The sequence below is a fragment of the Micromonospora arida genome, assembly GCF_042873195.1.
Lineage (GTDB): Bacteria > Actinomycetota > Actinomycetes > Mycobacteriales > Micromonosporaceae > Micromonospora > Micromonospora arida.
This window is the reverse complement of record NZ_JBIALC010000004.1, coordinates 535,831-577,795: the sequence shown is the minus strand read 5'-3', so window position 1 is coordinate 577,795 and position 41,965 is coordinate 535,831. Positions and strand designations below refer to the sequence as shown.

Below are 41,965 nucleotides of genomic sequence, written 5' to 3'. Positions count from 1 at the left end.
ATGCCAGGCACCATCTACCAGCGCACCCAAGATCCCTACCAACTGACACATGTATCGGGACTTCACCACTGACAGATGTCATGGGACTGAATAGTTCGCGCGGAACGGAAACTGTCCAAGATCTACGAACAACCGCCGACCAGCAGCCAAGGCCAGCAGCCGACGGCCCCGCGGCCAGCGAACGAAACGGCGACTGGTGAACGGCGACCAGCGACCGGCTAGAGCAGAAATGCCGCTGGCCGGCACCCCGGTTGCGGGTGCCGGCCAGCGGTCGGTGTCGTGCGGTGGTGCTTAGGTGCGCTGGTTCTGCGATGGTGTCGTGGCGCGGGTCAGCTGTTCCAGTACTGACCAACCAGGTCGGCGGCCTGCTGCTCCCACTGGGCGTAGGCGTCCGGGTAAGCCGACACCTGCACCGTCTGCGCCGCGTCGGTCAGCGGCATGTCCTGCCACCCGTCAACCTGCTTCAGACCCTTGAGGAACGCAGTCGTCGAGTACTCGGGGTCGGTGATCTGCTCCGGGGTGCCCCAACCCGAGCTCGGGCGCTGCTGGAACAAGCCCAGCGAGTCGTGGTCGTTCATATCGCCCAGGTGACCCAGGTTCTCCAGCTTCGACTCCTGCAGGCTCGTCGCGATCGAGATGACCGCGGCCCGCTCCGGCAGACCGGCCTTCTTCGTCGCGGCGATGATCGCCTTCACGTTCGCGGTCTGCTCGTCGTTCAGGCTGATCCGGGACTGCTCGCCCTGGGTGCCGTGCGGGATCAGCTTGCTGGTGTCGGGCTTGTCGGCCTGCACCGCTACCGCGACGGGCTTGCCGTCGACGGGGTTGGCCACGTGGGCGATCGGACCGGCGAAAATACCACCGGCGAACGCGAGGCCAGCAACAGACAGGACGCTCTTACGCATGATCGTGTTCATGGGGGTAGCTCCTTCGGGGGTAGGACACCCCGACCGCCAAAAGGGGGGCGGCGGCAGGGTGTGAGCACCTCGTCCGGCGCTGCACGTACGTACAAGGGGGGAAGTTTGGGGGGTGACACCCGTGTCGGGCGTCGGGGTCGGCGACCTGGCGAGCCGGGGGCTCGTGGCGCCGGGTCCCTGTGTAACGACCCGGGGGGCCAGGTCATTCCGGGGTGGCCCACCTACCGGGCACCCTCACCGTGGCGGTGCCTGCGGTCGTTCGCGGGGACTGTAACGACCGGGCGGAGGCTGGCATTCCCACCTGCGCGACCACGCCCCCAAGGTCGAGCGGCGGGTCGGTGGTACTGCGATCGTCAGAATATGTAACGACCCCGACCCGGCCATGATTCCGGCCCACGAGTGCGCCCGGCCACCACCCACAAACACCCACCAACTCACAAACCGCCCACCCAACGTCGGGGCCACAGCGCCGAACCGGCGGTCATCCGCGTGATCCACTCGGGTTCACGGAAGTCGGGGCATCCCAGACTCCCAGACACCGCGATATCAAGGAACCCGAGTCGATCACGAATGAAGCGACCGGCGCACAACGCCCAATGCGGTCAACGTTCACGCACCGGTCGGCCGGCGGGAAGGGGTGGACGGAGTGAGCGGGGGCTACGGGACGGTTATTGACCCGCCAGGCGGGAGCGCACCTTTGCGGCGCAGGTGTCCAGAGCCGCCTGCGCGTCCAGCCCGAGGCTTTCGATGGCCACCAACGCGGTGAAGGCGACGTCGGCCAACTCCGCCGCGACGTCCTCGCGGGTGTGGGTGACACCCTTGCGCGGATTCTGCCCGAGCAGACCGATCCAGGCGGCCGAGGCCTCCCCCGCCTCCTCGGTGAGCTTGAGGATGCGGCAGGTCAGCTCGGTCTGCCCGGTGCCGTTCGCCGCGTCCAGCCAGCCGCGTGACGCTCGGGCCGCCGCCCAGATCGACTCGTCCACGACGACCAGTCAACCCGATCGACCCACCGGCCCGAACGACCGGGTACGGCTGGACGATCGTGTTGACCGGCGGGTCAGCGAACCCATTGACACTGGTCGACAGCGGTTCTAGGTTCAGGGCGCTACCGGCCGGTAGGCAACCGTCCCGCTGGTCGCCCCCGGGCGACAACCGTCCGATGGGGAGCATCGATGCTGTCCACACCCGTTCGTACCCTCCGCCGCCTGCTCGCCGCCGCTGCGACGCTGACCCTCGCGGTCGGACTGGCCGGTGCCGCACCGGCCAGCGCCACCGGTCGCGACGCGAGGGGCGGCGAGCCGCTGCCCGGCTACACCATCGAGAATCCGCCGTTGGCGCCGCTGATCGTGGGCGGCAAGCCGACGACGGTACGCCAGGGCGTGCACCGCCACGCCGGGTACATCATCGAGGTTCCCGCCCGGTGGAACGGCGACCTGGTGTTGTGGGCGCACGGCTACCGCGGCCAGGGCACGGTGCTCTCGCCGGAACCGCCGGCGTTCGGGCTGCGCCAGCGCCTGCTGGAGCAGGGGTACGCCTGGGCGTCGTCGTCGTACGACCGCAACGGCTTCGACATCCGCTCCGGGGTGCTGGGGACGAAGGATCTCGCCGACCACTTCGGGCGGACGGTCCGTCGACCGCAGCACACCTACGTCGCCGGGGTGTCGATGGGTGGGTACGTCATTGGTCGTTCACTTGAGCAGTACCCCGGCTTCTACGACGGCGCGATGCCGATGTGCGGTGTGCTCGGTGATCAGACGCTGCTCGACTTCTACCTGGACTACAACCTGGTCGCGCAGTCGCTCGCCGGAGTACCTGCCTATCCCACGCCGGCTGACTATCTGACCAACGCGGTGCCCCGCATCCAGGTGGCGCTCGGTCTGGCCGGACTGGCCCCCACCGGGCCGGACACCACCACCGAGCGGGGCAAGCAGCTGCGGGCGATCACGGTGAACCGGTCGGGCGGGCCGCGTCCGGGAGCCGACGCCGCGTTCGCGGTCTGGAAGGACTTCCTCTTCTCGATCAGCGTGCCCACCGGGAGCGGCAACTCCCCCGCCCAGCGGCCAGGTCAGCTGTCCACCAACCTGCTCACCCGCTACGCCCCGAACAGCCCGGTGAACGTCAAGGCGACGGTGCAGCGGGTCGCCCCGGAAAACCTGCGGCAGCGGCTCCTGCCGACGCTGACCGAGGTGCCGCGGATCGCCGGCCGCCCGACCGCCCCGGTGCTCAGCCTGCACGGTCTCGGCGACCTGTTCGTACCGTTCAGCATGGAGCAGGCGTACGCCAGCGACGTGGCGCGGCACGGTCGCAGCAAGCTGCTGGTTCAGCGGGCGATCCGGGCCACGCAGCACTGCGAATTCACCCCGGCGGAGGCCGGCGCCGCCTGGGACGACCTGGTGTCCTGGGTACGCACCGGCAAGCGCCCGGCCGGCGACACCGTGACCGACCCGGCGGTGGTGGCCCGACCCGACTACGGCTGCCGGTTCAGCGACCGGGCCGCGTACGCGGCCGGGGTCGGCACCCGCCGCCTCTACCCGGCCTGCTGAGGTACGCGGACACGAAGAACCGGCCGGCTCCCGTCGAAGGGAGCCGGCCGGTCTCGTGTGCGGGTGTCACCAGATCTGCTGGACGATGTCCGCCGCCTGCTCCTCCCACTGCGCGTACGCGTACGGAAAGGCGGAGACCTGCACGGTCTGCGCGGCGGCGGTCAGCGGCAGGTCCTGCCAGCCGCCGACGTTCTTGAGTGCGGTGAAGAACGCCGTGGCGGCGTACTCCGGGTCGGTGATCTGGTCGGGTGTGCCCCAACCGGACGACGGACGCTGCTGGAACAGGCCCTGCGAATCGTGGTCGTTGTACGCGCCGAGGTGGCCGAGGTTGTACAGCTTCGACTCCTGCAGCGAGGTGGCGATGCCGATCACCGCACCCCGGTCACCGACGCCGGTCTTCTTGGCGGCGTCGACGATGGCCCGGGCGTTGGCCAGCTGCGCGTCGTCGAGCGGTACGCGCGACTGCGCGCCCTCGATGCCGTGCGGGATCAGCTGGGCGCGGCTCGGCTTGCCGGCCGGCGGCTTGCCGGTGGCGGAGCCGGTGGTCAGGCCCGACTCGACGGGCTGCTCATCCTGGCGTGCCGAGGTGGCGGCCTTGCCGGTGGCGAGGTCGATGGCGGCGACGGCGCCCTGGTGCGGTCCGGAGGTGACCGGGGCGGCGGCTGCGGTCGGCGCGAGCGCCAGACCGCCGAGGGCGGCAACACCCGCCACGCTCAGCGCGGTCTTGCGGTACGAGTCCTTAGCGATGGCGGGGAGCCATCGAGTGAAGTCGGCCTTCACGATGGTTGCCCTTTCGATCGTGCGAAGCGCTCCGGGGTGAACGCTCCTCGGGAGATGACCGCGGACAGGGTTTGGGCTCCGGCGGTACGGGGGACACAACCGGGTTCACCTGTCGGGCATTCCGGAATTGCCCGAGGCTCGGCCCGGTGCGATCCCGGTCACGCGCAGAGTCGGACAGTGCGGCCCTGCGGATATCAGGCCAGACGGCCGTGACGCAGGGTGTTTTCGGAACCGGGGCGCCAATATCCGAACGCCACCCTTTGCTCTGCTTACTAATACGCACCGGTCACGTTCCGTGACTGCGGTGAGAAACCTCCGCGGCTGGTGGAAAGTGCCCATTCGCAGCTCGTGGGACATGGCGCATATAGGTAAGCAGAGCAAAGGGGCCATGCAGGGTGACGGGAGGCAGACAGCTAGCGGTTCGTCGCTACCGTGGGTGAGCCGTCTAGGTCAGCACGCGGTTGACGTAGCCGTGCGGCTCGCCCTGGCGGACGAGAACGCGCCAGAACTGTTCGGGGTGCCGGAGGGTCTCGATCGACAATGCCCCGGGCCGCCACCGCCGGACTCAGCTGTCGCCGTCACCTTCGGGCTCCGCATCCCGCGTCCCGCCGCCCTCGTCCGGCCTGAGGAGTTCCTGGAAGATGGTGATCTGGAGCCCGGCGGGGGCGTCGAGGCGGGAGTTGAGTGACTGCCACGGCGTACGCGTCGGCGGCGCGATCTCGCTCGCACCGGCGGCCACCAGTCGGGTGGTCGTCGCCTCCGTGTCGTCCACCTCGAAGGCCACCCGGATCCGCGGCGCGACCTGCCGACCCACCTCGACCTCGTCGATCAGGCGTTTCTGAGCGGGGTTGGCGATCTCCAGGGTGGCGCGGCCGGCGTCCAGGATCACCACCCGCGCATCCCCCTCGCCGCTGAACGCCGCCTCCTCCGGCAGGCCCAGCGCGTCGCGGAAGAACGCGACGGCGGCCTCGTGGTCGGTGGCCTCCACCACGAGGCGCAGTTGACGGACCGCGGGGGCGGGGGCGGGCGAGTCGGCGAGGGCGGATGAGTCGGCGGGGGCGGGCGAGTCGGCGGCCATGAGCGGGATCCTAGCGTCGCGGCAGGGCTGGGTAGGGCTAGGTTGGGACCGTCCAGGAGGGAGCGACGATGGTCGAGGCAGTGAGTGACGACGCGTACCTGCTGCACCCGGTCGGCCGGGTCGACTCGTCGCTGACCGACGCGGCGAGCGCGCCAAAGCAAGGCGACGAGGGCGCGCCGACGGCGTGGCTGGTCTTCGACCCGCAGGTCGAGCGGGCCGTGCGTGACCTGCGGGTCGGCACGGAAATGCTGGTGCTGACCTGGTTGGACCGTGCCCGGCGTGACGTGCTCGCGGTGCACCCGCGCGGCGACGAGAACCGTCCGGAGACCGGGGTGTTCAGCACCCGCTCACCGCACCGGCCCAACCCGATCGGGCTGCACCGGGTGCGGGTCCTGGCGGTGGACGGGCTGCGCGTCGAGGTGGCCGACCTGGAGGCCCTCGACGGCACCCCGATCCTGGACGTCAAACCGGTGCTGGGCGTGGCCGACGAACGCTGAGCCCGTCGCCTACGCCACAACGCCAGCAGACCGTCCACCGACGCGCGAGCAGACCGGACTCGTCAGCCCGGCCTGAGACGCCCGCAGGAGTGTCAGTGGCCGCGGTCCAGCCACTCCTGCAGGTGCGGCGCCTCCGCGCCGATCGTCGTGTCGTCGCCGTGGCCGGTGTGCACGACCGTCTCCGCGGGAAGGGTCAGCAGGCGTGTGCGGATCGACCGGACGATGGTGTCGAAGTCGCTGTAGGAGCGGCCCGTAGCGCCCGGGCCACCGGCGAAGAGCGTGTCGCCGGTGAACACCGCGCCCAGCTCCGGCGCGTGGAAGCTGCACGCCCCAGGGCTGTGCCCGGGGGTGTGCAGCACCCGCAACGTGGTGCCGCCCACCTCGATGCTCTGCCCGTCGTGCAGCTCGCCGTTGGGCGGCAGGTGCGGGTGGACCATGTCCCAGAGGACGCGGTCTGCGGCGTGCAGCAGCACCGGCGCGCCGGTGGCCTCGGCCAACTCGGGCGCCACCCGGACATGATCGTCGTGGGCGTGGGTGGCCAGGATCGCCCGGACCTGCCGGTCGCCCACCAGGGCGAGGATCGCCGCCACGTCGTGCGGCGCGTCCAGGACGACGCACTCGCGGTCGTCACCGATCACCCAGACGTTGTTGTCCACGTCGAAGGTCTGCCCGTCCAGGGAGAACGTGCCCGAGGTGACCGCATGGTCGACGCGGGCGGTCACGGGAACACCACCACCGAGCGGAGCACGTCGCCGTGGTGCATCCGGTCGAAGGCGTTCTCGACCTGGTCGAGCGCGATCTCCTCGGTGACGAAGGCGTCCAGGTCGAGCCGGCCCTGCAGGTACAGCTCCGTGAGCATCGGGAAGTCCCGGCTGGGCAGGCAGTCGCCGTACCAACTGGACTTGAGGGCGCCGCCACGCCCGAAGACGTCCAGCAGCGGCAGCTCGATCTGCATCTGCGGGGTCGGTACGCCGACCAGCACCACCGTGCCGGCCAGGTCGCGAGCGTAGAACGCCTGCTTCCACGTCTCCGGTCGGCCCACCGCGTCGATCACCACGTCGGCGCCGAAGCCACCCGTGGCGGCACGGATCGCGTCCACCGGGTCGGTCTCTGAGGTGTTCACCGTGTGCGTGGCACCGAACTTGCGGGCCCAGTCGAGCTTGCGGCTGTCGGTGTCCACCGCGACGATCGTGGTGGCGCCGGCGAGGAGCGCACCGGCGACCGCCGCGTCCCCGACACCGCCGCAGCCGATCACCGCGACCGAGTCGCCCCGGGTGACGTTTCCGGTGTTCATCGCCGCACCCAGCCCGGCCATCACACCGCAGCCCAGCAGACCCACGGCGGCGGGTCGGGCCGCCGGATCGACCTTGGTGCACTGGCCGGCGTGCACCAGGGTCTTCTCGGCGAACGCGCCGATGCCCAGCGCCGGGGCGAGTTCGGTGCCGTCGGTGAGGGTCATCCGCTGAGCGGCGTTGTGGGTGTTGAAGCAGTACCAGGGCCGACCCCGACGGCAGGCGCGGCAGACCCCGCAGACCGCCCGCCAGTTCAACACCACGAAATCGCCCGGGGCGACGTCGGTGACGCCCTCGCCGACCTGCTCCACGATGCCCGCCGCCTCGTGACCGAGCAGGAACGGGTAGTCGTCGTTGATGCCACCCTCGCGGTAGTGCAGATCGGTATGGCAGACACCGCACGACTGGATCCGGACGATCGCCTCACCGGGCCCGGGATCGGGCACCACGATGGTGGTGACCTCGACCGGCGCGCCCTTGCTGCGGGAGATGACTCCCCGGACTTCCTGGCTCACTTCGCCTCCTGCTGGTGGTCTGCGGCAGGGCCGGGCGCCGGGTGGGCGGATGTGCCACGGGCTCGGCGGTGGGCCCCCGGCGAACCTACCGCGACCACCACGGCCAGCCCAGCCGGCCCGGCGGGTTATCGGGGGCGGTCCGGGGTACGCGGGCCGCATTCGACCACGGCCGACGGGAGTGACAATGAAATCCGCGCACCTGCCACTGCGGGTCAGTATCGGCGCGTACTTTCTCAACTCGGGTCTGGGCAAGCGCACTCTGGAGGGCACCGCCGCGGAGGGCTTGCACGGGATGGCGGTCGCCGCCATGCCCCAGCTCGGTCAGTTGGAGCCGACGCGCTTCGCCAAGCTGCTGTCGTACTCGGAGATCGCCCTGGGGGCCGCGTTGATCGCGCCGTTCGTCCCGGCGCCCCTGGTCGGGCTCGGCCTGACCGCGTTCGGCGCGGGTCTGGTGCAGCTGTACCTGAAGACGCCGGGGATGCGCGAACCCGGCAGCATCCGCCCGACCCAGCAGGGCGCGGGGTTGGCCAAGGACGTCTGGCTGGTCGGCGCGGGGCTGACCCTGGTGCTGGAGGGGCTGACGCACGGGCGTCGGCGCGGCTGACCGCGGGCGGCCTGAGGAACTGCGGTGAGCCAGCCTCGGTCGGTGCGGCCGTTCTACCGGCCGATGCGGCCACGTCGTCGCGACGAGCCGCACCGCGCGGCCACGCCGCTGGAACTCTTCTTCGACCTGTGCTTCGTGGTGGCCGTGTCGCAGGCCGCCACCAACCTGCACCACGCCGTCTCCGAGGATCAGCTCGGCCACGCGCTGACCAGATACCTGATGGTCTTCTTCGCGATCTGGTGGTCGTGGATGAACTTCACCTGGTTCGCCTCGGCCTACGACACCGACGACGACCTCTACCGGATCGCGACGCTGGTCCAGATCGCCGGCGCGTTGATCATCGCCGCCGGAGTGCCCCGGGCGTTCACCGACGGCGATTTCAGCGTCATCACGTACGGCTACGTGGTGATGCGGATCGCGCTCGTCGTGCAGTGGTGCCGGGCCGCCGCCGGTGACCCGGCGCACCGCCCGGCGGCCCGGCGGTACGCGATCGGCGTCACCGTCGTCCAGCTCGGCTGGCTGCTCCGGCTGGCCCTGCCGCAGAGTTGGGCGACCGCGGCGTTGCTGCTGCTGGTCGTGGCCGACCTGCTGGTGCCGGCGGTGGCCGAGCGCCCGGGCATGACCCCCTGGCATCCGCGACACATCACCGAACGGTACGGGCTGTTCACCCTGATCGTGCTCGGCGACGTGGTGCTGGCCACGTCGGTGGCCATCCAGGTCGGAGTGGACGCCGGCGACCGCCACCTCTGGTCGCTGGCGGCGGCGGCCACCCTGATCGTGTTCGCCCTGTGGTGGCTCTACTTCGACCGGCCCATCGACGCGCCCGACCGGTTGCCGTACACGCTGGTCTGGGGCTATGGGCACTACCTGATCTTCGCGGCGGTCGCCGCGGTCGGTGCGGGTCTGAGCGTTTCGGTGGACCACGAGCGGCACCTCGCGCACATCTCGGAAACGATCGCCGGGTACGCGGTGGCCGTCCCGGTCGCCGTCTTCCTGCTCACGGTCTGGGTGCTGCACGTACGTCGGCAGCAGCACGGCGCGGTGGTCGTCGCCTTCCCGGTCGTCGCGCTGCTGGCACTGCTCGCACCGCTCGGTCCGGCACCGGTGTACGTGATGGCGGCGCTGCTGGTCGCCCTCGTGGCGTTGACCATCCTGTTGCGCCGCCGCGACGTGGGCCCGAGCGCGACGGTGGCCGACCCGGCCTGAACCGCGCTCACGCCACCTCGCGCGCCGGGTCGGCGAGGGTGTCGGCGGGGCGTTGCGCGGGGACGGCGGGAGCGGGCGGCGACGGACGGACCACGCCCCGGTTCAGGCCGGTGACCAGGAGCCGGTTGTACGAGGCCGGCATGACCCGGGCCAGCAGGTCGGGCAGCTTCGCCGACCAGCCGATCAACACCCGGCCCCGACGCCGCTCGACGCCGCGCAGGATCACCTCGGCGGCCCGCTCCGGCGCGATGGTCAGCAGCTTCTCGAACTGCGCCCGACCGGCCGCGTACTCGTCGTGGGAGACGCCACTGCCGATCCGGGCGTTCTCGGTGATCCGGGTACGGATGCCGCCGGGGTGCACCGACGTCACCCCGATCCCGTCGTCGACCAGTTCGTGGCGCAGCGCCTCGGTGAAGCCGCGTACGGCGAACTTGCTCGCCGCGTACGCGGTCTGCCCGGCCGGCGCGATCAGCCCGAACAGGCTGGATATGTTGACCAGGTGCGCGCCCGGCTCGGCCCGGAGGGTCGGCAGCAGCGCGTGGGTCAGTTGCGCCACGGCCCGGAAGTTGACGTCGATCACCCAGCTGAACTCGTCGAACGTCACCTGGTCGAACCGACCGCCGAGGCCCACGCCGGCGTTGTTGATCAGCAGGCGTACCCGGGGGTGTCGCTGGCCGATCTCCGCGGCCACCTGGGCGGTGGCGGTCTGGTCGGCGAGGTCCACCAGGTACGTGGCGAGCTGACGATCCGGGTGCTCGGCGCGGATCGCGGTGGTGACCGCGTCCAGCCGCTCGGCGTCGCGGTCCAGCAGGACCAGATCGCTGCCTCGGCGGGCCAACGCGTGGGCCAGCGCGGCGCCGATGCCACTGGCCGCCCCGGTGACCACGGCGGTCGCGCCGGCGAAGTCGAACCTCTGCACGATCCTGCTCCTCTGCTGGCGGTTACCGACGCTCGGACGCGACGGGACGTGGGGTGCGGTCGGGCACTGTCACCCCGCCGGCCCGCGAGAACCGCACCCCCTCGTCGGTGAGCCGGCCGTGCCGCATCAACAGCACGTCGCGGGCGTAGTTCTGGTGCAGCCGCCACGGTGTGGTCGCACCCTGCTTGGGCAGCGTGTCGACAGCGCGCAGCACGTAGCCGGAGCGCAGGTCGATCAGTGGCACCCGCTCCGCGTCGGGCGGTGGGAGCGGGGTGACGACCTGCTGGCCGGTGCGGTCGAGGTGCCGCAGCAGTCGGCAGACGTAGCCGGCGACCAGGTCTGCCTTGAGCGTCCACGACGCGTTGGTGTAGCCGAGGGTCAGCGCGAAGTTCGGCACGCCGGAGAGCATCATGCCCTTGTAGGCCACGGTGTTCGGCAGGTCGACGTCGACGCCGTCCACCCGCAGTGTCAGGCCACCGAGGGCGAGCAGGTTGAGCCCGGTCGCGGTGACCACGATGTCGGCGGGCAGCTCGTCGCCGGAGGCCAGTCGGACGCCGTTCGCGGTGAACGTGTCGATGGTGTCGGTGACCACCGACGCGGTGCCGTCGCGCACCGCCGTGAACAGGTCACCGTCGGGTGCCACGCAGAGCCGCTGGTCCCAGGGGTCGTAGCGGGGCGAGAAGTGCCGGTCGACGTCGTACCCCACCGGGAGCAGGCCCCGCGCGACCCGGCGCAGCACCCGCTTCACCAGGCCGGGCGCACGCCGGCTGAGCTGGAAGTTGACGGTGGACAGCAGCACGTTCTTCCAGCGCACCACCGGATACGCGGCCTTCGCCGGCAGCCAACGCCGCAACGCGTCGGCCAGGCGGTCGCGGGCGGGCAGCGCCATGACGTACGTCGGTGAGCGCTGGAGCATGGTCACGTGCGCGGCCCGCTGCGCCATCGCCGGCACCAGGGTCACCGCCGTCGCGCCGCTGCCGATCACCACCACCCGCTTGCCGGTGTGGTCGAGGTCGTCAGGCCAGTGCTGCGGGTGCACCAGCCGCCCGGCGTACGCCTGGACACCGGGCAGGGGTGGGGTGTAACCCTCGTCGTAGCGGTAGTAGCCGGCGCAGGCAAAGAGGAACGAGCAGGTCAGCACCACGATTTCGGCGGTGTCGGTGCGCTGGGCGTGCACCGTCCAGCGGGCGGTGTCGCTGTCCCAGTCGGCACGCAGCACCCGGTGGCGGAGGCGGATGTGCCGCGGCACGTCGTACTCCCGGGCGGTCTCCCGCACGTACTCCCGGATGGTCGTGCCGTCGGCGATGGCCTTCGGCGCGGTCCACGGCTTGAACGAGTAGCCGAGGGTGAACATGTCAGAGTCGGAGCGGATGCCCGGGTAGCGGAACAGGTCCCAGGTGCCGCCTATGGCGTCGCGCGCCTCCAGCACCGCGTACGTCTTGTCGGGGCAGTCACGACGAAGGTGGCAGGCGGCGCCGATGCCGGACAGGCCGGCGCCGATGATCAGCACGTCGACGTGGTCGGAGGCCATCGCGTTCCTCCATCCGGGGCGGTGATCGGACCCTAACACCGCACCCGAACGGCCGGAACTACGCGACGGGCCCTAGTCGGACGCTCGGGTGAAGGTCATGATCCAGTTGGTCTCCCAGGTCTGCTCGCCGTCGACCGAGAACGCCTGCTCCCAGCGGGCGGTGGTCGCGCTGATGCCCGACCAGATGAACCGGCACCGGACCGGGCTCCCCTCGTGCTGGTCGTCGGCGTAGAAGTGGCCGACCCCGTCGACGAAGCGGCCCACCATCGGCGGCAGCCCCAGCACCCCGACGTCGCTGCTCATCCAGTAGATCGACCACTCCTGCCGGGCGGGGTCGAAGATCCGGATCGTGGCGCCGGCGGAGCCCTTGGTCGGGAACGTGATCTCGTCGAAGTGACCGCCGCCGGCGAAGAAGCCGTGCGCCACCGACACCCCGGGGAACTCCTCCCACTCGTCGGAGCCGACCAGCCGCTTGCGCAGCCGGCGGTTGACGACGTTCCAGGTGCCCACAAAGAAGTCGAAGTCGCCCATCAGCGGCCCACCGGCCCTTCCGCTCGCGTGTCACGCAGATAATTGGTCAGATTCGGACTCTCCGGCAGCAGCATGTGCCGGACCCAGGCGGCCCGTTCGTGTTCCAGAACCGCCAACTCCCAGACGCAGCCCACCGCCGGGCGGCGTAGGTGGACGAAGTGTGCCGGGTCGTCGTCGGGACAGTCCAGCGCCGGCTGCCCGGCGGCGGCGACGCGGACCTCCACCGCGTTGTCCCACACCCAGGTGTACGCCAGCAGATAGGCGCCGGTGTCCGCGCCCCGGTGCAGCACCACCCAGCCGGCGGCCGGGGTGCCGTCGTCGACGACGTCGGCCAGCAGGTCGGGCAGCAGGTCGTACGCGGCCTTCTCCACCTCGGGTTCGATCGGTCGCTCCGGCTGGTCCACGTGGTAGCGCTTGAGTTGCCGGCCGTCAATCAGCACTGGTCCGGGCGTTCGTAGTTCCTTGTCGCGAAATGCCATGCCGGGACGGTAGGGCGGGTCCCCTGACAACTAGTGTCAGTGAAGTGCGAGCTTCTCGACTTCTCTCCGTCCTGCTGCTGCTCCAGTCGCACGGGCGGTTGACCGCCGCGCAGCTCGCCGAGCGGTTGGCCGTCTCCCCCCGCACCATCTACCGGGACGTCGAGTCGCTGCACGCCGCCGGCATCCCGCTCTACGGCGAGGCCGGGCACGCCGGCGGCTACCAACTGGTCGACGGCTGGCGGACCCGACTGACCGGGCTGACCGCCGAGGAGGCCGACCGGCTGTTCCTCGCCGGGCTGCCCGGCCCCGCCGACGAGTTGGGCTACGGCGATGTGGTGGCCGCGCTGCAACTCAAGCTGCACGCCGCGCTGCCCGCGCCGCTGCGCGACCGGGCGACCCGCCTGCAACAGCGCTTCCACCTGGACACTCCCGGGTGGTACGCCGATGGCGACGCCTCCCCCGAGCTGGCCCGCACGGCCGAGGCGGTCTGGCGGCAGCACCGCGTCGAGGTGCGCTACCGCGGCTGGAACGGCGAGGTGACCCGGGTCCTGGAGCCGTACGGCCTGGTGCTCAAGGGCGGCCGTTGGTATGTGGTGGCCGACCAGCCCGGCCGGGGCGCGCCGGCGACCTACCGGGTCAACCAGATCCTCGCGTTGACCCCACTGGCGCAGGAGTTCGACCGCCCGGCCGACTTCGACCTGCCGTCCTGGTGGCGGGCGCACGTGGTGCAGTTCCGGGCCCGGCTGCACCGCGACGAGGCCCACGTCCGACTCTCCCCCGCCGGGCGGGAGCGGTTGCGCGAGGTCGGCAGCGACCCGGTGGTGACCGCGATGGACAGCAGCGCCGGGCCACCGGACGCGGGGGGCTGGGTGACCGCGGTGCTGCCCATCGAGTCGCTCACCCACGCCCACGGTGACCTGCTGCGCCTCGGTGCCGACGTCGAGGTGCTGACCCCGGTGGCGCTGCGCGAACGGCTGGCCGCCACGGCCGCCGGGCTCGCCGCGCTCTACTCCCCCGACTGAACAGCCCCGCCCATCTCCACAGTGGAAGGGTTCGGGGGCGTCGATTGTCGTCACGGTGTGAAACCCTGGGACGGTCATCGATGGTCACCGGAGGTGAGGGTCACGTTACGGCTACGCGCACTGGTCGCCGTCCCCGGCACCGGGCCGGTGACCCTGGACGTTCCCGCCGGCACTCTCACGGCCCTGGTGGCACCGCCCCGGTTCGGCACCGCGGTCGCCCGGGTGCTGGCCGGGCTGGCCCCGCCGGTGACCGGTCGCGTCCTCGTCGGCAACCGGGACGTCACCAGCCTGCCGCCGCCCCGCCGGCAGATCGGCTACGTGCCCGCCGGTGGCGCGCTGCTGCCGCAGCTCACCGTGCGGCGCAACATCGAGTACGGCCAGCGCAAACGCGAACGGGTGCACGAGGTGGCCAACGACTGGACGGCCACAGTGGTCGACCGGCTGGAGTTGGCGCTCTCCCTCGCCCTGCTGCCGCACCAGATCTCCGACGCCCAGCGGTTCCGGGTGGCGCTCGCCCGAGCGGCGGCCTGCCTGCCCGAGGTGCTGGTGGTCGACCTGCCGGCCGGCTCGGCGGGCGACAGCCGCCTCGGTGACCTGATGCCTCGCCTCTCGCCGCCGGACGCCCCCGGGGTGGCGGTGCTGGTCTGCACCGCCGACCCGGCCACCCTGGCCGAGATACCGGTGCGGCACGAGCTGGTCACCGAGCCGAGCGAGGCGGCCCGATGAGGCCGGCCGCCCGGGTGAGTCGCCGTACGCTGCTGCGCGCCGCCGCCGCGGGCACCACCGCCCTGGCCGCCGGCTGCTCCGGCGGAACCCGGTCGGTGCAGGTCGCCGTGGTCTGGAGCACCAGCGAGCTGGACAGGTTCCGCGAGGTCGTCGCCGGCTACCCCGCCCAGGTGCAGGTGATCAGCGCCGGCAACGACATCGACGCGTTCCTGCGCGCCCGACACCTGGCCGGCACCAGCCCGGACGTGGCGATCCTGCCGCGCCCCGGCCTGGTCACCGAGTACGCCCAGCGCGGCTGGCTGAGCCCGGTGCACCCGTCCACCGACTACGCCGTGCGCGTCGAGCTGAGCGATCTGCTGATGACCGACAGCGAACGCTACGGCGTCTGGGTCAAGGCGGCGCACAAGTCGCTGATCTGGCACCTGCCCTCCATGCTGCCCGCGCCGCCGACCACCTGGGACGAACTGCTCGACCGGACCAGGGAGTTCGCCGCGCGCGCCCGACGCGACGGCGGGCCGGCGCCCCTGGCCATCGGCGCCGCGGACGGCTGGGTGCTCACCGACTGGTTCGAGAACGTCCTGGCCGACATGGCACCCGGGAGCTACTACGCCCTCGCCCAACAGGGCGCCGACTGGCAGGACAAGCCGGTACGCGACGCCCTGGACCGCCTCGCCGGTCTGTGGAGCATCGACGGCGCGTTCGTCGGCGGCGGCCGTCGTGCCCTGCTCACCCAGTACGAGGAGTCGGTGATCCAGGTGGTGCACACCCGACGGGCGGTGATGCTCCTCGGAGCCGACTTCACCGCCGACGTCGTTCGTCCGTTCCGACGCGGCCCGGAGGCACCTGTCACGTTCCGGTTCCCGGGCGCGCAGCCGGGCGGCGGTCCTCTGATCGTCGGTGGGGACGCGGCCGTGGCGTTCGCCGACGCCCGGGGTGGGGTCGAGCTGGTCGAATGGCTCGCCAGGGCCGACTCGTTCCAGCCGTGGCTACGCGAAGGTGGTTACCTGTCGCCCAACACCAATGTCTCCATCGCCAGCTACACCGACGGCGTCGGCAAGCAACTCGCCACGGAGATGCGGGCCCCCGGCACCCTGCGTTTCGACCTTTCCGACCAACTGCGCGGCGCATTCACCGGCTCGGACGGGGTCGGCATCTGGCGGATCATGCAGGGCTTCTTCGCCGACGTCACCGACGGGGTCCGCGCCAGCGAGGCGATCCGCCGGGCCACCGGCCTGCTCGCCGCGGCGGCCCGCAGCGCGGGGGGCGGCCGATGAGCCAGGTGCGGGTCCTCGGCGAGCTGGCGGTCCTCGACGACGTCGGTCCAGCCCGGCGGGGTCGGGCCTATCCGGCGGCGGGGGCCACGTCGGCCCTGCTGCTGCCGGCCGCGGTGCTGCTCGGCGGGCTGGTGCTGTGGCCGGTGCTGCGGACCATGCACGCCAGCGTCACCACCGACGGTCGCTGGGTCGGCGCGTCGCACTTCCGGAGCGCGCTCGCCGCCCCGGGCACCGGCGCGGTGGTCGGTCGGACGGTCCTCTGGGCCCTGCTGGTGCCGGCGGTGGTGACGGCACTGGGCTATCTGCTCGCCGCCGCGTCCCGCCGCTCCCAGGAGGGCGGCCTGGTCCGGTTGATCCTCCTGGTGCCGGTGGCGTTGCCGCTGGTCGTCACCGGGGTCACCTTCCGGCTGATGTACGACCCGGACCCGAGCCGGGGGCTGGCCACCCTGGTCGCGACCCGACTGACCGGCCGCCCGGTGGAGGACGCGCCGCAGTTGCTCGGGCCGGGGATGGTCACCGTCGCGTTGATGTCGGCGTTCGTCTGGGCCTGGGTCGGGTTGGCGGTGCTGGTCTTCCGCTCCGCGCTGGACGCGGTGCCGCCGAGCCTCGCCGACGCGGTCCGCGCCTACGGCGGTACGCGTCGCCACGTGCTGTGGGACGCGCAGTGGCGGCCACTGCTGCTGCGGACGACCGCTGTGGTCTTCGCGTTGGTGGCGGTCGGCACCAGCCGCACGTTCGATTTGATCCTGGTGATGACCCCCGGTTCGGTCCGCGACGAGGCCTCGGTGCTGGCGCTGCGGATCTGGCAGACGTCGGGGGTCACCACCACCGGCGACGGCGCCGCGCTCGGCGTGGTGTGGCTGGTGGCGGTGATCGGCGGGATCATGGTGGCCGCGCTCTTCGTCCGGCAGGCCTGGCCCCCGCCGCGCGTCGAGGCGGCACCGGAGCCCGCCCCGGTCGCCCCGCCCCGGCGGGTGTTCCGGCTGCTCGCGGCGGGTGCCGCGATCGCCTGGCTGGTGCCGCTGGCGGTGCTGGTCGCCACGTCGGCGCACGGCCGGGTGGACGCCGCCGCGCGCGGCTGGTGGTCGGCGCCGCCGAACGGCGAGTCCTACCGCGACCTGGTCACCGGCACCGAGCTGTGGCGCACGCTGGGCTTCACCCTGCTGCTGGCCACCGCGGTGACCGCCACGGTGCTGGTGGTCGCGCTGCTGGCCGCGTACCCGTTGGCCTGGTTGACCGGGCCGGCCGCGCAGGCCACCGGGCTGCTGTTGCTGGCGGCCAGCGTCGTACCGATCCAGGTCATCGCCGGGCCGGTCAACGAGGTGCTGGGCCTGGTGCTCTCCTCCGGTACGGCCCAGGGCCTGGCCCTGGTGCACATCGCGCTGGGCGTGCCGTTCGCGGTGCTGGTGCTGCGCAACGCGTTCGCCGACCTGCCGGTGGAGCAGGTCCGCGACGCCCGGTTGGGCGGGCGTCGGTGGTGGCACACCCTGCGCCGGCTGGCCCGGCACAACCTGTCGGCGGTGGTGGCGGTCTCCGTGCTGGAGTTCGTCCAGGTCTGGAACGACCTGGTGGTGGGGCGGCTGTTCGGCGGGCCGGGGTCGTCGCCGCTCGGGCCGTTCCTGGCTGAGCAGACCCGCAGCTTCGTGAGCAACAGTGGGGCGTTGGCCGCCAGCTCGGTGCTCGCCTCGGTGCTGCCGGTGGTGCTCGTGGTCCTCTCGCGGCGGCACCTGGTCGCCGGGCTCGTCTCCGGGGGTGTGCGGTGACCGGGCCGGGTGGTTCGCGTGGCGGCTCGCGCTGGCCGGCGCTGATCGCGATCGGCGGCGTGGTCGGCAGCGTCCTCGCCAACGTGGCCAGCAACCTGGCCGGCAATGTCCTCTCCGAGCTGGCTGCCAGCGTGCTCGGGCCGGTGACCATCGTCCTGGCCTCCGGCGGCGTCGTCGGTTACGTGGTGTACGAGGTGCGCCGCCGCCGGGCTGGCCCGGAGGTCGACCCCGAGCCGACGGAGGTGCTCACCACCCCGGCCGCCGGGGCACCCAATCTGCCCTACACGGCCGAGTTCACCGGTCGTGAGAAGCACGTCGACGCGGTGGTCGGTCTCCTCACCCGGGAGCACGCGGTGGCGGTTCTGGGCCGACGCGCGGTGGGCACCTCCGCGTGCGCGGTGCAGGCCGCGAACGAGTGCCGGAAGGACTTCCCCGACGGCCAGTACTACCTGGACCTGCGGCGGCGCGGCCGACCCCGCTCGGCCCGGCAGGTGCTCACCGCGCTGGCCCGGATCCTGGGCACCGCCCCGCCGACCTCCGGCCGGCCGGACGCACTCGCCGCCGCCGCCGACGCGCTGCGCGGTCAGCTCGACGGTCGCAAGATCGTGCTGGTGCTGGACAACGTGGACCGTCCCGACCAGGTCCGGCCACTGTTGCCGCCCACCGCGCGCACCTGCCGCCTGTTGCTCGCCGGCGGTCCGGCGCTGGTCGGTCTGGAGGGTGTGGTCGCACACTGGATCGCCGAACCGGGCACGTCCGAGGCGGTGGAGCTGTTCGCGACGGCGGGTGGAGCCGCGCCCGCCGCCCGGGTCCGTCGCGCCGACCCGCGCACCGATCCGGCGGTACGCGAGATCGTCGACCTGTGCGGGCGGCAACCGCGTACCGTCCGCGCGCTCGGTTACCGGACCGCTCAGCACGGCTGGCGGCACTCCGACGTGCTGGACGCGCTGCGCCGCGCGGTGCAGACGCCACCGCACCAGCGGCTCGCCGTCTCACCGGCGGCCCGCCTGGTCACCGAACGCGACATCGCGTACCGGGTGTTGCCCCGCCAGGCCCGACGGTTGTACCGGCTGATGTCGCTGGTTCCCGCCCCGGTGGACCGGCCCACCATCGCCGCGCTGGCCGGACGGCACCGCGAGCTGGTGACCGCACTGCTCGACCGGTTGGCCGCGGCGGCGTTCGTGGTCGGCGCGCCCGGCGACCGGTACGAGCTCCGCCCCCTGCTGGCCGGCAGCGCCCGGCTGCACCTGCGGGACGCGGATCCGGTCCGGGCCCGGGTCGCCGCGCAGGCCCGCCTGACCCGGCACCTGGCCCGCCAGGCCGAACGGCACGTGGCCAACCTGGCGGTGCTCGGCTCGCCGGGGGACCGGGAGTGGTCGCTGCCGCTGGACGACGACCCGTACGGCTGGTTCGACCTGCACCAGGAGCTGCTGCTGGCGGTGGTGCGGGTGCCGGCCGGCGCGAAGGAGACCCTGCCCCGCCGGGTCCGCCGGTGGTGGTTCCGGCTGGCCGTGGCGCTGTGCGGGTGGCTGGCGTACGCCGAGCGGCTCGACGAGTGGGAGCAGGTCTGCCGCACCGTGCTGGCCACCCCGACTGCTGACGACCGTCCGGAGATCGCCGGGTGGGCGCACAACGAGCTGGGGGTGCTGCGTCGACGCCGGCACGACCCGCAGGGTGCGGCGGCCGCGCTCACCCTCGCGGTCAACGAGCGGGGGCGGCGGGGCAACGCCCAGGCGCGGATGAACCTCGGCCTGGCCCTGCTCGACCTGGGGCAGCTCGACGACGCGGTGGAGCACCTGGAGATGTCCCGCCGACACCGCTCCGGCGCCGACCGGGCCGGGCACGCCCTCACCGAGCTGGGCCTGGGCGCGGCCCAACTGGCCCGGGGCGAACCGGACACCGCGCACCACCACCTGGTGCGGGCGGCCAACACGTTCCGGTCGGTGGGTGACGCGCGCGGGTACGCGGCGGCGTTGACGAACCTGGTGCTGGTCCACGCGGCGCTCGGCGAGCACCTGGACGCCGCCCAGGCGTGGCGGGCCGCACTGCGCGAGTACGAGTCGGTCAACGACCCGACCAGCCGGGCGACGGCGCTGCTCAACGCCGGAGCGACGCTGCTGAGCAGCACCCCGGGGCAGGCGCGGACGGCGTACGAGCTGCTGGCCGAGAGCCGCCGGCTGCGCGAGGAGACCCGGCCGACAGCCGGGCTGGCGCGTACCCTGCTCTACCTGGGTGACGCCTGCTCCGCGCTGGGCGACCAGGCCGACGCGCGGCGGCACTGGGCGGACGCGGCGGCGGTGGCCGAGGAGGTCGCCGACGCCCAGGGGCTGGCCGCCGCCGACGCCCGGCTGGACAACGACGCCGACACCCGAGTGACGTAGGTCGCCCACGGTGGCTGCTGGCAAAGGTCCAGGAGACTGTTTTATCGCATTTCGGAGTTCGCGGAACGCATTGGTCGTTCCGCGAGCGCGGTGCGCCGATAGGAGGCTGAGGCCGGATTGTCACCAGACGCACCCCACCGGCCAGCGGTACTTCGACGAGTCCGATGTGTGCGCCGTACTCACTCCCGCTTTTTCGCGAGACGACCGGAAGGTGATCGCTTACTGTCGGTTGTCTTCCGCCGGACAGCGCGACGACCTTGCGTCGCAGCGCACCGGCATGGAGACGTTCTGCCTAGCCCGAGGGCTGGCCGTGCACGAGTGGGTCAGTGAGATCGGCGGTGGTATGGATTTGCTGCGGCCTAAGCTTCTCAACGTCATGAGCCGAGTCAAGGCCGGGCAGGTGTCGACGCTGGTCATCGCCCACAAGGACCGGCTGGCCCGGTTCGGCTTCGACTATCCCGCCTACGAGGTGAGGTGGCCGGATGTGAGCTGTTGGTGACCAACCAGGAATCGCTGTCACCGCGGGAAGAGATGGTCGCCGACCTGTTGTCGGTCGTGCATAGTTTCTCAGGTCGGCTCCATGGCCTGCGCCGATACGAGAAGCCGATGAAGACCGACGACTTGAACGGGGGTGCCCGGTGAAGACCACCCGGATCGCTTACTCGCAGCGACTCAACGTCGGCAAGTATCGTGCGCTGGCCGAGCAGGCCCGGCGACTCGGGCGGGTACGCAGTGAGGTATGGCGCCGCTACGGCTCCGTGGCCGGGGCAGGGCTGACGGACCGGCAGGTCCGCGACCAGTGGTTAGCCGAGGGCACACACCGACGGTTCGAGGTGCTGGCCAACGCGTGGAAAGAGACCGTCCGTGACGCGATGGCCGACATCACCGCCAGCCGGGAGTCGGCGAAGGCGGTGGCACGTGTGCGGGGTGGTGTGGCAGGCCGACGTGAACGCCGCGATCAACGTCCTGCAACGACGCGGTGACCCCGACATCACCCTGCGCACCCCGCACAACTTGGTGAAGCAGATCGTGCAGACACGGGCCAATCGCCACCGGAGCAGACTGCCGCTCCCGGACTTCAGCCCAGCCCTGCTGAGCGAAGAGCGAATCATCCGGAAGTCTCACCCCGATCAGGTGTGAGCAACAAGAAGGAAGCAGACTCTGTGATCGTGGACGCGCTCTCGGTACGGGGACTCAGTCGCAACTTCGGCAACCTGGTCGTGCTCGACGAGGTGAGCTTCACGCTCCCGGCGGGCCGGATCGCGGTGGTGCTGGGCCCGAACGGCAGCGGCAAGACCACTCTGCTTCGCTGTGTCGTCGGCGCCGACCGGCCGGACGCGGGTGAGGTGCTGGTGCAGGGCCGCCGGGCCGACGAGACCGATCCTCAGGTGCGTGCGCTGGTGGCAGCCGCCCTGGACGACATCGACTTCTTCCCCGACCTGTCGGTGGTCGAGCACCTGGAGTTGGTCGCGTACGCCCACGGGGGTGACGCCGAGCCGGTCGAGGAGGTCCTCGCCGAGCTGGGTCTGGAGCCGGCCCGCGACCAACTGCCGGTGACGCTGTCCAGCGGGCAGCGCCGCCGGCTGGCGCTGGCGTCCTGTTTCGTCCGGCCCCGCCGGGTGCTGATCCTGGACGAGCCCGAGCAGCGGCTGGACGTCCGCGGGCGACAGTGGCTCGCCGACCGACTCCTCCGCGAACGGGCGGCGGGCACGGCCGTGCTGTTGGCCTCGCACGACCCGGAGCTGATCGACGCGGTGGTCGACGAGCGCATCGAGATCGGCAAGTGACCGCGGCGCCGGCCACGATCGCCGACACGCCGGTCGGGGTGCCGAGCGCCCGGCAGGTGCGGACGCACCTGCGCAAAGCACGCAGCCGGCACCACGACCATTCCCTCGGTGACGTGCTCGGCGATGCGTACGTCATGGTCCTGTTCGTGGGCATGTACGGCTGGTTCGCGATCAGCGCCAGCCGTGACCTGCTGGACTCCCCCACGGTGGGGCAGGCCGAGCCGGGCGTGCGGTGGTGGCTGGCGGTCGCCGCGCTGCTCGCCGGCGCGGGGCTGGCCTGGCGTGGTCTGCGCGCGCTCGGCCCGCTGCTGGTCACCCCCGCGACACAGAGCTGGGCGACCAGCGCGCCCATCGACCGGCGGGCCTGGCTGGCGCCGCGCTTCGTCCTCCTGCTGCTGGGCTCGGCGGCCGGCACCGCGGCGCTCGGAGTGGCGGTGGCGGCGCTCGGTGGGGTCAGCGAACCGTCCGCCCTGGGCTGGGCGGCGGCGGCCGGCGCGGGGTGGGGCGCGGCCGCGCTGGCGCTCAGCGTCGTCGCCCAGAGCAGCCGGTCGGGGCGACGCTGGCCGAGCGTGGTCGGGGCGGCGCCGATGGTGGCGGCGGCCGTGATCACCGCTCTGGTGGTGTTCGTCGGTCGCCTCGACGACGGGCTGCCCCGGCCGACGACGACACCGACCGTCGCGTTGTTCGCCGTCGCGGTGCCGCTCGCGGTCGTGGGCATGATCCTCGCGGTACGCGCGCTGCCCCGGGTCGACCGGGCCACCCTGACCACCGGCGCGCAGTTCGCCAACGCCGCCGCCACGGCCACGATCCTGCTGGATCCGAGCCTGCTCGCCGGCCTCGTGGAGAGCCGCCGCTGGCGCCGGATCGGGCGGGTCCGCAGCCGCCGGTTCCGGCCTGGCCCCGGCTGGTGGGCACTGCTCCAAGCCGACGTACGCCGGCTGCGCCGGCACCCGAGCGCCGTGCTGATCTGGGCGGCGCTGATCGGGGTGCAGTTCGCTGCCGCGCTCGCCCTGCCCGGGTTGGCCGGGGCCACGCAGGTGGTGTTCGCGTACCTCGCCGCCAACCGGCTGACCGGCGGTCTGCGGTCGGTCAGCCGCTCACCCGGGCTGCGCCGGGCGCTCGGTGGGAGCGACAACCTGCTGCGCGGGATCCACGTGGTGGTGCCGGCTGTCGGCGCGGGCCTGTGGTGGTTGCTGACCCTGCCCACCGTCGACCCGGGGCCGGCCTGGCTGGCGCCGACGCTGGCGCTCGGTGTGGTGGCCGCCGCGTTCCGGGCCGGCACCCGCCCGCCGATCAACTACGGCGGCGCGACGGTCAACACGCCGTTCGGGATGATCCCGGTCGACCTGATGCGTCAGGGGTCACGGGGGCCGGCGCTGCTCGCCGTGCTGGTCCTCGTCCAGCTGTTCCTGGGCTGAGCGGGCTCATCCGCCCGGCCGACCGGGCGGCTGAGCGGGCTCATCCGCCCGGCCGGTCGGCCTGATCACGGCACCAGACCCGGCGGCGTGTTCGGAGCGGCTGTCGTTTCCGTCCAAGACAGCGCCGCGACCGCGATCTAGCGTGGACCCTGCAGCCCGCTTCCGAGCATGAGGAGACAACACAATGCGCGACCTGGTCTATACCGGTTTCATGTCGCTCGACGGCGTCGTGGACTCGCCCGGCGGCGGGCCGGGTGAGGAGCACCGCAGCGGCGGTTGGGTGTTCAAGGACCTCGAGTTCGTCCCAGAGGCCTGGTCGCTGAAGGGCGAGGAACTAGCTGACACGACGGCGTTGATGTTCGGCCGTCGCAGCTACGAGGCGTTCTCGCCGGTCTGGCCCGGTTCGGAGGACCACGCCGACTACAAGGAGCTGCCCAAGTACGTGGTGTCGAGCACGCTGTCCGACGACGCGCTCGTCGACGGGTGGGGGCCGACGACGATCCTGCGCTCGACCGGGGACGTCGCCGCGCTCAAGCAGGGCGAGGGCGGAGCGATCTTCATCCATGGCAGCGCGGAGCTGGCCCGCCGGCTGTCCGATGAGGGGCTGATCGACCAGTACAACCTGCTCGTCTTCCCCGTGCTGCTCGGTGCCGGCAAGAGCCTGTTCGGCCGGGCCGACCGCGACAAGTACATGCTGACCCTGCGAGAGTCGGAGAGCTACTCGAACGGGATCCTCAAGGTGGTCTACGACGTCAAGCGCTGATCCAGGTCGAGGGCGATGGCGCCGCCGGTGCCCTCCCGTAGCTGCCGGACGGTGCGTCCGAGGTAGCAGCGCAGCGCCCGGGCCAGGTGCGGCTCGTCGAAGTAGTCGAGCTTGGCGACCACGTCGGCGGCCGGGTCGCCGGTGGCCAGCAGCTCCGCCGCCGCGCGGGCCCGCTCGATCTGCCGGACCGCGCCGCGCGTCAGGCCGGTCGCGGCGCGGAACCGGCGTTCGACGGTGCGCGCCGAGACGACCGGACGGTGGCCCCGCAGCAGCTCGGCGACGAGCAGGTCACGGACCACGGTGCCCTCCCGGACGAGGCTGTCGACAAGGACCTCAGCGTCGTCGGGGCCGGGCGTCTCCCAGCGCGCGCCGTCCAGCCGGAACGTCCGGCGCGTGGTGTCGGGAAGCTCGATGCCGCCGTCGACCAGCGTCGGCGGGGGCACGGCCCGCAACGAGGTGCCCACGGCGAACTCGATGCCGGTGAAGGTGGCGCCCTCCGGCACCGGCGCCGTGCCGGTCCGGGTCTCGGGACCGGTGATGCCCGCGTACGTCCGGCCAGCCTGCTCCCAGAACACCAGGCCCCAACGCACGCCTGCCACGGATGTCATCGTGGTGACCTGCTCGCTCGTGCAGGTCCACACGGTGTCGACCCATGGCGAGTCGGACCCGCGCGTCTCGAACCGCAGTCCCACGGGCGAAGGTTACGCCGGACGGTCCTAGGGCCCGAGCGCGGCGGCGACAGCGGCGACGCCGTCCTCGATCTCGGTGGGCGTACGGGCCGCGTAGCCGAGCACGAGACCGGGCCGGTACGGCCGCTGGCAGTGCCAGGACAGGGGTTGCACCTTCACCCCGCGCGCCAGCGTCGCCGCAGCCAGTTCGGTGTCGACCACGGTGTCGTCCAGCGTGATCATCAGGTGCAGGCCGGCGGCGGCGCCGTGCACCGTCGCCGACGGCAGCGCGCGGGCCAGCGCGGCGATCATGGCGTCCCGCCGGCGGATGTGTCGGCGACGCAGCAGCCGCAGATGCCGCTCGAAGGCGCCGGAGGTCATCAACTCCGCCAGCACCAGTTGCGGTAGCACGGCGTTGCCCAGGTCGGCGTTGCGCTTGGCGGCCACCACGGCCTCACGCAGCCGCGCCGGCACGAGCAGCCAGCCGACCCGCAGGGCGGGGGCGAGCAGTTTGGAGACGCTGCCCGCGTAGCAGACCTGCTCGGGCAGCAGACCACGCAGCGCCGGCACCGGAGGACGGTCGTAGCGGTGCTCGGCGTCGTAGTCGTCCTCGATGATCAGACCGCCGGCCCGCGCCCAGGCGACGAGTTGGCGGCGGCGGTCACCGTCGAGCACCACACCGGTCGGGAACTGGTGCGCGGGGGTGAGCATCACGGCCGGTACGCCGCTGGCGGTCAACTCGTCGACCCGCAGCCCGGCGTCGTCGACGCTGATCGGCGGGGTGTCCATCCGCCAGTTGTTCAGGTGCTGGCGCACCCCGAGCGAGCCCGGGTCCTCGACGGCGACCCGGTCGAGGCCGGCAGCGGTGAGTGCCTGGGCGAGCAGCCCGAGCGCCTGGGAGACGCCGGCCACGATGATCACCTCGGCGGGGTCGACGCTGATGCCACGGTTGCGGGCCAGCCAGGCGGCGACGGCCTGTCGCAGCGCGGGCGTGCCACAGGGGTCGCCGTAGCCGAGGTCCGCGGCGGCGAGGCGGCGCAGCACGCTCCGTTCGGCGCGCAGCCAGTCCGCGCGGGGAAAGGCGGCCAGATCGGGTACGCCGGGCGTCAGGTCGATGGACGCGTGCGCCGCGCGTACCGCGTCGAAGATGTCGGTGCCCGGTGCCGGCGGGAAGGTCGTGACCGGTGCCGGCGCGGCGGCCGGTGTGGGTGTGGGCGCAGCCGGCGCGGCGACGACGACAGTGCCGGCCCGACCCCGACCGGCGATGTGCCCCTCCTCGGTCAGGCGCTGGTACGCCTCGGTGACCACGCCCCGGGAGACACCGAGGTCGGCGGCGAGCACCCGGGTCGGGGGCAGCCGGTCACCGACCGGCACCCGTCCTTCGGCGATGGCCTGCCGCAGCCGGTCGGTCAGCCAGGCGGCGCGCCCGCCCGGCGTCGCGTCGGTGATGGTCAGGTGCAGGAAGTCGGACCCGGCCGATATGGACCTCTCGGACGCGGTCACTTTGGCTCTGCCCATCGGACCATTGTGGCAGCAGAGTGAGCAGGAGCCAGACCTGCCAACTCCGTCGGAGGACGATCGTGACCATCCCGTTCCTGATCACCACGCTGATCGTGGTGGTCACCCCCGGCACCGGGGTGATCTTCACGCTCTCCGCCGGCCTGTCGCGGGGTGCGCGGGCCGGGGTGCTTGCCGCGTTCGCCTGCACGCTGGGGACGTTGCCCCATCTGCTGGCCGCGATGACCGGGCTGGCCGCGCTGATGCAGACGAGCGCGGTGGCGTTCGAGACAGTCCGCTACCTCGGCGTCGGCTACCTGCTCTACCTGGCCTGGTCCATGGCGCGAGACCGCGACGCCTTCGCGGTGACCACCGACGCCCCACCCCGCTCGGCGATCCGGGTGATCGTCTCCGGGGTGCTGGTCAACCTGCTCAACCCGAAGCCGACGATGTTCTTCGTCGCGTTCCTGCCGCAGTTCGTGGACACCACGGCACCGGGCTCGACCCGGGCGATGCTCGGCTGCGGCGCGGTGTTCATGCTGCTCACCTTCGTGGTGTTCAGCGGCTACGGCATCTTCGCGGCCCGGGTACGCGACCGGGTGCTGACCCGACCCCGGGTCACCGACTGGTTGCGCCGATCCGCCGCCGGCACGTTCGTCGCGCTCGGCGTGACCCTCGCCCTCACCGAACGATAGGACCACAGTGCAGTTCGAACACTCTCCGCGGCTTCGCGACGCGTACCCCGACCTGGTCGCCGGTGTGGTGCAGGCCGCCGGGATCACCGCCACCGTCGACGTGACGGCACGCACGGCGGCTCATCTCGCCCAGGCGCGGCGGCGGTTGGCCGGTGGGGCCGAGAGCGGGTTCCCGGAGATCCAGGCGTGGCGGCGGGCGTACGCGGCGATGGGGCTGCGGCCCACCAAGTACCGGTGCGCCGCCGAGGCGTTGCTACGTCGGCTGCGCCTCGACGGCGAACTGCCCCGGGTGCACCCGCTCGTCGACCTCTGCAACGCCATCTCGGCCGCGTACGCCATCCCGGTCGCGGCGCTCGACCTGGACCGGGTCGACGGCGACCTGGTGGTCCGGCCCGCACACGGCGACGAGGCGTACCTGAGTTTCGCGGGCGACACCGAGCATCCCGAGCCGGGCGAGGTGACCTTCGTCGACTCCGCCGGGCGGGCACACGCCCGACGGTGGACGAACCGGCAGAGCGGCTGGTCAGCCGTACGGGCGGGCACCTCGTCGGTGCTGATCGTCGCGGAGGCGCTGCACCCGGGTGGCGGGCCGGCCGTGGCCCGGCTGGTCGCCGACCTCGTGACGGAGCTGACCGAGGGGTGGTCCGCTCCGACGGCCGCCGCGGTGCTCACCGCCGCCGCGCCCCGTTTCCGCACCCCGGCGGCGGATGACGACAGGGGTCAGGCGGTGTCGCCGGGCAGCAGGTGACGGTAGCCCGGGATCGTCTCGGCGAACCAACCCGCGACACTGGCCAGACCGCGGTCGTTGAGCTGCGCGTCGTGGATCGGGTACGCCGCCGCCGCGCCCACGGCGCCGGCGAAGCGGATCGCCTCGTCGAGGCGCAGCCAGGACCCCTGGGCCGGGACGAGCAGGGTGCGCACCGGCTCGTCCGGCACGTGCAGGGCGTCGCCCGGGTGGTAGAGCTCGCCGCCGATCAGGTAGCCGAGGTTCGGGCAGTCGGGCTGCCCCTCGTGGATCGCGGCGTGCCGGCCACCGTGCGCGCTGACCGGAATGCCGGCCGCCGTGAACCGCTCGCCCGCACGGACCCGGGTCACCGGCAACGGGGCGAGATCCGGCAGGCGGGCACCCTCCGGCGCGTACACGGGGACACCGAGACCGGCGAGCCGCAACACGTCTATGTGGTCGGTGTGCTCGTGCGTGACCAGGACGGCGTCCGCGCCGGCCAGGGCCCGCGGCTCGCTCCACGTCCCCGGGTCGACGACCAGCACCCCACCGTCGTGCTCGACGCGGACACAGGCGTGCGTGAATCGGGTGATCCGCATCAGGCGACGGTACGCCGCCGGCGACTGAGTCGTGGTCCTCGTGGCGGTTGGGTCGGCCCTGCCGGGGTAGTGCGGCAACATGCCGCAGCGATATGAGAACTACCCGAGGATCGCCGTCGTCACCGGCGCGGACTCCGGCATCGGCAAGGCCTGCGCGGTGGCGCTGGCCGAGGCCGGTTTCGAGATCGGCATCACCTGGTACGGCGATCCCGACGGCGCGGAGCGGACGGCCGCCGAGGTCCGCGCGACGGATGCGGGCCACCGGTGCCGGCGGGCGGATCATCAACATCACCAGCGTGCACGAGCACGCCCCCCGGGTGGGCTCCGCCGCGTACTGTGCCGCGAAGGGTGGGCTCGGGCTGCTGACCCGGGTGATGGCCCAGGAGTTGGCGGTCGACGGAATCACCGTCAACGCCGTCGCCCCGGGCGAGATCGCCACACCGATGACCGGTCAGGAGGATGTCGACCCGTTCACTCAGGAACGCCCCGGCGTGCCGCTGGGGCGGCCCGGCGACGCCCGGGAGGTAGCCGCCGTGGTCGCGTTGCTCGCCTCCCCCGCCGCCAGCTACGTCACCGGTGCGTCCTGGCCGGTCGACGGGGGCATGTTGCTGATGGGTCCCCAGGCGGCGGCGTTGACGAACGACGACTGGCGATCGGTCTGAGCGGCACCGGCGCGGCGCCGTCAGCGCATCCGCGCGGCCGATGCCCGGACGATGTACGCGAACTGCACACCGAACGTCACCACCGCGACCAGAACCGTCACCCCGACCCCGACCCCGACGGTCGTGGCCACCAGCGCGATGCCGAGCCCGCTCAGCACCGCGTTGACCGCGCCCACGAGTGCGGCCGTGGTCAGCAGGAACTCCCACCGCCCCGGACGCGTGCCGACCAGGTTCCAGGCCGTGCTCATGGCGTCGTCGGCCCCCACCGCGTCGGCGAAGAAGTCGTGCTCGCCGGCGAGCTGATGGTGGTAGTAGGCCCGGATGCGCTGGATCCGCAGCAGGTCCAACGAGTTCTCCACGGTGGTCTCCACCAGCCGTAGAAACGTCAGCACCCCGATGATGACCAGCGTCGGCAGCACCGCGGCCAGGTACGGCCGGACCAGCTTGTCGTTGCTGGCGACGAAGCCGAGGCCGATCAGCGCCGCCGACAGGACGGACAGGAAGATGGTGGCGCGGCCGGTGGCCTCGGCGATGGTGCCGGCGCGGGACGTCTGCAACGCGTAGTGCTCGGTGGTCAGGACGGTGAGAAGCGCCTGCTCGCGTTCACCCTCGTCCATCCCGCCACCCTCCGTGGTCGCACGACTTCGTTACCGTCACCCTATGAGCGGTGGGGCGGGTCCGAGCGGTGAACCAGCCGCTCGGAGAACGGGACAGCGCCCAGCAAAGCGGGCACGTATCCTCCGAACTCCGGTGATCAGCAAGCGGCGGTGGGGCCGACCGACGGCGGAAGGGGACCGGATGCCCGGGTGGGCTGGTCGGGGCGGGCGGCAACGACGGGCCTTCGTCGTCGGTGGGGCACTCTTCGCGATCGCCGTCGTCATGTTGCTGGCCGCCTGGCGCAGCACCGGCTTCCTCAGCGACCTGCTGCTCAACCTCGGGGCCAGCGTGGTCCTCGCGGCCATCTCGTACGTCATCTTCGACCCGTTGTTCGAGGAGGCCCGCAAGGCGCGGGTGCAGGAGCACCTCAGCTTCGACCAGCAGGCGTTCGTGACACGGCTGCACCGCTCCGGGCGTCGGGTGCGCATCCTCGACACCTGGACGATCCTGCTGGAGCAACGGCACCGGGAGGAGACGCTGAGCGCGGTGCGAGCGGCGCTGGCCAACGGCGCCCAGGTGCAGTTGCTCCTGCTCGACCCCGACTGCACCGCCGCCCAGCAACGCTCCGAGGAGCTGGAACGGCAACGGGTGGACGTGCCCCGGCAGATCCGCACCAACCTGCGCCACCTGGCCGCGTTCGCCGAGGCGCTCCACTCGCGGCTGCGCCACCGCCTACAGGTCCGGCTCTACGACGCGTCCCCGTCGATCCAGCTCTACCAGTGGGACGGGCGGGCGCTGATCTCGTTCTTCCCGATCGGGAAGTTGTCGTTCAACGTGCCGCAGCTCGAGGTGGACATGGACAGCCCGTGGGGCGGGTTCGTGCACGCCCGGTTCGAGGAGCTGTGGGAGCACGAGCAAGCCACCCTCGACCTGGAGCGATACTGGTCGGTCACGGTCACGCTGCGCCACGACGAGTCGGACGTGGTCGAGGTTCGCGTGCCGTTCGTGACGGTGGACGGGCAGCACTACGTCGACTGCCGGGGGTTCCGCGTGACCGGGCCGCTGACGGTGCGAGCCGTGCTGCCGCCCCGCGCGCCCGGGCCGGCGCCCGGCGTGTTCGCCCTGGCCGAGCCCGCCGACGGGGACCGCACCCCGGTTGCCGTGGTGAAACGGCACTTCGACCAGAAGTACGGGCACGACGACGGCGAGCGGGACGTCCGCCGACTGGTGCCGCCACCGGGCGATGCCCGTACCCCCGCGCCCCGCACCGCGCCGGCCGGCGACACACACGCACGGTGACCCCCGACCGACCCCGGGGTTCGGCACAGGAAACAATGGTGGTCCACCCTGATCGCCAGGAGGACCGCCGGCGTGTCGCACCGCACCGCACCGCCGTCCGGGGCGGCGCAGCTGCGCGCCGACTGCGGACGTTGCTTCGGGCTGTGCTGCGTGGTGCCCGCCTTCGCCGCGTCCGCGGACTTCGCCATCGACAAGCCGGCCGGCTCGCCCTGCCCCAACCTGCGTCCCGACCACCGCTGCGGCATCCACACCGAGCTGCGGCAGCGTGGTTTTCCCGGCTGCACGGTGTTCGACTGCTTCGGGGCCGGGCAGCAGGTCGCCCAGGTGACCTTCGGCGGGCGGGACTGGCGGGACGCGCCGGAGACGTTGCCGGCGATGGCGGAGGCGTTCGCGGTGCTGCGACCGCTGCACGAACTGCTCTGGTACCTCACCGAGGCGGTGGCGCTGCGCCCGCCGGCCGATCTGCGCGCCGAGCTGGAACGCGCCCGCGCCGAGACGCTGACGCTCACCGAGGGTGACCCGGCGCAACTTCGCGCGGTGGACGTCGCCGACCAACGGAACCGGGTCAACCCCCTGCTGTCCCGGGCCAGCGACGTGGCCCGCGCCCCCGGCGGCGCCGACCGGCGGGGCGCGCACCTGCTCGGGGTGGACCTGCGCCGCGTCGACCTCCGCCGGGCCAACCTGCGCGGAGCGCTGCTCATCGGCGCCGACCTGCGCGGAGCGGACCTCGGTCTGGCCGATGTCACCGGCGCGGACCTGCGCGGGGCCGACCTGCGGGGCGCGGATCTGCGACGCACGCTCTTCCTGCACCAGACCCAGCTGGACGCCGCCCGAGGTGACACCCACACGAAACTGCCGCAGACGCTCAGCCGGCCGGCGCACTGGACGGCGCTGCCGCTGACCCCGGTCCGTCAGCCGGCTCGCTCCCCCGCCCGTCGGGGCCGTCGCCGCTGAGGCCTGTCCGCCGCCGGACCCTGCGGCTGCCGTCCGCTGCGCCGCAGGCCGAGACGGTCGGCTCGGCGGTCACCGCCGGCAGGTCAGGTTTCGGCCGGGACGACGCCGGGTAGCCAGCGCCGACGCGAACCGGCATCGACGGGGGGCACGGCGTGGGCTACCGAAATCGCCAGGGTGAGCAGCCGAGCGACCCGCAGCACAGCGAGGACGAGGCCGGCCAGGCGCCACTGGTGCAGGTCGAGACGGACACCGAGGTCCCCGCACCGGCGGACACCGACGTCCGGCCGGACATCGTGACCGAGCCCGACAACTCGGGCGTCGTCGGTGGCTCGTCGGGCAGCAGCGGCGGTGGGTCGAGCATGCCGGGACACCCCGACGCGACCCGCTGACCCGGGCTCAGCGGGTGGTCAGCGCGCCCCGCGCCTCGGTCATGCCCTTGTTGGCGAGCCCGTCGGCCCGTTCGTTCTCCGGGTGGCCGTTGTGCCCCTTGACCCACAGCCAGGTGACCTCGTGCCGCTCGCAGGCCGCCTCCAGACGCTGCCACAGGTCGGCGTTCTTCACCGGCTGCTTCGCGGCGGTCCGCCAACCGTTGCGCTTCCACGACGCCAGCCAACTGGTGATGCCGTTGCGCACGTATGTGCTGTCGGTGTGCAGCTCCACGGTGACCGGCCGGTTCAGGCTCTCCAACGCCTGGATGGCCGCCATCAGCTCCATCCGGTTGTTCGTGGTGGGCGTGGCCTCACCGCCGCACAGCTCCCGCTCGTGATCGCCGTAGCGCAGCAGCGCACCCCACCCACCCGGACCGGGGTTGCCACTGCACGCCCCGTCGGTCCAGATCTGCACGCCTCTGCCGGCCGCCGCGTCCACCATGCCCGGCAACCTACCGGGCGCGGACGTCGTCGTCCCCGCTCGGGGGGCCGCCGCGCCGCGCCGTCGGTGTCCAGCGCCCTGCGTCGCCCACCACGGCGGGTGGGATGGCCGGCGCGGGCCGGGTGGGGTGCACCCGGTCGCGGACCCGCTGTACGGCGTCACCGGCGGTCGCGGCGATCATCGGCCACAGCCGGGTCGAATTCATGATCGCGACCTCCTCGGCCGGAGTGGTGCCACCGTCGAGGAAGCGCAACACCCGCTCGGCCGGGTTGCGGTCGAAGAGCCGATCGAAGAACTCGGGACCGCCCACCCCACCCCGGTCCAGTGCGCGCAGCGCCACCGCGTCCATCCAACGGTGCCGGCGCGGGTACGCCGGCGCGGGCACCGGCGCGCGGCCCGCGGCGAGGGCGCGGGCCACCTGGTCGGCCTGGCGGTACATGGCGGAGAAGGTGAAGCCGGTGGAGGGGCGGGTCGCGCCACCGGCCGTGCCGAGCCGGACCACGCGGGGGGTGGGCCGGGCCGGGAACGGCGCGTCGGTCATCGGGATCACCCCATTCTCCACCTCGCGCACCCGCAGCCCGGTCGGATCCAGTCCGAGCAGGTCCCGGTAACCGGCCAGCGCAGCGTCGTACCCGGCGTCGGTGAGCAGGTCCGGCGAGAACTCGGTGTACTCGACCAGTGCGTAACGGTCGCTGACCGGCAGCACGTACCCGAAGGAGACGCCGCGGGGCGGTTGCGGGGTACGGAAGTCCATCAGCACCGCACGCGTCGGGTCGAACACCGGCCGGTCAGCCTCCAGCCACCACCCCCGGAAGTGCTGCAACCAGGTCGTTCGCCCCGCTCGGGCCGGCGGGCGGGGGCGGGAGTCGAGCACCCAGCCGGCCCGTACGCCGCGCCCGTCGCCGGTGCCCACCAGCACCCGGTCACCGTCGTCGCGCACCGTCTCGGCGGGCGCGACGATCCGGGTGGCGTGGAGGCGACGCTCGGCGTCGGCAGCCCGGTCGTAGACCGGGCCGGAGCGGAGCATGGCGTACCGCAGCGGGGTGAGGTCCAGGACGCGGCGTCGCGCCGCCGTCGCCACCTCGACCTGCTGCCAGCTCGCGCTGAGCAGCGGGTCCAGGTCGCTGTCCGGGTGACCCCAGAACGCCCAGGTGCGGTCCTGACCGCGTCGGCGCACCGGGTCGACGATGGCGATCCGCAGATCCCGGACACCGTGGCGGTCCAGTGCGGCGAGCAGCAACGATGCGGCGCCGCCGCCACCGAGCAGCGCGAGGTCGACGTCGAGCGGCGCGGAGTCGGTCACCCGTACCACGCTGCCACACCGTCGCACGCCACCACCGGACGGGCCGGAACGGCGCTCAGGCCACCGGGGCGGGCGACTCGACCGGGGGCGGGTCGGCGAACGCGCGCGCCACCGCAGCGCGGTTGAAGACCCGCCAGGTGGCGGCGGAGACGCCGATCGCCACCACCAACCCGACCCAGTACGGCGCGGTGATGCCGAATCGGGCGGCGAGCAGCCCGCCCAGCAGTGCGCCCACGCAGTTGCCGCCCGCCGCCACGAAGAGGTTCGTGCTGGCCACCCGGCCCTGCAGGTTCGGTGGGGTGAGTCGTTGGCGCAGTGAGTTCGACACGATGTTCCACAGCCCCCCGTGCACGCCGAAGGCGAACAGCGCGAACCCGACCACGATGGTGCTGCGGGACGCGGCCAACGCCAGGTGCAGCCCCGCCTCGACGAGCAGGCCGATCCGGATCGTCCAGGTGGCGCTGATCCAGGCGATGATCCGGTCGCCGAGCAGCGCGCCGAGCACCCCACCGGTGGCCATGCAGGTGAAGAGCAGGCCGTAGCCGACGGACCCGAGCCCCAGCCGCTCGCCGGCGAGCAGCACCAGCACCGCGAGCGCGGCGGTGAGGGTCACGTTGAGCAGACCGATCAGCACGGCCATCGTGCGCAGCAACCGCTGGTTGGCCAGCCAGCGCAGTCCTTCGACGATCTCGCGGCCCATCGAGCGGGTACGGGGTTCGTGCGTGTCGCCGACGGCGGCCCGGAAGTCCCCGCCGATCAGCGCCACCAGCACGGCGCTGAGGGCGTACGTGACGGCGTTGACCAGGAACGGGCTGCCCGCCGAGAGCGCGAACAGGAAGCCGCCGAGCGGGCCGGCGAGCATGCTGTGCATGAGCGTGGCGCCGCCGCTGAGCCAGCCGTTGGCACGCTCCAGGCGGTGCCGTGGCACCACGACCGGCACCATGGCCTGGCTCGCCGCCCGGAACACGATCTCACCGGTGTTGACCAGGAACAGCACCGCGAACAGCAGGGCCACCCCGCCCCGGCCGCTGAGGATCGCCGTGGCCAGAACGGCGAGCGCGACCACCCGGACCAGGTCGATGACGATCATCAGGCGGCGCCGGTCCATCCGGTCCACCAGCACCCCGCCGGGCAGGGCGAAGAGCAGCCACGGCAGCCACGCCACGGCGGACGCCCCGGCGACCACGAGCGGGTCGTCGGTACGCGACGCGACGAAGAGCGGCGCGGCGACGGTGGCCAGGCCGCTGCCCAGGGCCGAGAGGGTGCTCGCCGCCCAGAGTTTGGCGAAGACCGGTCCCAGGCCATCTCCCACGTTCCGTGTCACGGCGAGCGAACCTACCAGCGTCTCCTCTGGCCGCACGGGGATTTATCCCTCCGGCAGAAGGCCGTCCGCAGCCGGGTTGACAGGCAACCCGCTGGTTGCCTAACTTGGCAAGCAACCGAATGGTTGCCTGTTGCGGGGAGGGCCGATGGACGACGTGTTTCGGGCACTGGCCGACCCCAGCCGGCGCCGACTGCTGGACCGGCTCAACGAGCGCAACGGCCAGACCCTGCGGGAGCTGTGCGACGGGCTGGCCGGCACCCGCCAGGCCGTCAGCAAGCACCTGTCGGTGCTGGAGGCGGCCAATCTCGTCACGACCGTGCGGCGCGGCCGGGAGAAGCTGCACCACCTCAACGCCGCCCCGATCAACGCCATCGCCGACCGGTGGCTCAGCCGCTACGACCGCGAGCGCGCCGCCACCCTGGCCGACCTGACCACCGCATTGGAGCGACAGCCCATGGAGAGCCCGACCTTCGTCTACACCACCTACGTCACCACCACCGCGCAGCGACTGTGGTCCGCGCTCACCGAACCGGCGTTCACCCGTCGCTACTGGGGTGGAGTCGCGCTGGTTTCCGACTGGCAGGTCGGGTCACCTGTGCTGTGGCAGGACGCACCGGACGGCGAGCCGCGCGACCTCGGCCAGCGGGTGCTCGTCGCCGAGCCGTACCGTCGTCTCTCCTACACCTGGCACGGCTTCCAGGCCGAACACGCCGCGCACTTCGGCTGGTCCGCCGAGGAACTGGGCGCCCGGCTCGGTGAGCGCCGGTCGAAGGTGACCTTCGAGATCGAGCCGCACAGCGGGTCGGCCGTCCGGCTGACCGTCATCCACGACGACTTCTCCCCCGACAGTGAGATGCACCGGGCGATCAGCGGCCAACTCGACGGCAGCGGCGGCTGGCCTGAGCTGCTGGCCAGCCTCAAGACCCTGCTCGAGACCGGCGAGCCGATGCCCGACCCGACCCAGGCCCAGGCCCGCTGACCCGAGCGCGGATCACCTCGGCCAGGTGGTGCATTTCCGCCGTCTTCGGCAATACCTCGCCATCGGCCCAGCGGCGACAGCCCGGCCGGAGCAGACATCGATCGGAGCACCCGTGCCGGTCGGGGCGTCCGGGCCTTTCCGCAGCTCTCCCCGCCTTCGGGTGGACACGTGACGGCAACGAGGATTTCTCATTTTCACCTGATCGAGGACCCAACCCACCTAGTGTTGGGCACACCGGTGCTAGTCACGGAGTTGGCCACCCGAACGACGTCCCACGCAGTCAGCGGACGAAAAGTGAGGGAAGACGCGTATGAAGGTCTCAACAGCACTCTGCTCGGCGGCGCTCGGCGTGGGCCTCGGCACGCTTCTGCTGCCAGGCGCCGCACTGGCCGACACCACGGTGTCACCGGCCACCACTCCGGTCGGTGGGACCGTCGTGCTCACCGCGACGACCTGCAACCCGAAGTCGGGTGACGCCCTCTTCCGGGTCACCGGCCCCAACCGCGACCAGAACGTCCGATCCACCACGGCCGCCGCCGGCGGCGGGCTGAGCGCCGAACTCTTCACCGCAGGGTTCACCCTGGGTACGTACACGGTGGCGGCGACCTGCGGCGACGGCAGCTCGGCCGGTACCGCCACCTTCGCCGTCACCCCGATCGGCGGCGCGCCGGCCGGCTCCGGTGGCGACAACCGTGACACCGGCGCTCTCGCCGCCGGCGGCACGCTGCTCGGCACCGCCCTCGCCGGCGCGGTGATCCTGATCCGCCGGCGCCGTCCGGTGTCCACTGTCGCCTGATCGGCGGCCGTTCCATCCCTGAGACGGGTGCCCGCGCCGGTGACACCGGTGCGGGCACCCCGACGATCCGGTACGGAGGTGCACACGTGTGGTGGCGGCGGACCCTACCGGCAGTGGTCGCGCTGCTCGGCGTGACCGGGCTCGGGCTGATCACCGTCGGCCTCACCGCCGACCCGGCGCGGCCACCACGACCGTCGGCCGACGCGCCGACCCGCACCCACCCCGCACCGGACCTGGCGCCGCTGTCACCCGCCGCGCCGGTCCGGGTGCAGATCCCCGCCATCGACGTACGCGCCGACATCGTCCCCGTCGGCGCCGACGCCGCCGGGGTGCTGGAGGTGCCGCCACTGGATCGGCCCACCCTCGCCGGCTGGTACCGGCACGGGGTCAGCCCCGGTGAGACCGGCAACGCCGTCCTGGTGGGACACGTCGACGCACCGTCCGGCCCGGCGGTCTTCTTCGACCTCGGTCGGCTCCGCGCCGGGCAGCAGGTACAGGTCACCCGCGCCGACGCACGGGTCGTCACGTTCACAGTGGACGACGTCCGGGCGTACCCCAAGGAGCACTTCCCCACCACCCTGGTCTACGGCCCGGCGGACGCCGCCGGGCTGCGCCTCATCACCTGCGGCGGTCGGTTCGACGCCGCCACCGGCAACTACGTCGACAACGTCGTCGTCTTCGCCACCCGCACCGCCTGAGCCGCGCCGCAGGCCCGCGCCGCCCGCGCCGCCTCCCCGCTGTCGGGAGCCGGACCCCGCTCGGCAGAATGCGGTGGCACCATCCCCTGGTCGGGACGGTGCGCCGGCGACGGGGAGGCACGCGGTGGATCAACGACCGGTACGGGACCGGACCGGTCGAGGCGTCCGCGCCCTGGCCCGGCGACTGCTCGGACGGGTCGAGGGCGACTCCCCCACCCCCCGCCGGTCCAACCCGGACGCCGTGGTCGACTGCGCCGTCTACGTCAACGGCCGGCGGGAACCCGGTCAACCGCACTACGCCGACGCGTACGCCCGGGCACGGCAGGGCCGCGGCGCCTTCGTGTGGCTGGGACTGCACGATCCCGGCCCGGCGGTGCTGGCCGCGGTCGGCCAGACCTTCGGCCTCGACGAGCTGACCGTCGAACAGGCGCTCGCCGACGGGCACCGACCCACCGTGCAGCGCCACGGGCCGGTCACGCTGCTGGTCCTGCGCACCGCCGGGTACGTGGAGCACGACGAGCTGACCGACACCTCCGAGGTGATCGACACCGGGGACGTCATGGTGCTGCTCGGTGACCGCTTCGCCATCACGGTGCGACACGGCGCCGCCGGGGCGCTGCGCAGCGTCCGCGCCGACATCGAGCGCCGCCCCACACTGCTGGCCGCCGGACCGTGGTCGGTGGCGTACGCGGTCTGCGCCCGCATGGTCGACTCCTACCTGGAGGTGGCCGGGCACGTGGAACGGGACCTGGAGCGGGTCGAGGAGGCGGTGTTCGCCCGCGACCGCACGACCGACATCCAGCACATCTACCAGCTCAAACGGGAGGTGGTGGAGTTCAAGCGGGCAGTCCTGCCGTTGCAGGCGCCGATGCGTACGCTGCTCGAACCCGACGGCCCGCCGCGTGCCCTGCACCGCTGGTTCGTCGACGTCGACGGCCGGCTGAGCCGGGCGGTGGATCGGGTGGCCGCGTACGACGACCTGCTCACCTCGATCGTCCAGTCGCGACTGGCGCAGCTCGCCGTCGAGCAGAACAACGACATGCGCAAGATCGCCGCCTGGGCGGCCATCGCGGCCACCCAGACCGGCATCGCCGGCATCTACGGCATGAACTTCAACCACATGCCCGAGCTGGCCTGGCGCTACGGCTACGCCGGAGCCCTCACCCTGATGGCGGCGGCGGCCCTGTTCCTGTACCGGCTGTTCCGCCGCTCCGGCTGGCTCTAACCCACCACTCCCGCTCCCGCCCCCGCCCCCGCTCCGGCTCCGGCTCCGGCTCCGGCTCCGGCTCCGGCTCCGGCGATCTTGCACTTTGTGTTGTCGATACGCCCCTTTCACCGCTTATGCCACGACAGAAAGTGCAAGATCGCGAGGATGAGGGCTGGGAGGGGCGGGGGCGGGGACGAGCCGCGGGGGCGGGAGGGGTGCGGCAGGATGGCGACGTGGGTAAAGGTGCGGGACGACGGCGGGCGAACGCGACGACGGGACGGGCGTGCCCGTGCGGCTCCGGCCGGGCGTACGCGGACTGCTGCGCGCCGGCGCACGGCGGCGACGCCCCGGCGACGGCCGAGGCGTTGATGCGCTCCCGGTTCAGCGCCTTCGCCCTCGGCGACTCCGGTTACCTGCTGCGCAGCTGGCACTCCTCGACCCGGCCCGCCTCCCTGGAGCTCGCCCCGGGGCAGCGGTGGACCCGACTGGAAATCGTGGAGACCGAGCGGGGCGGCCTGCTCGACACAGCCGGCACGGTGACCTTCCACGCCCACTACCGGGACGCGGGCCGGCCCGGCACGTTGACCGAACTCAGCCGGTTCGTCCGCGAGGACGGCCGGTGGGTCTACCTCGACGGTGCGCAACCCTGACGGCAGTTCTCGACGCCGACGAGACGGCACGCGCCCGCTGGCTGCCCGACGTCGAGGTGCGCGTCCGCACCGCCACCGCGCCGCGCAGCTCCCGGGCCGACTGGGCCGGTGGCCCCACCAGGATCGTCGTCGGAATCGACGCCGTCGGCGAGTCAAAGGCCCGGGTCAACGTCCTGCACGAGAAGCTGACCGGAGCCGAGCAGGCCGCGGAGTTGAAGGCGTACTGGCGGGACCGGCTCGCCGCGCTGAAGGTGTTGCTCGAAACGGACGGAGACCACCGATGACCATGACATTCATCAACCTGCCGGTGCGCGACCTGACCACCGCGACCGAGTTCTATCGGGCGATCGGCTTCACCAGCGACCAGGCCGAGCCGGACGGCGACAGCAAGGTACTCACCATCTCCGACACCACCCGGCTGGTGCTGCACCTCCGCTCGGGCTTCGAGGCGTACACCGGGGTCGCCACGACGGACACGGCGACCAGCCGGGAGGTCATCGTCGGGCTGTCGGCGTCGAGCCGAGGGCAGGTCGACGAACTGGTCGACCAGGCGGCGGTCGCCGGCGGTGAGTCGCTCGGGCCGGGAATGACCAACGGGCCGATGTACATGCGCGGCTTCCGCGACCTCGACGGCCACCAGTGGTCGTTCCTGCACATGGCCGGCTGACCATACGGCCCGGCGGCGGCCCGAGGAGGCCGCCGCCGGGCCCCGGTCAGTCCGGGCCGCCCGGCACAGCCGCGGCCACGCCGACGGGCACTGCCGTCCGGCGCCGGCGGGTCAACAGCACCAGCGCCACCACGAGGTACGCCCCGGCGGTGAGCGCGAACGCCACCGCGTTGCCGGCCGCCGTGGCGAGCAGACCGTAGCCGGCGTACGTCACGATGATCAGCACGTCGGTGGCCATGCCGGCCAGGGAGGTGACGGTGGCGCGGCTGGTGCCGGTGATCCGGGCCTGGAGCCGCGCGTCGGCCAGCACGGTGGCCAACTGCGCGGCGCCGAAGGCCACCGCGAGCAGCACGAACCCCGCCGGATGCCGGAGCAGGGCACCCGCGGCCAGCGCGACGCCGACCAGCCCCAGCAGCGCGGCGTAGCCTCGGCTGCCCAGCCGCTCCCCCGCCGGGGCGAGCAGCCCGCCGACGGTCACCCCGGCCCAGAGCAGCAGGAGCAGCAGGGGTACGGCCTGCGCCCCGACGCCGGTGTCCAGGGCGAGCAGCGGGGTGTACTCGTCCAGAGCACCCCAGTCGGCGGCGACCACAGCCACCAGCAGCACGGCGGCCCGTACCGGCGGACGGGTGCGGACCTGCGACACTCCGGTCCGCAGCGTGTCCCACCACCCCAGGTCACCATCGTCGTCCGGCCTCGCGGGCGGGGCGGCGTCCGGCTCGTCCCGCCGGGATGGTGCGGCGCCCACCGGGCGGGCGGCCAGCGCCGGCTCGGCGACCGGAACGCGTACGGCGGCGGGCACGCGGTGTTCCGGGAGGCGGGTGGCGACGATCGCGGCGAGCAGGCAGGCGAGCACGCTGGCCGCGCCGACCACCGGGTAGCCGCCGACGGCGAGCACCGGGCCGGCGAGCACTCCGGAGACCACCACGCCCAGCACGCCCGCCGTCCGCGCCCTCCCGAGCACCCGGGCGTACCGGCCGACAGCGCCGAGCCGGTCCAGTTCGGTCCAGACCAACGCCTCCAGCGCACCGGAGACCAGTGCGCCACCGGCGCCCCAGAGCAGGAAGCCGACCGCGAAGGCCGGGTACGACGGCAGCAGCACCCAGAGCGCGAACCCGAGCGCGGCCACCAACGGGGCGAGGCACAGCAGCAGCCGGCGGGACAGCACGTCGGCCCAGGCGCCGGAGGGCACCTCGAACAGGATGCCGGCGGCGGACCAGATGACGAAGAGCGACGCGATCTGCCCCACCGACAGCCCGGTGTCGGCGAAGAACACCACGTACAGCGGGTAGAGCAGGACGAAGTCACTGAGGAACGCGTACCCGTAGAGGGTCGCCGTCAGCCGACGGACTGCCGGCTCGGGCACGCGCGAAGCGGTGAGGATCATGGGACCTTCCCGTGGGAGTGGAGACGGACACCGGACGTGCGGTGCCCGTGGTGGCCCACGGGATCGGCCGACGCTGCTGGATCAATGTCGCCAGGTCATGCCCGCGATGCTAGACAACCGGCGCGGCCGCGGCCAGCGCTTTCGGCGTGCCGGGCAGCGCGAAACGTGCCGGGTGAGCGAGGCGTGCGGACAACGAGAGGCGGGGCGGGGTCAGATAGATCCCCCCCCCCCCCCCGACCCCGGGTGTGAGCGCCCGGGGGCCCGCGGGGTGTGCCGGGGGGGGTGACCGTGGGGGCGGGGGGGGGGGCCCGGCCCCCCCCCCAACGGGGGGTGCGCCCCACCACGGCCAAACCCCCCCCCGCCCCCCGG

At 72.6% G+C, this 41,965-nt stretch carries 44 protein-coding genes and 2 pseudogenes; 28 read left to right on the top strand and 18 right to left on the bottom strand.

Annotated features, from left to right (window positions below):
- Nucleotides 1-329 precede the first annotated feature (329 nt).
- Both ACFYP0_RS16850 and ACFYP0_RS16845 read right to left on the bottom strand, forming a co-directional pair.
- Nucleotides 330-914 carry a hypothetical protein gene (locus ACFYP0_RS16850; RefSeq protein WP_356979562.1) on the bottom strand — a complete coding sequence of 195 codons (585 nt, stop codon included), beginning with the start codon at nt 912-914 and terminating at the stop codon, nt 330-332.
- A gap of 668 nt (nt 915-1,582) precedes the next feature.
- The gene (locus tag ACFYP0_RS16845) at nt 1,583-1,897 is read right to left on the bottom strand and encodes a MazG-like family protein (protein ID WP_356979560.1); all 315 of its coding nucleotides are present in this window, start codon (nt 1,895-1,897) and stop codon (nt 1,583-1,585) included.
- Between the two features lie 189 nt (nt 1,898-2,086).
- Here ACFYP0_RS16845 and ACFYP0_RS16840 point away from each other — a divergent pair, with 189 nt between their 5' ends.
- On the top strand, nt 2,087-3,457 hold the full coding sequence (locus ACFYP0_RS16840; protein ID WP_357005291.1) for an alpha/beta hydrolase family protein: 1,371 nt from the start codon (nt 2,087-2,089) through the stop codon (nt 3,455-3,457).
- 66 nt (nt 3,458-3,523) lie between these two features.
- Here ACFYP0_RS16840 and ACFYP0_RS16835 read toward each other — a convergent pair whose 3' ends face one another.
- Nucleotides 3,524-4,237 (bottom strand): hypothetical protein, encoded by a 714-nt coding sequence (locus tag ACFYP0_RS16835; protein WP_124858848.1) that lies wholly within the window; start codon nt 4,235-4,237, stop codon nt 3,524-3,526.
- 565 nt (nt 4,238-4,802) lie between these two features.
- A complete protein-coding gene (locus tag ACFYP0_RS16830; RefSeq protein WP_357005288.1) occupies nt 4,803-5,315 on the bottom strand; it encodes a VOC family protein in 513 nt (170 codons plus the stop codon).
- A 68-nt stretch (nt 5,316-5,383) separates the two neighbouring features.
- On the opposite strand from ACFYP0_RS16830, the gene tsaA reads away from it, so the two are divergent.
- Nucleotides 5,384-5,812, top strand: a complete 429-nt coding sequence (tsaA, locus tag ACFYP0_RS16825; protein ID WP_357005285.1) for a tRNA (N6-threonylcarbamoyladenosine(37)-N6)-methyltransferase TrmO — start codon at nt 5,384-5,386, stop codon at nt 5,810-5,812.
- Between the two features lie 92 nt (nt 5,813-5,904).
- Here the strand turns inward: tsaA and ACFYP0_RS16820 are convergent, their stop codons facing one another.
- Both ACFYP0_RS16820 and ACFYP0_RS16815 read right to left on the bottom strand, forming a co-directional pair.
- The gene (locus tag ACFYP0_RS16820; protein ID WP_124862410.1) at nt 5,905-6,534 is read right to left on the bottom strand and encodes an MBL fold metallo-hydrolase; all 630 of its coding nucleotides are present in this window, start codon (nt 6,532-6,534) and stop codon (nt 5,905-5,907) included.
- The gene (locus ACFYP0_RS16815; RefSeq protein ID WP_357005281.1) at nt 6,531-7,619 is read right to left on the bottom strand and encodes an S-(hydroxymethyl)mycothiol dehydrogenase; all 1,089 of its coding nucleotides are present in this window, start codon (nt 7,617-7,619) and stop codon (nt 6,531-6,533) included. The genes ACFYP0_RS16820 and ACFYP0_RS16815 overlap by 4 nt, the downstream gene beginning before the upstream one ends.
- 184 nt (nt 7,620-7,803) lie before the next feature.
- Between ACFYP0_RS16815 and ACFYP0_RS16810 the strand changes: the two genes are divergently transcribed.
- Both ACFYP0_RS16810 and ACFYP0_RS16805 read left to right on the top strand, forming a co-directional pair.
- Nucleotides 7,804-8,223 (top strand): hypothetical protein, encoded by a 420-nt coding sequence (locus tag ACFYP0_RS16810; RefSeq protein WP_124862404.1) that lies wholly within the window; start codon nt 7,804-7,806, stop codon nt 8,221-8,223.
- A 24-nt stretch (nt 8,224-8,247) separates the two neighbouring features.
- Entirely contained in the window at nt 8,248-9,429 is a 1,182-nt protein-coding gene (locus ACFYP0_RS16805; protein ID WP_357005278.1) for a low temperature requirement protein A, read from the top strand.
- Between the two features lie 7 nt (nt 9,430-9,436).
- Here the strand turns inward: ACFYP0_RS16805 and ACFYP0_RS16800 are convergent, their stop codons facing one another.
- From ACFYP0_RS16800 to ACFYP0_RS16785, 4 genes are all read right to left on the bottom strand, one after another.
- Nucleotides 9,437-10,348 carry an SDR family NAD(P)-dependent oxidoreductase gene (locus tag ACFYP0_RS16800; protein WP_357005275.1) on the bottom strand — a complete coding sequence of 304 codons (912 nt, stop codon included), beginning with the start codon at nt 10,346-10,348 and terminating at the stop codon, nt 9,437-9,439.
- A 22-nt stretch (nt 10,349-10,370) separates the two neighbouring features.
- A complete protein-coding gene (locus ACFYP0_RS16795; protein WP_357005272.1) occupies nt 10,371-11,879 on the bottom strand; it encodes a flavin-containing monooxygenase in 1,509 nt (502 codons plus the stop codon).
- 72 nt (nt 11,880-11,951) lie between these two features.
- Nucleotides 11,952-12,410 carry a hypothetical protein gene (locus ACFYP0_RS16790; RefSeq protein WP_355499782.1) on the bottom strand — a complete coding sequence of 153 codons (459 nt, stop codon included), beginning with the start codon at nt 12,408-12,410 and terminating at the stop codon, nt 11,952-11,954.
- Nucleotides 12,410-12,889, bottom strand: a complete 480-nt coding sequence (locus tag ACFYP0_RS16785; RefSeq protein WP_355499780.1) for a hypothetical protein — start codon at nt 12,887-12,889, stop codon at nt 12,410-12,412. The genes ACFYP0_RS16790 and ACFYP0_RS16785 overlap by 1 nt, the downstream gene beginning before the upstream one ends.
- Nucleotides 12,890-12,933: 44 nt before the next feature.
- Here ACFYP0_RS16785 and ACFYP0_RS16780 point away from each other — a divergent pair, with 44 nt between their 5' ends.
- The 10 genes and pseudogenes from ACFYP0_RS16780 (at nt 12,934) to ACFYP0_RS16735 (ending at nt 24,023) form a co-directional block, all read left to right on the top strand.
- Entirely contained in the window at nt 12,934-13,911 is a 978-nt protein-coding gene (locus ACFYP0_RS16780; protein WP_357005269.1) for a helix-turn-helix transcriptional regulator, read from the top strand.
- Between the two features lie 93 nt (nt 13,912-14,004).
- Entirely contained in the window at nt 14,005-14,637 is a 633-nt protein-coding gene (locus ACFYP0_RS16775; RefSeq protein ID WP_357005266.1) for an ATP-binding cassette domain-containing protein, read from the top strand.
- Nucleotides 14,634-15,911 carry an extracellular solute-binding protein gene (locus ACFYP0_RS16770; RefSeq protein WP_357005263.1) on the top strand — a complete coding sequence of 426 codons (1,278 nt, stop codon included), beginning with the start codon at nt 14,634-14,636 and terminating at the stop codon, nt 15,909-15,911. The genes ACFYP0_RS16775 and ACFYP0_RS16770 overlap by 4 nt, the downstream gene beginning before the upstream one ends.
- Nucleotides 15,908-17,674, top strand: coding sequence for an ABC transporter permease (locus ACFYP0_RS16765; protein ID WP_355499771.1), 1,767 nt, complete (start codon nt 15,908-15,910; stop codon nt 17,672-17,674). Before ACFYP0_RS16770 ends, ACFYP0_RS16765 begins: the two co-directional genes overlap by 4 nt.
- A complete protein-coding gene (locus tag ACFYP0_RS16760) occupies nt 17,671-20,055 on the top strand; it encodes a tetratricopeptide repeat protein (RefSeq protein ID WP_357005260.1) in 2,385 nt (794 codons plus the stop codon). The genes ACFYP0_RS16765 and ACFYP0_RS16760 overlap by 4 nt, the downstream gene beginning before the upstream one ends.
- A 36-nt stretch (nt 20,056-20,091) precedes the next feature.
- Nucleotides 20,092-20,697 (top strand): annotated as a pseudogene (locus ACFYP0_RS16755) (IS607 family transposase).
- The gene (locus ACFYP0_RS16750; protein WP_357005257.1) at nt 20,694-21,038 is read left to right on the top strand and encodes a hypothetical protein; all 345 of its coding nucleotides are present in this window, start codon (nt 20,694-20,696) and stop codon (nt 21,036-21,038) included. Before ACFYP0_RS16755 ends, ACFYP0_RS16750 begins: the two are co-directional and overlap by 4 nt.
- Nucleotides 21,039-21,218: 180 nt before the next feature.
- Nucleotides 21,219-21,842 (top strand): ABC transporter ATP-binding protein, encoded by a 624-nt coding sequence (locus ACFYP0_RS16745; RefSeq protein ID WP_112602474.1) that lies wholly within the window; start codon nt 21,219-21,221, stop codon nt 21,840-21,842.
- On the top strand, nt 21,839-23,260 hold the full coding sequence (locus ACFYP0_RS16740) for a DUF6297 family protein (RefSeq protein WP_124854997.1): 1,422 nt from the start codon (nt 21,839-21,841) through the stop codon (nt 23,258-23,260). The genes ACFYP0_RS16745 and ACFYP0_RS16740 overlap by 4 nt, the downstream gene beginning before the upstream one ends.
- A gap of 184 nt (nt 23,261-23,444) precedes the next feature.
- A complete protein-coding gene (locus tag ACFYP0_RS16735; protein ID WP_124854999.1) occupies nt 23,445-24,023 on the top strand; it encodes a dihydrofolate reductase family protein in 579 nt (192 codons plus the stop codon).
- On the opposite strand, the gene ACFYP0_RS16730 is transcribed toward ACFYP0_RS16735, so the two are convergent.
- Nucleotides 24,005-24,715, bottom strand: coding sequence for a helix-turn-helix domain-containing protein (locus ACFYP0_RS16730; protein WP_355499761.1), 711 nt, complete (start codon nt 24,713-24,715; stop codon nt 24,005-24,007). The two genes, ACFYP0_RS16735 and ACFYP0_RS16730, sit on opposite strands and share 19 nt — an antisense overlap.
- A gap of 24 nt (nt 24,716-24,739) precedes the next feature.
- Entirely contained in the window at nt 24,740-26,209 is a 1,470-nt protein-coding gene (gene pdxR, locus ACFYP0_RS16725; protein ID WP_386996579.1) for a MocR-like pyridoxine biosynthesis transcription factor PdxR, read from the bottom strand.
- 62 nt (nt 26,210-26,271) lie between these two features.
- Between pdxR and ACFYP0_RS16720 the strand changes: the two genes are divergently transcribed.
- Together ACFYP0_RS16720 and ACFYP0_RS16715 are read left to right on the top strand one after the other, a co-directional pair.
- A complete protein-coding gene (locus tag ACFYP0_RS16720; RefSeq protein WP_091406584.1) occupies nt 26,272-26,883 on the top strand; it encodes a LysE family translocator in 612 nt (203 codons plus the stop codon).
- A 7-nt stretch (nt 26,884-26,890) separates the two neighbouring features.
- Nucleotides 26,891-27,631, top strand: a complete 741-nt coding sequence (locus ACFYP0_RS16715) for a B3/B4 domain-containing protein (RefSeq protein ID WP_386996576.1) — start codon at nt 26,891-26,893, stop codon at nt 27,629-27,631.
- Here ACFYP0_RS16715 and ACFYP0_RS16710 read toward each other — a convergent pair.
- Nucleotides 27,604-28,206: an MBL fold metallo-hydrolase gene (locus ACFYP0_RS16710; RefSeq protein ID WP_112676645.1), complete on the bottom strand. Its 603-nt coding sequence runs from the start codon at nt 28,204-28,206 to the stop codon at nt 27,604-27,606. The genes ACFYP0_RS16715 and ACFYP0_RS16710 overlap by 28 nt on opposite strands.
- A 79-nt stretch (nt 28,207-28,285) precedes the next feature.
- On the opposite strand from ACFYP0_RS16710, the pseudogene ACFYP0_RS16705 reads away from it, so the two are divergent.
- Nucleotides 28,286-28,438 (top strand): annotated as a pseudogene (locus ACFYP0_RS16705) (SDR family NAD(P)-dependent oxidoreductase); the annotation flags it as partial.
- 19 nt (nt 28,439-28,457) lie between these two features.
- The gene (locus ACFYP0_RS16700) at nt 28,458-28,868 is read left to right on the top strand and encodes an SDR family oxidoreductase (RefSeq protein ID WP_386996574.1); all 411 of its coding nucleotides are present in this window, start codon (nt 28,458-28,460) and stop codon (nt 28,866-28,868) included.
- Between the two features lie 20 nt (nt 28,869-28,888).
- Here the strand turns inward: ACFYP0_RS16700 and ACFYP0_RS16695 are convergent, their stop codons facing one another.
- The gene (locus tag ACFYP0_RS16695) at nt 28,889-29,485 is read right to left on the bottom strand and encodes a hypothetical protein (RefSeq protein WP_386996572.1); all 597 of its coding nucleotides are present in this window, start codon (nt 29,483-29,485) and stop codon (nt 28,889-28,891) included.
- A gap of 181 nt (nt 29,486-29,666) precedes the next feature.
- Between ACFYP0_RS16695 and ACFYP0_RS16690 the strand changes: the two genes are divergently transcribed.
- The 3 genes from ACFYP0_RS16690 (at nt 29,667) to ACFYP0_RS16680 (ending at nt 32,107) form a co-directional block, all read left to right on the top strand.
- Nucleotides 29,667-30,764 (top strand): DUF5919 domain-containing protein, encoded by a 1,098-nt coding sequence (locus ACFYP0_RS16690; protein WP_386996569.1) that lies wholly within the window; start codon nt 29,667-29,669, stop codon nt 30,762-30,764.
- Between the two features lie 72 nt (nt 30,765-30,836).
- Nucleotides 30,837-31,718: a pentapeptide repeat-containing protein gene (locus ACFYP0_RS16685; RefSeq protein ID WP_386996567.1), complete on the top strand. Its 882-nt coding sequence runs from the start codon at nt 30,837-30,839 to the stop codon at nt 31,716-31,718.
- Between the two features lie 152 nt (nt 31,719-31,870).
- On the top strand, nt 31,871-32,107 hold the full coding sequence (locus ACFYP0_RS16680) for a preprotein translocase YidC (RefSeq protein ID WP_355501782.1): 237 nt from the start codon (nt 31,871-31,873) through the stop codon (nt 32,105-32,107).
- 7 nt (nt 32,108-32,114) lie between these two features.
- Here the strand turns inward: ACFYP0_RS16680 and rnhA are convergent, their stop codons facing one another.
- Genes rnhA through ACFYP0_RS16665 form a run of 3 tightly spaced genes read right to left on the bottom strand, consistent with a single transcriptional unit; the run spans nt 32,115 to nt 35,215 of the window.
- Nucleotides 32,115-32,588, bottom strand: coding sequence for a ribonuclease HI (gene rnhA / locus ACFYP0_RS16675; RefSeq protein ID WP_124853718.1), 474 nt, complete (start codon nt 32,586-32,588; stop codon nt 32,115-32,117).
- A 10-nt stretch (nt 32,589-32,598) separates the two neighbouring features.
- Nucleotides 32,599-33,891, bottom strand: coding sequence for a lycopene cyclase family protein (locus ACFYP0_RS16670; RefSeq protein ID WP_386996563.1), 1,293 nt, complete (start codon nt 33,889-33,891; stop codon nt 32,599-32,601).
- A 55-nt stretch (nt 33,892-33,946) separates the two neighbouring features.
- On the bottom strand, nt 33,947-35,215 hold the full coding sequence (locus ACFYP0_RS16665) for an MFS transporter (protein WP_386996560.1): 1,269 nt from the start codon (nt 35,213-35,215) through the stop codon (nt 33,947-33,949).
- A gap of 145 nt (nt 35,216-35,360) precedes the next feature.
- Here ACFYP0_RS16665 and ACFYP0_RS16660 point away from each other — a divergent pair, with 145 nt between their 5' ends.
- From ACFYP0_RS16660 to ACFYP0_RS16630, 7 genes are all read left to right on the top strand, one after another.
- Nucleotides 35,361-36,194: an ArsR/SmtB family transcription factor gene (locus ACFYP0_RS16660; protein WP_386996557.1), complete on the top strand. Its 834-nt coding sequence runs from the start codon at nt 35,361-35,363 to the stop codon at nt 36,192-36,194.
- Between the two features lie 310 nt (nt 36,195-36,504).
- The gene (locus ACFYP0_RS16655; protein ID WP_091406610.1) at nt 36,505-36,990 is read left to right on the top strand and encodes a hypothetical protein; all 486 of its coding nucleotides are present in this window, start codon (nt 36,505-36,507) and stop codon (nt 36,988-36,990) included.
- Nucleotides 36,991-37,076: 86 nt separating this feature from the next.
- Nucleotides 37,077-37,688 carry a class F sortase gene (locus ACFYP0_RS16650; protein ID WP_386996554.1) on the top strand — a complete coding sequence of 204 codons (612 nt, stop codon included), beginning with the start codon at nt 37,077-37,079 and terminating at the stop codon, nt 37,686-37,688.
- Between the two features lie 124 nt (nt 37,689-37,812).
- Nucleotides 37,813-38,913, top strand: coding sequence for a magnesium and cobalt transport protein CorA (locus ACFYP0_RS16645; protein ID WP_386996552.1), 1,101 nt, complete (start codon nt 37,813-37,815; stop codon nt 38,911-38,913).
- 215 nt (nt 38,914-39,128) lie between these two features.
- On the top strand, nt 39,129-39,545 hold the full coding sequence (locus ACFYP0_RS16640; RefSeq protein WP_386996549.1) for a YchJ family protein: 417 nt from the start codon (nt 39,129-39,131) through the stop codon (nt 39,543-39,545).
- Nucleotides 39,515-39,829, top strand: coding sequence for a hypothetical protein (locus tag ACFYP0_RS16635; RefSeq protein WP_386996545.1), 315 nt, complete (start codon nt 39,515-39,517; stop codon nt 39,827-39,829). The genes ACFYP0_RS16640 and ACFYP0_RS16635 overlap by 31 nt, the downstream gene beginning before the upstream one ends.
- Nucleotides 39,826-40,212: a VOC family protein gene (locus ACFYP0_RS16630; RefSeq protein WP_386996542.1), complete on the top strand. Its 387-nt coding sequence runs from the start codon at nt 39,826-39,828 to the stop codon at nt 40,210-40,212. Before ACFYP0_RS16635 ends, ACFYP0_RS16630 begins: the two co-directional genes overlap by 4 nt.
- 46 nt (nt 40,213-40,258) lie before the next feature.
- Here ACFYP0_RS16630 and ACFYP0_RS16625 read toward each other — a convergent pair whose 3' ends face one another.
- Complete coding sequence (locus tag ACFYP0_RS16625; protein WP_386996540.1) at nt 40,259-41,596, bottom strand: MFS transporter; 1,338 nt, start codon at nt 41,594-41,596, stop codon at nt 40,259-40,261.
- Nucleotides 41,597-41,965: the final 369 nt, after the last annotated feature.

Excerpts from the sequence above, each read along its gene's own strand:
- ACFYP0_RS16850 (WP_356979562.1), bottom strand. The coding sequence starts at position 914 with ATGAACACGATCATGCGTAAGAGCGTCCTGTCTGTTGCTGGCCTCGCG.
- ACFYP0_RS16840 (WP_357005291.1), top strand. The coding sequence starts at position 2,087 with ATGCTGTCCACACCCGTTCGTACCCTCCGCCGCCTGCTCGCCGCCGCT.
- ACFYP0_RS16830 (WP_357005288.1), bottom strand. The coding sequence starts at position 5,315 with ATGGCCGCCGACTCGCCCGCCCCCGCCGACTCATCCGCCCTCGCCGAC.
- tsaA (WP_357005285.1), top strand. The coding sequence starts at position 5,384 with ATGGTCGAGGCAGTGAGTGACGACGCGTACCTGCTGCACCCGGTCGGC.
- ACFYP0_RS16810 (WP_124862404.1), top strand. The coding sequence starts at position 7,804 with ATGAAATCCGCGCACCTGCCACTGCGGGTCAGTATCGGCGCGTACTTT.
- ACFYP0_RS16795 (WP_357005272.1), bottom strand. The coding sequence starts at position 11,879 with ATGGCCTCCGACCACGTCGACGTGCTGATCATCGGCGCCGGCCTGTCC.
- ACFYP0_RS16790 (WP_355499782.1), bottom strand. The coding sequence starts at position 12,410 with ATGGGCGACTTCGACTTCTTTGTGGGCACCTGGAACGTCGTCAACCGC.
- ACFYP0_RS16785 (WP_355499780.1), bottom strand. The coding sequence starts at position 12,889 with ATGGCATTTCGCGACAAGGAACTACGAACGCCCGGACCAGTGCTGATT.
- ACFYP0_RS16770 (WP_357005263.1), top strand. The coding sequence starts at position 14,634 with ATGAGGCCGGCCGCCCGGGTGAGTCGCCGTACGCTGCTGCGCGCCGCC.
- ACFYP0_RS16765 (WP_355499771.1), top strand. The coding sequence starts at position 15,908 with ATGAGCCAGGTGCGGGTCCTCGGCGAGCTGGCGGTCCTCGACGACGTC.
- ACFYP0_RS16735 (WP_124854999.1), top strand. The coding sequence starts at position 23,445 with ATGCGCGACCTGGTCTATACCGGTTTCATGTCGCTCGACGGCGTCGTG.
- pdxR (WP_386996579.1), bottom strand. The coding sequence starts at position 26,209 with ATGGGCAGAGCCAAAGTGACCGCGTCCGAGAGGTCCATATCGGCCGGG.
- ACFYP0_RS16710 (WP_112676645.1), bottom strand. The coding sequence starts at position 28,206 with ATGCGGATCACCCGATTCACGCACGCCTGTGTCCGCGTCGAGCACGAC.
- ACFYP0_RS16700 (WP_386996574.1), top strand. The coding sequence starts at position 28,458 with ATGCGGGCCACCGGTGCCGGCGGGCGGATCATCAACATCACCAGCGTG.
- ACFYP0_RS16695 (WP_386996572.1), bottom strand. The coding sequence starts at position 29,485 with ATGGACGAGGGTGAACGCGAGCAGGCGCTTCTCACCGTCCTGACCACC.
- ACFYP0_RS16690 (WP_386996569.1), top strand. The coding sequence starts at position 29,667 with ATGCCCGGGTGGGCTGGTCGGGGCGGGCGGCAACGACGGGCCTTCGTC.
- rnhA (WP_124853718.1), bottom strand. The coding sequence starts at position 32,588 with ATGGTGGACGCGGCGGCCGGCAGAGGCGTGCAGATCTGGACCGACGGG.
- ACFYP0_RS16660 (WP_386996557.1), top strand. The coding sequence starts at position 35,361 with ATGGACGACGTGTTTCGGGCACTGGCCGACCCCAGCCGGCGCCGACTG.
- ACFYP0_RS16655 (WP_091406610.1), top strand. The coding sequence starts at position 36,505 with ATGAAGGTCTCAACAGCACTCTGCTCGGCGGCGCTCGGCGTGGGCCTC.
- ACFYP0_RS16630 (WP_386996542.1), top strand. The coding sequence starts at position 39,826 with ATGACCATGACATTCATCAACCTGCCGGTGCGCGACCTGACCACCGCG.
- ACFYP0_RS16625 (WP_386996540.1), bottom strand. The coding sequence starts at position 41,596 with ATGATCCTCACCGCTTCGCGCGTGCCCGAGCCGGCAGTCCGTCGGCTG.